Below are 57,671 nucleotides of genomic sequence, written 5' to 3' on the forward strand. Positions count from 1 at the left end.
ACCGGGCGACCCATACCACCCTGGGCTCCGGTGATGAGGTGCCCTGGCTGGATATGCACAGCGTGGGTAACAAGCCCCGGGATCATCGGGTCGGGGAAAACCTGGAGGCGCAGTTCTTCCTGGAAGATCCGCCCAAACCGACCATCAATTTCGAACCCTATTACACCGGCTGGTTGCACGAAATCAACAAACCCGGTGGGGAGGAGCCTCCGCCCAACTCGCAACGGGACAATTATTTTGCCCGGGCGCAGATGTTCGGTTCGGTGTTGTCCGGTGGCCTGGCAGGGCACGTGCACGGTACCGCCGCTTACGACATTACCACCACCGGCGAGCCCGATGGGGCGCGGCCGCATATCTGGGATGCCCTGCGCTATCAGTCAGCGAATTATATGCAGCACCTGGAAAGCTTCATGCTCTCGGAGGGTAAGCGCTATCAGGATCTGGCTCCCGTCACCGCTGATATTACGCCGCGCAAAGCACCCAATGCGCCGGAGGATGGGCTGGACGGATGGTCTTATATGATGCGCACCGCCGAGGCGGATCTGGCGATGCTGTATTTTGAGAATGCCTCGGTGGCGCCGACCTTGAGCGGCTTCACGCCCGGTGCGTCTTATGTGATGCAGTGGTTCGATCCGATCAGCGGCGAGTGGCTGAACCGGATGTCTGTGATGGCGAATGAATCCGGTGAAATTGAGGTTGCCGCCTTCCCCGCCGGTTCGGCTCTGGCGGAGCGGGATTGGGCGTTGAAGTTGAAGCGCCAGTAGTCTGTAGAGATGTGATGTCAGGGCTGTGTCGGATTACGCGCTGGGCGCTAATCCGACCTACGAGTCTGATATCACACGTCCAGTGACGATCAGCACCACCCGGTGCCCCGTAGGGCGGATAAGGCCGAAGGCCGCATCCGCCGCTCCTCGGTATGCGCTACCAATCAATAGCCGACCCGGTCCGCATAGGAGATAATTTTTTCTCCGTAGCTCCCGCCCCAACTGTAGCCGTTACGACGTTCTGCCGAGATCTCCATGATGTCGTAGTACTTGCCGCCATCCCGGTCACTGAAGAAGCCTTCGTTGGTATTCAGGTCGTAGAAGCGGTACCACATACGGTCACCTTCGCTGTAGACAATCTTCTCTTCCACCGAGCTGTCGTAGCGGTGATCGGCCAGGTAGGTGTCCTCGCTGCGGAACCAACCAATAGCGGCCTTTACGGCGGCTTCCACTTCGGGCGTCTGCGGTTGGGTCATCAAAAACGCGATGATTTCGACCGACTCGCTGCCGCTAAGGGATTCAAGTTCATAGGCACGCGCGGCCTTGGGTAGGTAGTCGTCCTTACCGTGCTGGGCGCACCAGACGGTCAGTTCGCCGTTCTGCTCCCACTGGGCCTGAAGAATATAATCCACGCCCCGTTCAATCGCGTGTGCCATGGCCGCCCGGTCGGAGTCGGTAAACAGGTCGGTATCGAAGGGCGCGCTCTCCAGATTGGCGTGATAGAGCGCCGTGAGCACCCGGGTCATGGCGTTGTCGTTGAAGGTGACGTGATCCGAATAACCACCGCGCAGCGGATAGTACTGGGGCCAGCCGCCGGTGTCGTACTGGGCATCGAGAAGGTAGTCCATGGCCTTGCGCACGGCATCCCGGTAGCGGGTTTCGCCGGTGTCTTTATAGACCTGCGCCAGGTAAATCATTTCGGTGACGGTGGCGCCGTTGTCGATAGTGCCCAGGTCGTTGCCGCCGCTACCCTCGAACTCGTAGTCCTGGTTTTTCGGCCAGCCGCCGTGGTCGTACTGGTACGAGAGAACGATGTCGGCCTTGTCCTGACTCCAGGCAAAGCGGGCGCTGCGGAACCGGCTGTGCACCGGGTTGCCGTCCTGCGGAAGCAGCAGGCCATCGCCATCGCTGTTCACTCCACAATCCACCGCGGTGGGGGTGACGCCGATGACCGTAAGGGCGTCCACATTCGGCAGGCCGTCCACTCCGGTCGCAACCAGGGCAATGTCGTTGTCACCGGCGTCGAGTTCCACCGTCTGGGATTCAGTGGTCCAGCTGGTCCAGCTACCGGTGGTGGCAAACTCAAACTCACCGGCGTCGGTGTCATTCACCTGAATGTCGCCAGGACGTGTATTGAGCGAGGTGTACCTAACCTCCAGCGTGTAGTGACCCGCATCGGGCACATTGACCCGGTAGGTGATGGCACTATCGGGAACATTGTCAGTATTGGAAAAGCCCGGGCCGGTGAACCCTTCGTTGTCGCTGTCGACCGTGCCATCGAGTCGGCAGAAGCCGGTATCGTACTCCTGGATGGTCAGGCTGTTCTCATCGCTCTGTACCGGTTCACTGGAGGACTGAGAGGATTCGGAGGTGCTGGATGCCGTCGAGCTACTGCTGCTTGAACTGGACGAGGCGTTATCCGGTGCGGAATCCGATCCGCCGCAAGCGACCAGAAAGCCGCTCATTATCACCGCAAGGGTGAGGGGTTTGATGGTCATGGTTGACTCTCTCACTATTTTTTATTGGACATTGTTTGACCGGCGAGCGGTCTTTTTTTGCTTTAGGGGCATTTCAAAACGCGCGGGATTCGTCGCCCCACTCGCTGTAACCGATGAAATATCCGGGGTTTCCCTTTGGCGGTCAAGGCCCTGAAACTACGATGCATTTCGCTGTAACCGATATGCACCTCGTCGGTACTGTGTCTGCCGTCGGCGCAGAGCCAGTATATAAAAATCAGATAAAATGCGCTGTAACCGGATTCACAAAAGGCGGCGGCGGGCGATATCGCATTAGTTGCTTTACGCGCCGATAAGGCTATAGTTGATCAATAGGATCGAATAACAGACGTATTGCCACAGGGTTAACAATGGAGCCAAGGGGTGTGTTTTCAGGAGCCGGTGTCCGGGCATGGACGGTATTTTTGGTCCTGGTATCGCTGCTACTGGGGGTGCCGGGTATGGCCACTGCCAAGGATGAGCTGGAACTGGTGGATGTGGCCGTTCAATTGAAGTGGCGCCATCAGTTTCAGTTCGCCGGGTATTATGCCGCGATCGAGCAAGGTTACTATCGGGATGCAGGCCTGAACGTGACCCTTTATGAGCGCAGTGAAAGCCGGGCGCCCATTGACCAACTGATGAGCGGTCGCGTGGATTTCGCCATTGCGGATACCGGGGCATTGATTTACCGCGCCTCGGGGGTACCTCTGGTGGCGCTGGCGGCCATTTTCCAGTCCTCACCCTCGGTGTTGATGACTCTGGAGAATGGGCCAATCGACTCCCTCTCTGACCTGAAAGACCAGCCCGTGATGCTCAGCGGTGGCTACATGAACGCGGAGCTGCTCGCGATGCTGGCCAACGCCGGAATGGTGGTGGACGATGTCCAGGTGGTGCCGAGTGAAACCTCGCTGGAGGCGTTGATCTCCGGGGAGGTGGCAGGCTATAACGGGTACAGCACGAATGAGCCTTTCGAGTTTACCCACCGCGCTATTCCCTACCGGGTGTTCCGCCCGAGCGATTACGGTATCGATTTCTACGGCGATGTACTTCTGACCACGGAAACGATGCTCAACACCGCCCCCGAGGTGACCCGGAATTTTCTTGAGGCGACTCGACGGGGTTGGGAATACGCCCTGACCCATCCGGACAAAGTGGTGGACCTGATCCTGCGGGACTACAACCCCCTGGGTAAAAGTCGGGAGCACTTGATGTTCGAGGCGGACGCTTCGAAATCACTGATACTGCCCAATGTGGTTCCCGTCGGCTACATGAACGAAGAGCGGTGGCGACATATAGAGACGGTGTTTCGCGACCAGGGATTGCTGACCGGGGAGGTGGATCTGAATGCCTTCCTCTACAGCGCGGAACCGGACTCCCTGTTTGATGAGCTGTTCTGGGCTCACCGGTGGTACTGGCTGGTGGCGCTGGTGTCGATGATCGGTCTGGCGCTGCTGTTGCACGCGCGGCAGCTCCATGCGGAGGTGGCCGTACGCACGCGCCAGCTCAGCGATGCCAAACAGCAGGCGGAGCAGGAAGCGCGAACCGATTACCTCACCAACCTGCCAAACCGTCGGCATCTACTCGAGTGTCTGGTTCGTTATTCCGCCCAATCCCAGCGACATGATCTGCCCCTGTCGTTGATCATGATCGATGTCGACTATTTTAAACGAGTCAACGACCAGTACGGCCACGCCGCCGGTGATGAGGCGCTGAGACAGGTGAGCGCCTTGTTGGCAGAGTCGGTACGCACCGGTGATATGGCCGCGCGCATGGGGGGAGAGGAGTTCGCCATCGTCTGCCTCAACAACGATGCGCAAGAAGCCGTAGCGCTTGCGCAGAGGCTCTGCCAGGAGATGGCAAACACGCCAATTACCTTCGGCAGCGTTGAGTTCAGCCTGACCGTCAGTATGGGCATCGCGGTGTATGAAAATGGCGAAGCGGTTTCATCCCTGTTACAGAAGGCCGACACGGCCCTATACCAAGCCAAAGCCGGCGGCAGAAATCGGGTGCAAATCTGGCAAGCGGGCGGGGATCCGTCTCCCGGGCCCGGCACCGCAAGTCCGTGACAGGGCGACAATCCTCATAATATACTGCCCGAGAGAACTGTGAGAGATCCTGCACCATAGCAGGGCAAACCACCCCTATAAAAAACATCTGGTGGATATTATGACAATCAACCCTCGTCCCGGCCGGTGGCTGGGTGTGCTCCTGTGTGCCAGTCTCGCCTCCGAGGTGCTGGCTCAAGATCCCGTTGTGAAAGTGGACCTGGACTTTGCCGGCCGGCAGACGTCGGAAGTCAATGAGCCGGGTTATACGCCCTGGTCCATCGGTAGTGTCAGCACCGCCAGCGAAACCTTCGACGGTGTGAGCGTGACGTTTACCCAAAGCGGTGGTGTCGGCCTGCGCTCGAACTGGTTCAAAACCCATATTCAATCGCCCTATCTCGCCCGATTGGTGAGCGATGGCCTTCTGGTGGATTTCGGTGACGGTGAACCGCAGGAGGGGGCCATCACCATGACGTTGTCGGATTTGCCCGCCGGCGAGCACAGCCTGCTGGTGTATCTGAACTCGGTTGACGGCTGGGCCGACACCACAGTGGCGCCGCTGGATATTTTCGTGGATGGGGTTCAGATCGAAAACGATCTGGCCATGACCAATCGCGTCGAGGAAAACACCGCGGCGCAGACGGCGTACCTGACGTTCGACAGCACCGGTGACGATGTTGAAGTTCGGTTCGAGGCCGACACTGGCGCCGGCGCGGAGATTGAAACCGTGGTGATCAATGGCTTTGAGTTGAATACGCCCAATGTGGCCCAGCAAGCCCGACAGCCCCTCCCGGCCGACGGTGATCGACATGTCGAAACGACCGACGGCCACCTGACACTGAACTGGACGCCGGGTCCGGACGCGGTTGCCCATGAGGTGTATTTCGGGACGGATGAGGCTCTGGTGAGTGACGGCGACAGCTCGGTTTATTGGGGGCGCCAGGCGAGCGGTGGTTTTGCACTACAGGGGTTGTACAGTCGCGAAGAGTATCTCTGGCGGGTGGATCAGGTTGACCAGGAAGACCGGATCACTCGCGGTAATGTCTGGTCATTTCAGCCACGTCAGCTCGCCTTTCCCGATGCCGAGGGCTATGGTCGCTTTGCGCTGGGTGGTCGTGGCGGTCAGGTAGTGAAAGTCACCAACCTGAACGACAGCGGCCCGGGCAGCTTGCGCGCGGCGGTGGAAAATGATATTGGTCCGCGCACCATTGTGTTCGACGTGTCCGGCATCATTCATCTGGAATCGCGTCTGACCGTCAGTGATTCGTATGTGACCGTGGCAGGACAGACCGCGCCCGGCAAAGGCATTGTGGTACGGGGGGCACCCTTCGGGGTCAGTGGTGCCAGTGACGTGGTGATGCGACATGTCCGGGTGCGCCTGGGGGCCGGCACCACCTACGATGGTATTGGCCTGCAGGGCGCGGATCACGCCATTGTCGATCACAGCTCCATCAGCTGGACCATCGATGAAGCCTTTTCTTCGCGCAGCGCGCGCAACATCACGTTGCAGCGCACCCTGATTGCCGAAGCATTGAATGTGGCGGGGCATGACAATTACCCCTCGGGCACGCGGCACGGTTACGCGGCCAGCATCAGTGGCGACATCGGCAGCTTCCACCATAACCTGCTGGCCCATAATGAAGGCCGGAACTGGTCGTTGGCCGGCGGGCTGGATGGCAACGGGGACTACGCCGGGCGGTTGGATATTTTTAATAACGTGGTTTACAACTGGCGCAGCCGGACCACCGATGGTGGCGCTCACGAGGTGAACTTCGTCAACAATTATTACAAGCCGGGCCCGGCCACCGAAGAAATGTACGCGCTCAATGTGGAGTACGATAATTTCCCCGGAACCCAGCGTTACTACTGCTCCGGTAACGTGATTCCCGGCCGCGCGGACGAGAGCAACCAGACCGCCGTCTGCCGGGTGAAAAGTGGCAGCCCCAACGGTTATGAAACCTGGGTGAATGAACCGTTCTTCCCCTCCCGTGCCGAAGTGCACAGTGCCGCCGAAGCCTACAAACGGGTATTGTCCGATGTGGGAGCCGGGGGCTTGATGCAGGACGATCAGGATCTTCGGGTCATTCAGGAAACGCTGACAGGAACGGCCACCTACGAAGGCAGTTACACCGGCGAGCCGGGCCTGCCCGATCACGAAGACGACGTGGGCGGCTATGAAGATTATCCCTACCTGCAGCGTGATCCCGATTGGGATAGCGACGATGACGGCCTGCCCGACTGGTGGGAAAAACTTCATGGCCTGAACCCGCTCTCCGGTGGCGACGACTTTGCCGATGCCAATGCGGATCCCGACCGGGATGGGTACACCATGTTGGATGAGTACCTGGACTGGATGGCTCAACCTCACACAATGATCCGCGAGGGTGAAGCCGCCGAGTTAAATCTTTCCGATCTGTTCCGTGGCTATACCGACGAGCCGGCCTATTCGATCATCTCAGTCAGCAATGGCTCGGTGGCGCTTGAAAATGGCACGGCCGTTTTTACCACCGAGGCGTGCGGTCTGGCGGAGATCGCGTTGAGCGTGGAGGACGCCGACGGCCATTCCATGACTCGAACCGTCCATGTGTTTGTGGACACCGATCCCGCCGGCGAGTGTGAGCGCAGTCCCGAGTATGATGACGCTCATACGCCGGCGGGACCGGCGGATGGACAAAGCGATGAACAACCGGCCCCCGACGGCGGTGATGACGGTGTCGATATGAGTAACGATACAACCAGTGGCGGCGGTGGTAGCGTTTCTTTGACCGGGCTGGTGATGTTGTCGCTTCTGGTCTGGCGTCGTCGCCAGCGAGTTCGGCCCAGGCTGGCGTAGGGATCCGGTTATGCAAACGTATTTGGTCATGAGTTTTCGGGCCTGGCTGGTGCGCGCCGGCGGAGCGGACCTGCAGCCTTGGCGGTACGAGGGAAAGTATAAACGGGCGGGTTACAGCTATCCGAAAAGTTACGTAGACGAAGAGTTTGTGTATGTCGCCTACGCGACCAACAAGGAAGATATCGAAATCACCCGAATACCCATCGGGTCTTTGGTTCCTTAGGTGCAAAAAAATCCCCGGGTGGTGAGCCACCCGGGGATTTTTTCAAGGCTTCAGAAAAACCGGAATCAGATGCCCCACAGACGGCGCAGCATGTCCCACTTCTCCTGTTCGAAGCCTTCCCACTGACCCCAACCACTTTCATTGGAGACCGGATCGTACGCGTGCTCGTACAGACCACCGGTATCTTCCGATTCGGGGTTGGTGGACCAGTAGCAGCCCTGGATGTCCTTCTCGATCATGTAGTCGACCAGGGTATTCTGCCACTGCATGTCGATGCCGGGCTCGACGTGACTCCAGGCTTCACGATGGCGCGGCGGCGCATCGGCGGGCCAGTTCGCGTGACCGCCGAACTCACCGATGATCATCGCGTAGCCCTGATCGCGCAGGTAGCCGAAGTGTTCATCCCAGCCGGCCTCCAGGCGTTGCGGATCAATGACGATGTCACAGCCGGCTTCAGCCGCCTCGATATCTTCAAGGCCTTCACACTCCGGTTGCGCCGGGTCCATGAACTGACGCTGGACAAAGACCGACGGGCCGTAGGTGTGCGGCGACAGAATCAGGCGCTCCTTGGGAATATCCAGCGGTGCGTCCGCGAAGGGGAAGAAGTTTTCACCCCAGTTGGGGTTGGAGTCTTCATCGCCGTGAGGCACTTCGTCACCGGCACTGGTTGAGGTAGCGATGCCTTCAACCATGATCAGAACATCGTCGTTGACCTCGGCAATGGCCTGGTAGGCGTTTTCAGACAGGCGCTTCCACTCGGCCCAGGTGTAATCCCACGGCTCATTGAAAATGTCGATGGCCATGATGTTGTCGACGCCCAACTGCTCGGACAGACCGGCGATTTCCCGAAGGTCTTCCAGCCACAGCTCTTCGTTGTACAGATCGACCTGTACGTCCGGGTCGTCTACCGGGCCGCAGGAATAACCTTCGCGCTTGAACTCATAGTTCTCGCGTTCCGCATCCGCGTAAGGCGGTGTGGCATCCAGCCGGCCCGCGCGCCAACCGACGTAGTTGGAGCAGGAGTGAATGTCGATGATTACGTTGATGCCGTTCTCGTCGGCCTGGACAATGAAATCTTCCAGCGCCTGACGGGCATTTTCCTGACGGACCGACTCGTGGTTTTTCAGCACACCACCCTCGCGAATGTCACCGATACCTTGGGGATCGTTCGGATCCAGGGTCTGCGGCGCAATGGGCAGACGAATGGTATTGATCCCTTGGGCGGTAATCTCGTCCATGGTCTGCTGGATGGTCCGGCCGGAATCTACCCACCACATGTTGCCGACATACAGCTCCATGGGAGCACCGTCGGCGTTGTTTTCGGCATCGGCAGGCTCGTGTTGGCCTTCAAGGCCGAACCAGGCAGAACACTGCACCGGGAAGGCGTCACCGTTCTGGGTGATTTGACCGGTTTCGTCAACACGGAACACACCGCCCGCATCCGGCGTGCTGCTGGACGAGCTGGATGAGGAGGAGCTTTCGCTGCTGGATGAGCTCTCACTACTGGACGAACTCTCACTGCTGGAACTGGAAGAGGAGCTGCTGCTTCCGCCGTCGACCGGGCCGTAGGGATCGGGCTGGTCGCTACAGGTGGTCAGGCCGATACAGCTCTGGTTGTCTTCCCAGCCCCAGCCGCTGTCCTGACTGTCACAGAGCGGGTAGAGCGTGCCATACCAATCACACTGTTGACCCGTGGCGCCGTCGTCACTGGATGAAGAGCTGGAACTTTCACTGCTGGAGCTCTCACTGCTGGAGGAACTGGACGAGCTGGAAGAGCCCCCACCGGTGCAGACGTCACCCGACAGTTCCGGACGCTCAATGGCGCCGCCGTTGGCATCAATCTGCATGCCGAACTCAACGGTCTGACCCGGTTGAATCGTGCCATTCCAACCCAGGTCGGTCGCCGTATAGGGGTTGCTGCCCGATACCTGCGCGTTCCAGCTGTTGGTGACCCGGTTGTTGTCGTAGGTCCAACTGACGTCCCAGCCATTGACGGCGGTGGTGCCGTTATTGGTGATCTCAACGGTGGCCGTGGCACCGCTGCCCCACTCGTTGCTGACAACGTATTCGCAATTTGCCGATTGAGCCATGGCACCCTGTCCCGCCATCGCAAGGCCAAGGCCCAGCATGGCGGCGTAAATGCCATTACGCTTTTGTGTTGTGCTTATCATTTGTAGTTTTCTCCTGGTGTTGCTGAACGGAAAGCAGGTGGCGTGCACGTTATTGTTATATCGCACACTCACCTGTCGCCTTGATTGCCTTTAGTCTGGATGACCATAAGGCGCAGGAGATGGTATCCCAAAATCAAAAGGTACAAATGACTGTCTGTCCGGTTTATGACGTATTACTTTTTTTTATTATCCTTAGCGCTTAATGAACGAGACTGTTATTAGGAATTGCAATCCGTTGTCGTTCAAATATTTGTTGTGATGATTTAAATTTTTCAAAAAAGCGAACGCCTTTTGAACCACTTATGGCGCAAGAATATTAATCGTTGTGTTGGGCGTCGCGATCTTCACTGTCGTTCGATTGTTTTTTCGTCTCTCGGGGTAAAAGCGGTTCGTAATAATCCGCGAACAAATCGGGAATCAGGATTTTTCGCTCGTCGGATCTGTCGCTCAGCTCGGTATCGCGCCAGGGAATAATGTACAGAAGCTTGGGTAGCTCCCGATTGGAACGGATGCGCGTCGCCTCCATTTCGATTTCGATGCGTGGGCTGTCCTGGGCCGGAACCGGCGAGCTGACCACCAGGAGTGGCAGCAAGCCGGTCAGGAGAGTGAACAGGCGGTACTTCATCCGGCGTGCTCCCGATGTTGTTGACGTTTGAGCGCATTTTTCAACTGTTCAAGCCAGGCGGTCGTGGCGTCGTCCGGCTCGTCGATCAAAGCGAGATAGTTCTGGTAGTGATCAATGGCTCGTTCAAGGTCCTGGTAGTAAGTGTCGTAAATTAACGCCAGGTTGTAGTGTGCATCGGGATAGTCGGACTCCAGAGCCACTATCCTTTTGAACAGCCGCTCAGCCGATTGTGGTTGATCGGCATTCAGCGCCAGAATGCCGGACAGATTCAACGCTGGAATGCTGTCCGGGTTCAGTTCAAGGGCCCGTGCCAGCGCCTGATCCCGTAATTCCGGTTTTTCTAAGCGGTGATACAGCGTGGCCAGGTTGGCCCAGAGCTCCGGGTGGTGAGGTCGCTGTTCGATCAGTTGCTCCAGGATGTTGGCCGCCGCATCGTAGTCTCCAGTGGCCGCCCGTGTTGCGGCCCGGTCGGCCTGGCGCTGTTGCTCCTCGCTCAGAGATTGGCGTGCATGGTCCCGCACGGGTCCGGGCTGTGGTCCATTCGTGGTCTGGGTACAGGCACCGAGCAGTGCACTGGTGACGAGCAATACACACACTGGCCATCGTGTCTTTATCCTCACGGCTGGTCCGCCTCCAGGCGTGCGTTGGTGATTGGTTCTGAGGTGTGGGTTGGTTTTTCTGACTCCGCCATCTTCGGAAATCGAAGGCTCATCTTGGCCGGTCGGTCATAGCGAACCGGAAACAGGACGGCCAGGCGCTCCCGGCTTTTTGCCAGCCAGTCATTGAAGGAAACCGAGGCGACGCGCCGCAGGTTGCGCTCGTAGAATTCAATCGCCTTGTCCTCAAACGGGAAGGCGCGATCCTCCAGAAGAATGTTGTATTGCATCAGTGCCTCGTCGCTCAATTCCGTGGGCCGGTCTGACTCCAGTAAGTCCCGCGCCAGGGTTTCGTAGATGCGGCCAATCTGATGGGTGGATTCCGATGCAATGTCCGTCAGGCCGTAGGAAGCTGCGCGGGCATAGTGCTGGATGGCGTTCTGCATGTGTCCGGTTTTCTCCGAGAGGCTTCGGTCCAGCGGCAGGCTCAAGCGGGTCGCCTTGAAGTGTTCGTGGTGATCGCGCCCCAGGCCGAGTGCGGCGGTGGCGGCCAGGCGTCGCGTCCGGTCGGTCCTGGCCTGATCCGGTTGCTGTCGGTCCCGGGTCAGGATCTGTTGTTGCCAGTACGCCCGCTTCTCCGGTTCGCCGGATTGGGTGTACAGCGTCACCAGGTGGTTCATGGCCTCGGCGTTCTCCGGATAGGGGCTCGGGTAGCGATGGGCGTAACGTCGAAAAGCATTGATCGCGGCGTCCCGATCGCCCTGTTCAAGATAGAGTTGAGCGGCCTTCCACTGCGCGGCCCGTTGAGCGCGACTGTCCTGTTCGGTGCCCGCCAGGCGTTCATACTGACGAGCGGCCCGGTCGGTCTGACCGCTGGCCAGATAGGCGGTACTCAACTGACGTTCGGCATCGACCCGCAATTCGTGTTCCGGGTATACGGTCTGAAAGCGCTGAATCAGGGCGATGGCCAGGCCCCAGTTTTCGTATTCGCCGGCCAGTGACAGGGCGTTGTAAAGTCCGCGCGCGGCGTTGTCGCTGTCGGGGTAAGCTTCGTGAATGCGTCGGAAATGATCAATGGCGGCGTCCCATTCCTGCCGACGCTCCGCCTGTTCCGCCTGCCGGTACACGCTCAACGACCAGCGCGCTTCGGTCAGCGAGCGGGTTTTGTCCGACAGTGCCGGGAGACTGAGTAACTGCCGTGCGACCTGTTCCGCCTCGGCGTAACGCTGCTGATCGAAATGACTCTGCAGAATGAGCGAGTAAGCCTCCTGTTGATGGGGCGGGTGATCCTGGGCAAAACGTGCCAGTTCAATCGCGTCATCGTAGGCATTGGCCCTGAACGCGTGGCGGGCGGCCTGCCAGGCAACGGAAGGCGTGCGCGGGTCGCTGGGGTAGAGCCGGGCGAAGGCCTGTGCGTAGCGCAGGTTGCGGGCCAGCCAGCGCTCCGGTTGTTGACCGGTCAATTCATCAAGTAGCGCCAAGGCCGCATAGGCCGCGTCCTGGTTGAGAATGACCGAGCCATCGAACGCCGCCCGCTCGTATTGCAGGAAGGCCGGTTCGATTTGTCCGGCTTCCGCCAACAGATCGCCGTAGAGCAGCGTAACCCCGTCTTGCTGGGCATAGCTGGCAAAGTGCTCGAGATACCGTTGGTACCATTGCTGCGCCTGCCTCAAATGCGCGTCTTCGGGCTGCTGTTGGTAGCGGCTGTGATAATGTCGGGCCACTTGCGTCCACTGGTGGCGAAGGGCTTCCGTGGTGTTCTTTTCCAGGGCCGGATTGTTCGCGCTTCCGGCGTTGAGCGTTCGATAGCGTTGGTACTCCCGGTAAGCGGTTTCGCTGGCTTGCAGAGCCGCCTCGGTGAACCCGTGCTCCTGCCAGAGTGAGACGATGTGGGCCCGGGCCCGCAGGCTCAGCAGAGGCTCCGGCCCGGCGGCGATCAGCGCCTGCCACTGGGTCACTGCATCGCTGATACGCTCCTGGTCTTCAAGTAGAGTGGCGCTGGCGTGGTAGGGGGCGTAGAGGTCCGTCAAGCCGTGTTTCCTGAACAGTTCAACGATCGGGGGGGAGTAGCGCTGCATGGCCAGGGCCAGGGAGCGGTAATATTCGTTATAGATGACCTGCTGGTCGGCGTTCAGTGGGGTCTCGAATTGCTCGGCCAGGTCCGGAAAATCCTGCGCGTGTATGACCGCGATGTAATCTTCCAGAGCGGCCTCATACAGGGACTGCTTGTAGCGCGACCAGCCGCGCTTGAACAGCGCCCGCTCGTGAAATCCGGTGTCCTGGCTGCTGTGCAGTGCCGCGGTGTAGGCAATTTCCGCCGCCAGGTAGTCACCGGCACTGAACGCTGCCTCGGCAAGCCGGAACTGCGTTTCAGCGTACAGCTCAGACTCGGGGTGGCGTCGCGCCAGGGCCTCCAGGGCCTGCAAGGACGCATCGTGATTGCCCAACAGGTCGTGACTTTTGGCGAGTTGATAGAGCTTGCGATCGTTGCCTGACGCGTCCGGGAAATCGGCCAGGGCCAGGGTCAGCAGCTCAATGGTGCGCTCCAGGGTGGCGCGATAGCGTTGGTCTTCCTGATAGTCGTCCTGTTGGGTCCAGCGTTTGCTCTCCCTCAGCTCCAGCTCTGCCAGACGGGCCAGGGCCTGGTTACGGCTGTGATCGTGCCCCGGTGCGTTGTTCAGGAATTCATAGTAAGCGCTCTTGGCGTCGGCGCCCGAAATCTGCCCGGTGACTGGGGCGCTGTGGTAAGTTGAGGGGGAGCGGTCGAGCTGCGCGAGCGTGGCCCGCTCAGGCGGTTGGGAAACGCAACCGGCGAGTATCAGGGTAGCCGGTGCGATGGCGTGCCACAGTGTGCGCGAGCGAAAAGATGAGTTAACGGCGATCATAGATGGTGGCCAGTCCGTATTGGCTTTGACTGATCAGCGTGTTCAGCCGGTTCTGTTGAGCTTCCAGCGACCGGGTGTCCGTCGCTTCGGGCGAACGCTTCGCCAGCGTTTTTTGTATCTGCTGTAACTGGTGTTGATAGAGCAACAGGGCTTCCCGATAATTGGCCTCGGCCAGTTTGAGCCGGTTCATCCGGTCGTAAGTAAAGGCCACCAGAAATGCGCCTTCGGGGATGTCTTCGGCGTGCTCCTCTTTGAGTCGTCGGAAAGCATTGAGCGCACCGCCGTGGTCCCCCAGGTGCAGCGCCGTCAGGCCGATGCCCCGCCAGGCGTGGGCGCGGTGACGACTGTTCTGGTCGATGGTGCCGAAGGTGGTTCGGGCATCGCGGTAGAACCCCTGTTGCAACTGGGACATCCCCAGCATCATGCGCCAGCGGTTTTTCAGCTCGGCCTCCGGTTCGGCGCGTGCCAGCAGTTGCTCCAACTCCCGATGGGCATCCGACCACCACCCCTGTTTCAAAAACGCGATGGCCAGGTTGGTGCGGGCTTCAAGGTAGACATCACTGTCCGGTTCGATGCGCTCGTATAACGGAATGGCCCGGCGGTGCTCGCCCCGAGATTGCCACAGCAGAGCCTCCGCCAGGTGCAGATAGCTTCTTTGAGGCGGGCTCAAGGAATAGTGGTGTTGAAGCGACGGCAGTTGTTCTTCCACCCTGTGCCAATGTGCCTGCCGGACGGCGTCACGCAAGTCGCTGAACTGTCGCTCGATGGCCTGATCGAACGATTGGCTCAGGGCCACGACCGGCAGACATAACAGACCCAGCATTGGAAGGAGCCGCTTCCGTTTCCTTGTCGCTGTTGGCATCATGCTGTCACACCCGTCACGCATCCAACTGGCAGGTGAACTGATCCTGTTCATCCACGCCGATACGCACCCGCTGAATCGGCTCGCCGGACACCATTCGGCCGAGGCACTCCGAGGCGATCATCGGAAGCAGAGTGCGGGTCAGGATGTTTTCGATATTCCGGGCTCCGGTGTCCACTTCCTGGCTGCGGGCGATAATGTGCAGCAAGACATCTTCCTCAAAACTGAACTCGGCCCCGTAATGCTCCGCCACCCGGCGACGGATCTTTTCCATGTTGATAGCGCCGATTTTCATCAGGTCTTCATCGCCCAGCGGGTAGTAGGGCACGATGGTGGTGCGCCCGAGGAACGCAGGCTTGAAGTGGCGAAGCAACTGCGGGCGGAAGTTATCCAATAGCACATCGGGCGCAATGGTGTCCTCCTGGGACTGACACAGGGCGCGAATGTGCTCCTCGCCGGCGTTGGAGGTCATGATGATCACGGTGTTACGGAAGTCGATATCGCGCCCTTCGCCATCCTTGATCGTGCCTTTGTCGAACAGGTTGTAAAACACATCCTGTACGCCGGGATGGGCTTTTTCCATTTCATCCAACAGAATCACACTGTAGGGTTTGCGTCGTACCGCCTCGGTGAGCACACCGCCCTCGCCATAACCGACGTAGCCGGGCGGGGAGCCGAGCAGCATGGAGACTTTGTGTTCTTCCTTGAACTCGGACATGTTGATGACGGTCAGGTTGTGCTCACCACCGTAGAGGGTGTCGGCCAGGGCCAGAGCGGTTTCGGTTTTCCCCACACCGCTGGGGCCGACCATAAAGAAAACCCCAATGGGTTTGCGCGGATCGGTCAAGCCGGCGCGGGCGGTGCGAATGCTCTGGGCAATGGCGTCCAGGGCGTGGCGTTGGCCGATGACACGCTGGTTCAGCGTGTCGCCCAGGTTGAGCACGGATTGAATTTCGTCCGACAGCATTTTGCCCAGCGGAATGCCGGTCCAATTGGATACCACTTCGGCAATGGCCTGGCCGTCGACATGAACCTTGATCATGGGCGTATCGCCCTGCAGGCGGGTCAACTCTTCGAGCAGAGTTTTCAGCTCCGCTCGTGCATTGGCAGCCGCTTCGGAATCACCCTCCGCCTCGTGGTCGGCTTCAATAGTGTCCTGGTGTTGATTGATGGCGGTCACCAACTCCCGTTCTGTGTGCCATTGTTGCCGTTGTTGTTCCAGGCGTTGTTCCAGCTCAGCCCGTCGTTGCGTGAGTTCATCAATGCGGTCCTGGCAGTTATCCAATGCCGCATTTTCCCGGGCGAGGGTGGTCAGGTTGGCGGCGATCTGGTCCAGCTCCCGCTCGGTGTCTTCGATGGGGGCGGGGGTGGCGCTCTGGCTCAGGGCCACCCGGGCACAGGCGGTGTCGAGCAGGCTGACGGATTTGTCTGGCAACTGGCGACCGGGCATGTAGCGGCTGGACAGGCGCACCGATTCGACAATCGCCTCGTCCATGATCCGCACCTTGTGGTGTGCCTGGAGCATGCCAGCGATGGCCCGCATCATATCAATGGCCTTGGTTTCATCCGGTTCTTCCACTTTCACTACCTGAAAGCGCCGGGTCAAAGCCGGATCACGCTCGAAGTACTTTTTGTACTCGGCCCAGGTGGTGGCGGCAATGGTGCGCAGTTCGCCCCGGGCCAGAGCGGGCTTTAGCAGGTTGGCGGCATCGCCCTGTCCCTCTTTACCGCCGGCACCGATCATGGTGTGCGCCTCGTCGATAAAGAGGATGATCGGCTGGGGCGAGGCTTTGACTTCGGCGATGACAGACTTCAGACGATTTTCAAACTCGCCCTTTACGCTGGCTCCTGCCTGCAACAGCCCCAGATCCAGGCTGCGCAGCACTACATTCTTCAGCGGCTCGGGGACATCACCCTTGGCGATGCGCAGCGCAAAACCCTCCACCACGGCGGTTTTCCCGACACCGGCTTCGCCGGTCAGGATGGGATTGTTTTGTCGACGCCGGATCAGGATATCGACAATCTGACGGACCTCCTGGTCCCGGCCCCAAACCGGATCGATCTTGCCGTCCTTGGCCGCCTGGGTGAGGTTGACCGTGTACTTGTCCAGACAGGGTGTGTTGCTGGCCTGGGCGGTAGTGGAAGGAACTTCGTCCACCCCGTGTTCGGGCGGTAGCTCCCGCGACTCGGCCGTAGTGCCCACCAGTGCCTTGACCAGCTCCCGGACGGATTCCGGAGCGAGTGACTCCAGCGCGGGGCAACTGGCCACGGCCGATCGACGCAAGCTGTCATCCAGGAGCAGAGCGGCCAGCAGGTGAGCACTGGTGACCTGGCTGTGAGCGTACTCCACGGATGCCAGTACCCAGGCCTGCTTGGCCAGCTCCACCACGTTGGGCGATAGTGCGGGTGGACGGGTGCTGCCATTTTTGAGTTGATCCAGTTCGCGAGTGAAAGCGCGACTCAGGGTGTCCGGCGACAGCTCGAATTTCTCCAGAATGGCCTGGGCGTCGGTGTCGTCGACCTCGAGCAGTTTGACCCACCAGTGTTCGACTTCCACGTTGTAGTGACCGCGGGACAGGCAGATGCCCGCCGCCCCTTCGAGCGCGTTGCGCGTGGTGTTGTTCAGCTTGTTGACGAGAGATTTCAGATCCAGAGTAATCATGTCGACTCCTTGTAGTATGACCGCTGCGCCACCGTTCAGGCGGCGGCACGGCCGGGTCCTTTGGGACGGATTTTATGAGATGTTTGAGACACCGGCGCCCGGGTGGACACGGGAATGATCTGGGTGGCATCGACACTGTCCGGACGAGCGGCTGACCGGGGCAGGCGAGAATTCCAGCCGAGCTGCCCAGGCGTGCCGGTGCCGATCGGCAGTTGTTTGGGCAGAGCCTCGGAGCGAACCTTCAGTTGCAGATTGAACTGGTGCTCGCAACCGAGATAGAGCGCACTGAGCTGGTCCATGGCTTTCAGTGCCGGACTGCCCGGTGCAAACCGTTCGGTCTGGGCCCGGTCGAGCGGGCCAATGGTCACGTCCACCTGGTTCTGGGCCAGCCAGGATTTTTGGCCGAGCAATGTCGAACGACCGAGACAGTTATTCTGTCCGCGGGGCTGGGTCAGAGACGGAAGCTGGCAGCGCATGTCCGGCAGCACCTCGCACCAGGCACCGGAGAAAGTGGACAGACTGATGGGAACCTGGAAATAGCCCTGGAGAATCTGCTCGAAATTGTCGACGGTTTTTACCGGCTGTGAAAGCAGTCCGCCGTAATAGATCAGTGCCTCGGCGGGCAGATCCGGGTTGTCCGGAAGCAGGCGCGGCGACAGCCCCAGCAGTGACAGAAGCATCTCGGTGTGTCGGTCTATGGTGGTGGCCGAGCCACGGTGGCGTCGAGCGCGCTCGTATTCCAGGGGCAGACGATATTTACTCGCCGCCTGCCACAACAGGTTCATGCTGCGATGATTGAACAGATCGAGAAATCGGGTCAGGGCCGGGTCTTTGGCCTTCTGCCGCTCAAGCAGGAGCTCGGTATAGTGGTAGGGCAGAGGGCCCAGCGCGCCATCCAGACTGAGGAGATTGGACTGAACCGACCACTGCTCACCGCGTGGCTCAACCTGTTCAATCTCCGCGGCGGGAAACGTCAGGCGGTGCTGGCCGCTGAACCGGATGGCTTCCTGAGAAGGAGGGCGCACATCGACCCCGGGGGCAAAGCGCAGTGGCCGGCGGTGCGGGGTCTGCTCCGAAAGGGATGGCTCCGAGCCGTGAAACTCGAGCAGACGCAGTATCTGCAGGGCGCTGAAGGCTTCCGGTTCGGCCTGAAGCTGAGCGATCACAGACATACTTTACCCCCGGCCCGAATCGGCCCGACCCGGTAAAAACCGTCGTAGCCTTTGCGCTTGACCCGAAGCTGACTGAATGAGTTGATGGAGCAGTAGAGCGCAAAGAAATGCTCTAACACCCGGGTGAACAGACACAGACTGACGCCGGACAACAAGCGATCGTCAAGCGTCAGGGTCACTTCCATTCCCCGGCACAGCGTGGGCCGGCCGGCGACCTGAATCGGTGCGTTGACCGGTCGGACTTTCAGGTCGGTGATCGCCTCGATCAGGGATCGATGCGCCGAGGTCTGCCGGTAATCGTACAGACGCAGAATTTCCCGTAAGGCTTCACCGCTTTCGCCAGCCGTCAGTGAACGCTGGTTCAGTTGCAGGTGAGAGAGCAACTGCCAGCGAGCGGCGTTACCCAATGCCGGACGAATGGTTTCCGTGGGTTGAGTCAGGCAGCGGATCTGTCGGGTGGGAGGACTGCCGTCAACGCATTGAAGTTGAGGCTCCCGGTTATTGAACGGAAGTCGTGCCGGCTGGTCCCGGTTGCTGCAGGTGGTGTGGATCAGTAGTGTCTTTTCCCCGGCGGAACTGGGGGAAAACTCCAGATCCACCAGGCTGAGAAACACATCGGTGCCCTCATCCCGGTTATCCGGCTTGAGTTTCGCGTGACGCCGCTGGGCGTGCCAGAAGGTCTGATCCTGATGGTAGTGCCGGTCGTGATTGAGTCCGTAAAACGGTCGGTACTCGGCGCTTTTTCCGTAGGCGTCTGCGGCGATCACCCGGTCTACCGAAAACACTTCGTAGCCCGAGGGCCGGCGGATGTCGGGCTGAATCTGGTACTCGTACTGACGGTGATCCAGCGCAATCGGGTCGGCCTGATGTTCGAACAGATTGACCACTGGTGTGCAACCGGTGACGAAGTGCGCCGCGTTGATGTGGTGTTCCAGCTCCACATCCGCATCAGCGAGGTAGATGTACAGCTCCAGGGAATCGAGGGTCGGTGACAGGCGGGACAGGTCCAGTCCCTGTATGTCCACGAACAGAAACTTTTCGGGAAAAGCAAAATACTCGGTCAGCAGGCGGTACCCGAGGAAGGCATTGTCGGGGTAGGGCAGGAGTCCTTCGTCTTTTCCGAAGCCGACCGGTTGCACCTGGTCACCACCGAGAAAGACGGGACGACTGGTGCCATCGCTCAACACCAGGTTCTCACACCGATTGATCAACAACTCGTACAGCGGGTGGATGTATTGGGGTTGGCCCTTGAGATAAAACCGCAGCGACCGGGGCAGACTCTCGGCCAGGTTGGTTCCCTCCAGGAGCGGCGTCAGACGAATCTTGAGCACGCTGGCCGCGCCGCGCATTCGATCCGCCCCGGGGGTGTTGAAGGGGCGACCCATCAGTTGTGCCTCGGCCACTTCGATCGGAGTCAGGGTGGTGTCATAGCAGGTGCTGAAGCGACACTTTTCGCCCTTGAAGGAACGGGTGTCGAGCTCGGTGCCGTTGGGAACCACAAAGGGTCGTTCAAGCTGCTCCGGGTCGGGCTCGAAGCGCACAATGCTCATGGCCGGAATCGGCCGCTGATAGTGGGGGAACAGGGTGCCGAGCAATGCGTCGCTGAATTCGGGGAAATCATCGTCAAGGCGATGCTGAATGCGCGCATTGAGATAGGCAAAGCTTTCCACCAATCGGGACACATGGGGGTCCTCGATGGTTTCGGTGGAGATACCCAGGCGGCTGGCGATTTTCGGGTTCTCTTTGGCGAACTCGGCGCCCATTTGCCGAATGTAAGCCAGCTCGCGCTCATAGTAAGGCAGCAGTTCATCAGCCATGGAGCGACTCCTTGACGTTCACGCTGCGTGAGACCGGCTCGAGAATCGAGTCGAACACCACGCTTTGCGGCGCTGGGTCGGCCCATAGCACCGCATCAATACGAAAGCGCAGCGTCCGGTCGCTGCGATCCCGGTTCTCGAGGTGAGTCACCCGCACGCTTTTGAACCGGGGTTCATACTCCCGCAGTATGCGTTCGAGCTGTTGCACAAAGCGCTGCTTTTTTTCGGCATCGGAAATGTTCACGGTTGCCAGATCCGGCAGGCCGTAGTTGAGCAGGGAGTGGGCGGCTTCCGGACACTCCTGCGGGGGCTCGATCATGCAGAAACGGCTGTTGAGCAGATTCTCCAGATCTCGCCGCACGCTCTGGCGCAGTTCGCTCAGGTACTGGTGGCGTGCCGGCGCGGGCTCGCGCACAGCCTGTGGGTCGTGATCGAGCAGGCGGTCCAGAATGGATGGACGCAGCTCGCGGGTTTTTGCGATATGACTCATGATTCCCTCTCTCCTTCAGGGCCGTCAGCCGGTCTGTACCAGTTCGGTGACCAGTTCCAACTCCGAGACCATCTGGTCGATCTGGTAGTGAGGCACCAGATGAATTTTGCAAAGGTATTGTCCGGGCCGCTCCGGGTGTTCTTCGACGTTCACGGCGGCTTCGCGCAAGGGATAGCGTGCCTGCTCCTCCCACTCCAGATCTTCCCGTCCGGTGGTATAGCGGAACAACCACTGACGCAGAAACTGCTCGCATTCATCGGCGCTGATAAACGCCCCGATCTTGTCCCGGATCATGACCTTGATGTAATGGGCTACCCGCGAGCCACACAAGACGTGCTGCAGCATGGCGGACAGCCGGGCGTTGACGCCCTGGTCTGTGTCCCGAACAGGCCTCTGAATCGAGGCATTGCTGTAGAAGGCGGCAAACGGCGTCTGGTAACTCTGGCACAGCGGGATCAATCCCAATTCGGCCAGCTCCCGTTCACGCCGATCTGTGATGATCACTTCGGTTAGCGGCTTGGGGGCCAGAGCCGCCGGGTCCGCGTCGAAGTGATCCACCGGCAGGGTGGTTACCAGTCCGCCCCCGATCTGATTGCGCGGAACGCCACGAATGTGGCCAAACCAGCCGACATTGGCAAACTCGCGAATCAACACACCGGCAAAGGCGAAGCTGGCACTGCCCCACAGGTATCCATCTCCCTGGCGGCCGCCTTTTTCTTCCCGAAACGGCACCCCTTTGTAACTGCCCGCGGTGGTCCGATAGGGACGGCGCATCAGGGTTCTCGGGAGTGTCAGGCCAATGAAACGGGCGTCGGATTTTTCGCGCAGCGCCCGCCAACGGACATACTCCTGTTGGGAAAAAATGGCCTCCAGATTGATCGGTTCACCAAGCTTGGCAAAATCGTCCAGGCCAAACAGCTCGGGAGACGCACTGGCAATGAAGGGGGCGAACGCCGCCGCCGCGATTTGAGCCAGGCCCTCCATGGTGGCGATGTCATCCTGTGGGTGGCGCGACGACGGGCGGTGCGCTACCTGATAGTCGCCGATCAACACGCCAAAAGGCTCGCCTCCCGGGTGACCGTATTCGTTACTGTAAATTTTCTGGAACAGTTGGCTCTGGTCGAAGTCCAGAGCACGATCGATATCCCGGGCCACCTCTGCCCAGGCAATATCAAGCAGCTTGATCTTGATGTTGCGTGCGCCCTCGGCCTGCAAGGTCAGATACCAGACACCGCGCCATGCCGCTTCCAACGCCTGAAAACGCGGATGGTGGATGATGGCGTTGATCTGTTGGCTGATCAGTCGATCGATGCGGGCAACGGTCCGATGCACGGCGATTTCAATATCCAGTACGCTGCGCAGAGGGCCGTCTGGCGCCAGCTCTGACAGAAAGTAGGCGAGCGCCTGCTGTGGATTCCTTTCGTTCAGAAAGTCATCCAGTCCGGTCAGTTTCGGGGACCGTTCACACACGGCATCCAGCCGAGCCGCGGCCGGGATATCCGGGGTTGAGGACACCGATGGGGTGGCAAGGTGATTTGACATTGCGTGCCAGAGAATCCGTTGAAAAGAGAAAACAATAGGGCGCGGATCCCTCCGCCGCCCTATTTGGGCGCTGGTTTTAGCCCGCCTTGGGGATGTTGGCCACCAGGCGCAGAGAGGCGGTCAGCTCCTCCATCTGCAACCAGGGGCGCATCCAGGCGACGGCGTTGAATACGCCGGGTTGGCCCGGGACTTCCTTGACCTCGACGTGAGCTTCGGCCAATGGGAAGCGGGCTTTCATTTCGGCGCTGGCGCCGGGGCTGCCATTCACGTAGTTGCCGATCCAGCGGTTGAGCCACTCTTCGGCTTCCCCCGCTTCCATGAACGAGCCGACCTTGTCGCGCGCCATCACTTTCAGGAAGTGGGCGATGCGGGAGGTTGCCATGATGTACGGCAGACGGGCGGAAATTGCCGCGTTGGCGCTCGCCTCGGGATCATCAAACTTGGGCGGCTTCTGTGCGGTCTGGGCCCCGAAAAATACCGCGTAGTCGGTATTTTTGTAGTGGCACAGCGGCAGAAAGCCCAGCTTGCTCAGTTCTGCTTCACGGCGGTCGGTAATGCCGATTTCGGTCGGGCATTTCTGATCCACGTCACCATCGTCACTGACAAAGGTATGACTGGGCAGCCCATCGACGCGACCGCCCCCTTCGGCACCGCGAATGCTGGTGCACCAGCCGTACTCGGCGAAGGCTTTGGTCAGGGTGGTGCCCAGTGCGTAGGCGGCGTTCATCCAGCAATAATCATCGTGCTCGGTGGCCCGATGTTTGCCGTCCTCACCCACCGGTACTTCTTCGTAGTTGAACGCCTCAATGGGTTTGGTCGACTGGCCGTACGGCAGGCGCGCCAGTACCCGTGGCATGGTCAGGGTCACAAAGCGGGCATCGTCACTCTCGCGGAAGCTGCGCCACTGAATGTACTCCGCTGAATCAAAAATCTTTTCCAGGTCGCGCGGTTTGGACAGCTCGGTATAGTCCTCAAAGCCGAACATCTGCGGCGCCGCAGCGGTCAGGAAGGGGCAGAAGCCGGCGGCGGCCACGTTGGACATCTGGCTGAGCAGCGAGATATCGTCCGGGTGAGAGGAAAACTCATAGTCACCAATCAGTGCGGAGTAGGGTTGACCGCCAGCGGTGCCGAATTCGCTTTCGTAAATTTTCTTGAAAATCTGACTCTGGTCAAACTCCACCGCTTTCTCGAGATCCTTGGTCAGCTCTTTCTTGCTCAGGTTGAGCATGCGGATCTTGAGCTGGGAGCCGGTCTCGGAATTCATCACCAGGTGGTTCAGTCCACGCCAGGAGCCTTCAAGCTTCTGGAATTTTTCATGGTGCATGATTTCCGACAGTTGCTGGGACATCAACTGGTCGACCGCAGCAATGGCGCGATTGATGGTGACGGTCAGGTTTTTGTCCCATTTGACCGTGCCGTTCATGGCTTCCTGAGTCAGGGTCTTGAGTAGATCCTGAGTCTCGTCCGCCGGAGTCTGTCGGGTCGCCGTAATGGCCTGCTCGAGAAAGCTGACTTCCTGTACGTCGGCTTCCGCCTGCTCCATTACCTGTTCTTCGTTATTCGCCATCTTTCGCTTCCTCCTTTTGCTCTGCACCCACACCCAGCTCACCGGACAGGGCGGCCAGCGCTTCGGTATCACTCAGTACACTTTCCAGCAGGTTCTCCAGATCCTCGGACCGGTCTGCTTTGGTCAACAGATCACGCAGCTTATTGCGGGTGTCCATCAGCTTGCGCAGCGGTTCGACCTGTTGCACGATCCGATGAGGTTCAAAGTCTTCCATGCGGTTGAAGTCGAGTTCGACCTTCATTTCGCTGTCATCATCTTCCAGCTTGTTGGCCACCTGGAATCCCAGCTTGGGGTTGACCTTGCCCATGATGTCGTTGAAGTTGTCCCGATCAATCTGGGAGAACTTCCGGTCTTTCAGGGACTTCTTGGCCTCGATGTTATCACCCGAGTAGTCCCCCATCACGCCCATGACAAAGGGCAATTCCTTCTCGGCGATCGTGCCGTTGGTTTCAACATCGTAGGTAATATGAACGCGAGGCTTGCGCACGCGCTTGAGTTTGTCGTGGATACTGTCGGACATAATCCCTAATCCTCTGTCATTGGTTTGGTTGGTCGTCACTACTGCCTTTTACGGGGTTAATCCTCGGTGATTTCTACGCCCGTCAGCTCGCTGTAATGCGTGCGAGAACTATCGTCTGGTATCAGCTCCTGAATCAGTTCGTCCAGACGCATATTGCCCCACTTGACGGCCTTCTGAAGCAGGTAGGACACCGGGGAGTGGGGTTCGGTGGTGCGGAAAAATTCGGCAATCTCCCGAAGTTGACGGAATGCCTCGTCGCGATCCATCGCTTTTCGGGCAGCGGGCGTGTTCGCGGGAGCGTCTTCCGTTCCGGTCGCTTCAGCCGCCTCGGGCGCACTGTCTTCGGATTCGTTCGCGGGCGACAGCTTGTCGCGCCCCAGATGATTGACGGCGCCGCGACACTCTTCCAGAACCTCGAGAATATTGCGGGACGGGGGCGCCAGCTCAATACCACAGTGTTGATCCAGTAGGCTCTGGCAGGCACGAAAATGCTCAATTGCCTGATCCAGATCTTCCCGCTGGTTCTGAAAGAATGTGTCGTCTGATTCCCGGACGGCTTTCTCGATATCTCCCAGCCCATAACCGAGTTTGGCTTCTTTTGCCTGACGGGCGTCTTCATCGGCCAGCTTCTGAATGTCGAGTGCCTGCTGGTAGTGCCAGTAGCTGAAAGGGGCGGGGGGTTGTCCTTCCGTGATGGGGACGCGACGAATCGGTGCGATCAGAACGCCCTCTGCCCCCTCACCGTTAAGTCCGGAGAGAGGAGCCACGCGAGTTTCCAGGCCGTCTTCGTCTGGTGTCGGGTAAATGTCCTCCCAATATTGTTCGACCAACCCGCGAATCAGTGCGAACGCATCGCGCAAGCCCTGAAAGCCCTGTTTGCGTACCAGGGCTTCGGTGTACCAACTGGCGACTTCGAGATCCTTGGCTTCTTCCCTGAGAAGTTTGGGTGCCAGGTTGAGTACTTCACGCCAATGGCGGTCGGCCTCCTGGCTGTCGCCGTCGTGTACGGACTTGCGTTCCGCCGCTCGGGCACTGGATCGTTCGCGCTTGAGTGTCTGGTAGGTTGAGTTCGGAGACGCACTGGCGCGAGGGTCTTCACCCGAGGGTGTATCCTCAGCGATAGGGGCGAGTAAATCGTCGAGTTCAATGATATGGGGTGAAGCCATTGCCTGTCTTTCCCTATGGTGTTCTGCTGATTCCTGTCACTGCCGGCCTTGAGTCACATCGACTTTAACGGCTTTTTTCTGGTCTGATGCAGACATTCCGCGAAGGAATGAAGGTAGTCCGTCACATAAATAAACATAACAATCCGTTGTTGGCTATTTGCTGGAGGTGGAGAAAGCTACCACAGCGCGAATAAAAAATTAACTGTTTACGAATCGAATGCCAAATATTTTTTTGTTCGGCGTCGAAAAATGTGACCGAGTGCAATATTTTTGATTCTGTTTCAAAAAAAATATGGTGTACAATCCGTTTCCATCACAGAATGGCCGGCGCATCGCAATGGCGTGGCTCAAAAAATTTTGTGATCTGCGCCAGGGAATGTCCTTCGGGCAACGAAGGGCGAACGTCGCATACAATCCCCTGGCTCGACGCCCAGACGGCTCAGCCAATGGAGCGTAAAGAAAACGGACACTTTCGGGATGATAACGGAATGAACTTACAGCTAAGGATGATCAAAACGCCAGAAGGCGCCTCTCTTCCCCAACAGCAATTTTCATTCGATCAGCACGGCGGAACGATCGGGCGCGGTCCCGATAATCACTGGATTCTGCCGGATCCCGACCGGATCCTGTCGGCGCGCCACTGCGAGTTTACGGTCGAGCAGGGACGCTTCCAGTTGATCGACCACAGCACCAACGGCACATTTATCAACGGTTCGTCAGAGCCTTTGGGCAAAGGCGTGGTGACGGCGATCAATCACGGTGATCAGGTTGAGATAGGCGACTACACGTTCGCGATCGACCTGTTGAATGCCGAGGCCGGCTCGCTCGATGCATCGCCTTTTGCGACTGAGCCCGCGCCAGAAGAACATCCCGCCACGCCTTTTTCCGTCGATGATCCCTTTGCCTGTGATCCCTTTGATGCCGGTCCGGTCGCCGACCCGTCCCGAGATTCCCTGGATCCTCTGCAGATGCTGGATGGCGCATCCGGTACCGAGCGCGAACCCTGGCACAATGAGTCCTCCGCGCTGTACTCCGGCCCTGGGGAAGGCGCCTTCTCCGATTCCGAACCGAAGTGGCAGGATCCATCCGTTGACGCTATCCACTGGCCGGAGGCCCATCAGGAACAACTGATTCCCACCGACTGGCTGGAGCCTGTGGGGCGCGAGTCCGACTCCGCCTCCCCGCAGCTCGACCGCGAGCCCGAGTGGGCGGCCGCCCCCCAGCCAACGGATGCACAACTGTGGGATGAACCCACTGGGCATGACGGTAACGCGGCTCAGGAAATACCAGGGGCTGTCGTCACGCCTCAGCCTGGCAAGCGCCCGAGCCCGGATCGCCCGACTCCGGTCAGCCGCGCTGAACCTGTAGAGGTCACGTCCACCCAGCCTTCCGCAGACTCCATGCCACCCCGGACATCGGAAACGCTATTTTCCGCCATGGGTGTGGATCTGGACCGGCTGAGCCCGGAGGCGCGAGTAGAGCTGGAGCCGCTGATCGGCACCATGATGCGGGAGGTGATTGAAGGGTTGATGCAGGTGTTGCGCTCTCGGGCCAGCATAAAAAACGAGTTTCGGATGAATGTCACCACCATTCAGCCCGTGGAGAACAATCCACTCAAGTTCTCTGCCGACGTCGATGAAGCGCTTGAGAATATATTTGTGCGTCAAAGCCAGGCGTACAAGGAGCCTTTGCAGGCCATTCGCGAGGGATTCCAGGAAATTGCGGAACACCAGTTGGCAATGATCTCCGGTATGCGTCGAGCGTTTGAGCATATGCTCAAGGAGTTCGATCCGGATCGTTTCGAGGCCAATGCGAACAGCCAACAGAAACCCAGCGTCATACCGCCCGTACGCAAGGCGCGCTATTGGGACAACTACCGAGCGCACTACCGGGGCCTGAGTGACAATATGGAGCGCTCTTTTCAGCAGATTTTCGGTGACGAGTTTGTACAGGCGTATCAGGATCAGTTGCGTCGCCTGTCTGCCCTGCGTCCCTGAGCGGCGTCGCGATGATCGACCGGTAACGATAGGAGACATGAATTATGGAACGGTTTGATTTACTTCGTAGGCTTTTCCCGGTTCTGCTGGTGTGTTGGTTGACCGCCTGCGCGAATCAGGAAAGTCGCGTCGGGGGCATGCTCAAGTTACAGACCGATGTCAGGCTGTCCATTGACGCGCGCGCGGACATCAATCCCGATCACAGCAACGAGCCCGCGCCGGTGGTGCTGAGGTTTTACGAGCTGACCGCCGAACAGGCGTTTGCTGACGCTGACTTTGTGCGCCTGTATGAACGTGACTCGGCCGTGCTCGGTGATACGTTGGTACGTCGACGCCAGCTACCCGGTGTGGTCCCCGGCGAGATTCGGGACTATGAGCTGGTACTCGATGCGAACACGCGCTATGTCGGCATCATGGCCGAGTTCTATCAGTACCAGAACGCCGCCTACAAAGTCGTCATTCCCGTTACCGCGCGCAACGTGTTCAGGGATGTCATCAAACTGCAGATTTCGGGTAACCAGTTGTCAGTGCTGAACTGATCGGAACCCACAATGAACCGGCAACAATAGGGAAGATAGATCATGTCGTTAAGCAGCAAAGTCATCTGGTCCGAGGGGATGTTTCTGAACCCTCAGCACTTTCAGCAGTACGACCGCTATGTCGAACGCTACATTGATGCCAAGTGCAGTGCCCTGGGGGCCTATGCCTGGGGGTTGCAGGCATTGGAGTTGGATCAGGAGTTGCTCAAACTGGGCAAGCTGTCCGTCTCCCGGGGGCGGGGCGTGTTCCCCGATGGTACTCCCTTCAATTTCCCGGAAGTGGATGATGCGCCCGGGGTGCTCGAGGTTCCCGAAGGCGCCCACAATACGCTGGTGTATCTTGCGGTACCGGCTCGTCGGCCGGGCGCGGTGGACGTCTCCCGGGAAGATGATGCACAGGCCCTGGCCCGCTATTACGTGTCGGAAGTCAGTGCGCGGGATGTCACCTCGGATGGCGGAGATACCCGTCCCGTGGATGTGGGTAAGCTCCGGTTACGTCTGATGCTCGAGTCCGAGGATCTCAGCGGGTATGCCTGCATTGGCGTGCTGCGCATCGCGGAGGTGCGCGATGACCACAACGTGCTGCTCGATGAGCAGTACTTGCCCACCTGTCTCGATTGTACGGCCGCCCCCAGACTCGCGGGCTTTCTGCCCGAGTTATCGGGGATGCTGCATCATCGGGGCGAGGCGATTGCGGGCCGTCTGGCGGATGCCCGCCGGGGCGGAACCGCGGAAATCGCCGACTACATGATGCTGCAGATGATCAACCGCTATGAACCCCTGATCGCCCATCTGGCCACGGTGCGCAATCTGCATCCTCTCGCGCTGTTTCAGCAACTGCTGCTGATGGCCGGAGAGTTGTCCACCTTTGTCGCCAGGGAGAAGCGGCCACCGGAGTTTGCGCCGTATCGGCACGATCAATTGCAGGCCACGTTTTTGCCCCTGATGACCACCCTGCGCAGCTACCTGTCGATGGTGTATGAGCAGACCGCCATCGGGCTGCCGCTTGAGGAAAAGAAATACGGTATCCGCGTGGGTACCATTCCCGATCGCTCGCTGCTTTCTTCGGCGGCGTTTGTGTTGGCAGTGCGCGCCGATATCGCCGAGGAAACCCTGCGCTCGCGCCTGCCGGCGCAGATCAAAGTCGGCCCGGTGGAGCGTATCCGGCAGTTGGTCAACGCCGCCATGCCGGGTATTGCCATCAAACCTTTGCCCGTGGCGCCGCGGCAGATTCCCTACCGGTCGGGATACGCTTACTTTGAACTGGATCAGCACAGCGCCTTCTGGCGGGAAATGGCCAGCTCGGGTGGCTTTGCGTTGCACGTGGGCGGAGACTTCCCCGGCCTGGAAATGGAATTCTGGGCGATTCGCCAATAGCGATCGCCTCTCGATATTGAGGAGCACCCATGGATTCTCCGGACAAAACGGTCTTTCGCCAGCCTCGCCCCGGTGGCGATCGCACCCGAATGAAACCAGACGTGAACACCCCGCGCGCTGCGGCCGGAACACCGGAGCCGCGTGCGCCTTCACCGGTTGATTCACCCGCGCCACCATCAGCGATGGACCTGCCTCCTGAGCCTCTGGTTGCCGGTCGGGGGCTCAATCCTCTGGTCAGCTCCGCCAATACGCTACTGCTGGTATTTGGCAAAGTCCGCCAGTCGGCACGCCACACTGATGTGCGCGGTCTGTACCGTCAGTTGACCCAGTCGATCCGGGAGTTCGAAGTGGATGCCCGGGACCGGGGTTACCCGCCGGAGATTGTGTTGGCGGCCCGTTATGTTCTCTGTTCGGTTCTGGATGAGGCGGTACTCAATACTCCCTGGGGTAGCGACAGTCCCTGGGCGCAGCGGACTCTGCTCAGTGCGTTTCACAATGAGACCTCGGGGGGTGAGAAATTTTTTCAGATCCTGCAGCGCATGAACCAGTCCCCATCCCAGAACCTGGACATGTTGGAGTTGATGTATTTGTGCCTGAGCCTGGGGTTCGAAGGGCGCTACCGTCTGGCGAACCGCGGTCGCGATGCCCTGGAGCAGATCAAAGACGAGCTCTACCGGACCATCCGCCGGTATCGCGGCGAGCACGAGCGCGCGCTGTCGCCACGTTGGCAGGGACTCGGCCGGACCTCCTCAACCCTGGGAGAATCCATTCCGTTGTGGATCTGGAGCGCTGCCGTGGCGTTGCTTCTGGTGTTGATTTTTTCCGGTTTCCGGTACTGGCTTTACACCAGTTCCAACCCCGTTGTGGAGCAGCTCGATACCGTCAATGAGCAGATTGAAACCTTTTCCAGGGATTCGTTTGAGTAGACCAACAGGGAACCGATGGTAATGATGAAGCGGATTAAAAATACCTTGCTCCACCCGGTCACCTTATCGCTGGTGGGTGTCTTTATTCTGGCGTTGCTGGTCTGGTTTGGCGGACCCCTGATCAAGTTTGGCGATGAAAACGCGGCGCCCCTGGCCAGCAGCATCACCCGACTGTTGGTCATTTTGGTGTTGCTGGTGCTGTGGGGGCTGAATAACCTGCGCCTGCAATGGCGGGATCGCCAGCAGAATCAGGCGATGGTGGACGACATTCAGCAGAGCCAGACCAACGCAACGGACTATGTCAGTAGTCAGGCGGCCGAGGATGTCCAGCAGATTCAGCAGCGCTTTTTCGAAGCGCTGGCCGTGCTTCGGCAGCGTCGTTTTCGGGGCCGTGCCAACAAGAGTCGGGCCCTGTATGAGCTGCCCTGGTACATCATGGTGGGCCCGCCGGGTGCGGGCAAAACCACCGCGCTGGTGAACTCCGGGCTGGAGTTTCCCCTGGCCGAAAAGTTTGGCGCCGGAGCGCTGCAGGGCGTTGGCGGGACCCGGCACTGCGATTGGTGGTTTACCAATGATGCCGTGCTGGTGGACACCGCGGGACGTTACACGACCCAGGACAGTCACCGGGTGGTGGACAGTTCGGCCTGGGAGGGGTTTCTGGGGCTTCTGAAAAAGCACCGCCGTCGCCGGCCGATCAACGGCGTGATTGTCTCGATCAGCGTGCAGGATCTGCTCACCCAGACCGAAGAAGAGCGCGCCCGTCATGCCCGCACCATTCGCACCCGCATTGATGATTTGATGAGTAAGCTGGAGGTGCGCTTTCCCGTCTATCTCATGTTCACCAAGTCGGATCTGATCGCGGGCTTCAATGAGTTTTTCGAAGACCTGGGGAAAGACGAGCGTGAGCAGGTGTGGGGCCTCAGCCTGCCCCGCGCCGGTTCGGTGGAGTCGGCCCCGGACTTTGAGTTTATTGACGCCGAGCTTCGTCAACTCGAAGCCCGACTGTACGAACGTCTGATCTGGCGACTTCATCAGGAACGCGATCCCCAGCGTCGGGCCGCCATCGAGCATTTTCCGACCCAGTTTGAACAACTCAACCGCCTGGTCAAGGGGTTTGTCGAGCAGACCTTTGCCCCGAATCGCTATCGTTACCAGCCGCTGTTGCGCGGCGTCTATTACTCGAGCGGCACCCAGGATGGCACGCCGATTGATCGCCTGGTCAGTACCGTGTCGGCACAGTTCGGGTTTGGGCGCGAACCGGCCGCACCGGGGGTGAATCGGGGTAAAGGCTTTTTCCTGGGACGGCTCTTTCAGGATGTGATTTTTCCGGAGTCTGAGCTGGTGGGCACCAATCCACGCTATGAACGCTGGCGGCAGTGGGGGCGGCGCTCGGCTTACGCGGCTTTGGCGGCCAGTGTCGTGGGTCTGATGATGGTGTGGACAGGCAGTGTCAGTCGCCACGCCTCTGATATGGAAGATGTCCGCTCGCACCTGTCCCGCTTCGAGCAGCGACAAGGGGATGGTTACGGTCCGGCCGCCCCCCGAGCGCACCTGCCAGCGCTGACCGCCCTGGCTCAGGCCAGTTCTGTATACGACCGGGACGCACACCCGGTATTGACCGGCGTCGGCCTCTACGACGGACGCATCGATGAACGCGCCGATCAGGCGTATCAGCGTTATCTGCGCGGCCCGTTCACTCAGGCATTGTTGCGGGAGCTGGAGCAGGCGCTGCTGGATACCGAAGATGATCTGCAGTTGTACAACCAGTTCCGGGTGTACCAGATGTTCGGGGATACTTCGCGCATGGAAGCCCCGCAGGTGGTCGAGTGGTTTACCCGTCGGTGGGCCGCTACGGTGGAGCGCGAGACTCAGACCTCGTTGCGGCACCACTTGGAGGGGTTGCTGGCCCTGGAGTTGACGGATCAGGCGCTTAACCAGCCTCTGGCCCGAACGGTGGCCCAACGCCTACTGCAGGTTCCGGTCGCTCAGCGAGTCTATAACCGGATTCAGAGCGAGCCGGAATTTCAACGTCCGGTTGATCTGCGGGCTCAATACGGCAATCAGTTGACCGCGGTATTTGAATTGCCGGCGAACGCCCGGGATGCGATTCAGGTGCCCTGGATGTTCACCCGCGAAGGCTACAAGTCCATCGACCTCTCACCACGATCGCCGGTACTGCGTGAGCTGGTCAATGACCGCTGGATATTTGAGAGCCTGGAGCAGAGTGCCCAGACCATGACTGAGGACGACCTCGGGGAGCTGAGCGAGCGGGTGACCGAACTGTATCTGCGCGACTACATTCGCACCTGGGTGGGAGTACAGCAGGCACTTTCCATTGATTCTTTCGCCAGCCTCAATCAGGGCAGCGAGCGGTTGGCGCGTGCGGCAGACCCACTGTACTCGCCCCTCTTGCGGGTACTGGAGGTCAGCGCCGCGCAGACGCAGTTGACCAACCCCGAGCTCAAGGAAAAGGTGGCCGGAGCGGGTCGTAGTCAACGAACCAGTATTGCGGCCGGTTTGATTGCCTCGCAAATGGACTCCACCGAAGTGGATCGGCATTTCAGTGAGCTGCATCGGTTGATGGCGGGGGATGCCGGTCAGGCACCCATTCACGCGGTGCTTGGGGAGGTGCGCAAGCTGAGTGATTTCGTGCAGGACATCCGGATGTCGCCGGACCCCCAACGACGGGCGTTCGAAATCGCCCGCGCGCGCTTTGCCGATGGCGAGGGTAACCCGGCCAGTCAATTGCGAAGCTATGCACGCAACCTGCCCCAGCCCCTGGAGCAGTGGCTCAACGGCCTGTCACGGGAAACCTGGCGGAGTATTCTGATTGAAGCTCGAGGGCATGTCGTCAACGAGTGGCAGGCTCAGGTGTATCAGCCGTATCAGCGCATGGCAGCGGGCCGTTACCCGCTGGTGGGCGGTGTGGATGCGGAAATGTCACTGTACGACTTCAGTGAATTTTTCAAGCCGGGCGGGCTGCACGAGCGCTTTGTACAGCAGTATATCGAGCCCTTTGTTCAGACCCGGGGGCAGTGGCACAACCGGCAGGTGGATGGTTACGGCCTGGGGCTTTCGGCCAGTGCCTTGGCTCAGATCCGCCACGGGCAGGCGATCACCGAACTGATGTTCCGCTCGGGGGAGTCCTCCCCGCGACTGAGTCTGGAGTTCAAACCGCAAGACCTGGCCAAAGACAATGCCCGCTTTATCCTGGATATGGGCGACCAGACCCTGTCGTACAGTCACGGGCCCAAGTTCTGGCGTCGGGTTGACTGGTCGGGTGATCAGGCGGAACGCCGGCTGCGTCTGGTGTTCGAGAAGGTCAACGGGGGCGCCAGTGATCGGGTGTACCAGGGGCCTTGGGCCTGGTTCCGAGCGCTGGATGATGCTCAGGTGCAGAAAACGTCTCGCTCGGATGTCTTCCACCTGACGTTCTCCAGCGCCGCCGCGGATACCCGTGCGGATCGGAACACGATGGTGTATGAAGTGCGCACCCAAAGCGTCGACAATCTGTTGACCAATAATCCCCTGCGCCGATACCAGTGTCCGGAGGTGCTGTAATGAGTGCCAATGGCGTCGTTGGTTTTTTCGGTAAGCTGCCCGCCCACGGTGATTTCATTCACCGGGGGCTACCATCGCAGTGCGTGAATATCTGGGATGACTGGTTACAGTCTGTAATCGCTGCGACTCAGGAGCAGTTGGGCGAGCACTGGCTGGATGTGTATCTCACCAGTCCCATCTGGCGATTTGCGCTCTCTCCGGGCGTGATAGACGGCCAGCTTTGGGCCGGAATTTCCCTGCCCAGCGTGGATCGGGTCGGTCGTTATTTTCCGTTCACCATCCTGGGCTCGGCGCCGGCCAATACCCCGGCCACGGTGGCGTTGACCGCCGCCGATGACTGGTACGAATCGCTGGAGTCTGCTGCCCTGGCCGCGCTCGACGGGCAGATTCAGATCGATTCACTGGCGGCCCGTATTCAGTCCAGTCCCCTGCGGGTCAATGCGGAGTACACCCGACTAGCGTCCGGCTCGGGCGGTGATCGTATCGTCACACTTCATGAAGAGCAGGCCCGGCCCGAGCAGGTCTATCCCTACCTGTTGGATGCGGCCCTGTCGGCGACCATGCCGAGCTACAGCATCTGGTCCACCGCGGGATCTGATCGGGTCGAACCCTGTGTCGTTACGGCGCGGGGTTTGCCGGCGGTTTCAGGGGTGGCCGCCATGTATACGGGGCAGTGGCGGGACTGGCAGTGGGAGCAGCCGTTCGCACCGTGCCCCAGGGAGCTCAGGGATGCTTGATACCCAGACCCGGCCGCAACCGGTTGATACCACGTATCGGCGCCCCATTCACTGGCGCTGCCAGCATGCGACCCATGCCGGCGCGGTGCGCAAGTTGAATGAAGACGCGGTGTTTGCGTGCGCTGATCATAACCACTGGGCGGTGGCCGATGGCATGGGCGGTCACGAGGTGGGCGACCTGGCCAGCCGGGAAATCGTTCAGGGTCTCGCCCAATTGCACTTGCCCGAAGCGTTGGCTGAATCGGTGGATCGGGTTGAAGATTGTCTGCAGGGGGTAAATCAGGGGTTGCAGAACTATGCCCGAATGGAGCTCGACGGCGCCACGATCGGGAGCACACTGGTGCACCTGATGATCCGCGGTCGTATCGGGGTGGTGCTCTGGGCGGGGGACTCCCGGTTGTACCGTTTTCGCAACGGAACCCTCACGCAATTGAGCCGGGATCATAGCCAGGTAGAAGACATGGTGGCCATGGGCCTGATCAATCGCGAGCAGGCCCGAGTGCATCAGTGTAGCAACGTGATTACGCGTGCGGTCGGAGTGGAAGAGCATCTGCAACTGGATATGCGCCTGTTTGATGTGCGGCTCGGTGACCTGTTTCTCTTGTGCAGCGATGGACTTCATGGCGTGATTGAAACCGAGACCATCGCACGAATCATGGCCGACCGGGATCCTGACCTCTGCGCTCAGGCACTGATTGATGTCGCCTTGCGCGCGGGGGCGCCGGATAACGTCTCGGTGGTGGTGATCAAAGGCGAGCCCGGAAAAGTAGACAGTTCCAATGGACGGCAATGCGCTCAATGAGAACGTTGAGTCAGGAAGATGAAGGGATATGACTGAAACCAGGGACACTAAAACGCGGATTGCGCCGCGCGCAAAAACCCCACCCGATGCCACCGTGTATACCCCGAGGAGCCGATCGGAGGAAACGCCTGCGGCGAGTGACAGAACCCGCTATCAGGCGCCGCCGCGTCGTCGTGGATCGGATGCCACGCTGGTGGATCCGAATCCGCCCACCGTCGTCGCCAGACCGACCAAACCCAAAGCGGCCGCTTCCCCGAAGCGCCCCTCGGGTCATCATGGTTTACTGAAGCGCCGGTTTTTGCTGGAGGACATTCTGGGGGCCGGTGGCATGGGGGTGGTCTACAAAGCCAAGGACCGGCTGAAAATCGAGGCCCAGGATCGTGACCCCTATGTCGCGATCAAGGTGTTGAGCGACGAGTTCAAGGCCCACCCGGAAGCGTTCATCGCCCTGCAGAGAGAGTCGCGCAAAACCCAACGTATCGCGCACCCGAATATCGTTAACGTGCACGATTTCGACCGGGATGGCGACACGGTTTTCATGACCATGGAATTTCTCGATGGCAAGCCGCTGGACAAGTTGTTATCCCAGTATCGTTCCACCGGATTGCCCCACGAAGATTGTCTGAAGATTCTTGAAGGCGTGTGTTCGGCATTGATCTATGCCCATGCGGAAAACATCATTCACTCGGATCTGAAACCGGGCAACATCTTTGTCACCCACCGAGGCATTCCCAAGGTTTTTGACTTTGGTATCGCCCGTGCGGTGGCCAAAGCCGAGCGGTCCGACGATTCGGAAGACGATAAAACGGTTTTTGATGCGGGAAACCTTGGCGCTCTGACCCCCGCTTACGCGAGCCTGGAGATGCTTGAGGGCGCTCCGCCCGATGCGCGTGATGACCTCTACGCGCTCGGGTGCATTGCCTATGAGCTTTTTGCCGGCGAGCACCCGTTCAACCGGGTGCATGCCGACGAGGCGGCCCGTCAGAAGCTGAAACCGAAACGCCTGGTGGGTATTCCCAAAAGCCAGTGGCGAGCCATTGAACACTGTCTGGCGTTTCGTCGCGAAGATCGGGTGGCGTCGGTTCAGGCGTTCTGGAATGCCTTCGTGCACCGGAAAGTGGCGATTGCCAAATACGCGATCGGCGCGCTGATTGTGGTGACGTCAATGGCGACCGCCGCCTATCAGTATCGGGACCAGTGGATTCCACAGTTTTCCGAGCAGGATGTGCGGATGGAGATCGAGCAGCGACTCAGGCTGGAAATGAAGCAGAACGAGCTGACCGAACTGTTGACCACACTGACCTTTTCTTCCCAATGGGAGCGTCAGCTCTGGCAGAGCTATACCGACTTGCGGGATCTTTTGGGGGAGAGTGATCAGTGGCTGGAGGGTCAGCGTGCGTCCATTTACAAGGCGTATCTGGAAAAAATTGATGAAGAAATTGAAGCAGGCGCTCTGGAGCAGGCCCGTGCCCGGCTGACCAATGCACGGCGCTACAGCGATGACGAAGCCGCGCTCGACCGGCTGTCCGCACAGATAGACAGCGCACTTGAGCGGGCCAGGCTCGAAGCGGAACAGCAGGCCGAGGCGCGCCGAGCGGCGCAGGCTCTGGCGCAGGAACAGGCACGCAAGCAGGCGGTTCAGGAAAAAGTCAATCGCGAGTTCGATAACGCACTGGCCAACGTTGATCGACAGCTTGCCTGCCGACAACAGCTGAATATGGATGACCTGGCCATTGCCGTCAACAAGTTGCAGGAGTTGGACCCGGGTCGATATCAGCGCGAGCAAAGCCGGATGATCGGCGCGCTGGCATCCTGCATCGAAACCATTGGCGCTCGCTTTCCCGACCGGGCCCAGACATTCAAGCAGCACGCCATGCAGATTTTTCCGCGCAGTGCCGCCATTGCCGGCATCGCCATAGAACCCAAAGACCCCTGTGACGCCTCTCTGGCCGGAATGGGAGGCCGAGGCCCGCGCGCGGGGTGTCGGGATACCTTGCCGGGCGCGGGGCTCGGTCCGGACATGGTGGTGGTCCCCGGGTTTGCGGGCCGGCCTGCTTACGCCATTGGTCGTGAGGAGGTGACCGTTGGGGACTTCAATCGCTTCTGTCGCGCATCAACGTGTGAGGTACAGCAAGAGCAATCCCGGGACAGACCCGTCACTGACATCAGTATTGAGCAGGCGAAGGCCTACGCCCGCTGGCTCAGTGAACAGACCGGTTACCGTTATCGGCTGCCAACCTACGAGGAGTGGCGCCATGCTGCCCGAGCGGACGGCGCAGAGCCGGACCCGAACCGCAACTGTCTGTTCTCCTCCCGGGGTATTCAACGTGGCGGCTCCATGGTCAAAGCCAGCGTGGGTGGGCAGAACCGCTGGGGCCTGGTGAATCATCTGGGCAACGCTCAGGAATGGGTGCTCAGCGGGGGAGCGTTATCGGTTGCCGGGGGGCACTACGATACGTCGATGGATGAATGCCAGGTGAGCTGGCAGAAATCACACGATGGCCACCCGGACACCTATACCGGTCTGCGCTTGGTCAGACAGCTTAAAAACCGCTAAGAGACTCGAGCGATATGACCGTGGATGTAACGACTCTGATACAGCAGCTGCACCAGTTGGTAGACGACTACAACCAGCGATCGGTGTCGTTGGCGGAGTATCGGCTGAAGCGCCGCCACCTCTTGCTGGCCATCGATTCAAATGTCAACGGTCGGACTTCACCAGAAAGCGCGACCAACGATCTTGTAACTCAACGGAAACATCATTAACCACAGAGGCTTGTTATGGAATTTGTTCGTTTTTTCCAAGTGGGTGGCCCGTTCATGTGGGCGATCCTGTTCATCATGGCGGCGGGGCTGGCGATTACCCTGGATCGCTTCTTTTACCTGTCGAAAACCCAGAAGTCGGTCAACCGGGTCTGGCTCAAGTTGGCGCCGATGCTCAAGGCCCAGGATTACGAGCGGGCCTCACAGTCTCTGACTGACCTGAAAGACCCGCTGGGACGGATTCTGAGTTACGGCTTTTCCCGTTTCAAAGGGAACCCCAGGCGCGAGACGGTCGAATCCGCGATGGAAGAAGGCGTAATGGAAGTGCTGCCGGAGGTTGAACAGCGCACCCATTACCTGGCAACGCTGGCCAATGTGGCCACGCTGCTTGGGCTGCTGGGCACCATCATCGGCCTGATTCAGGCATTTACCGCCGTCGCCGAGGCCAATCCGGCGGACAAGGCGGAGATGCTGTCGGCCAGTATTTCGGTGGCGATGAATACCACGGCCTTTGGGCTCTGCGCCGCCATTCCGCTGTTGCTGTTGCATTCCTACCTTTCCACCAAAGCGGCGCGAGTGGTCGACAGTATTGAAACCGCGGCCGTCAAATGTCTGAACTTGATGATCAGGGAGTAAAGGCATGCGCTTTCGTCGCAAGCGTCAGGTTCAGGAGGCCGCTGAGCTGAACATCACAGCGTTCATGAATCTGATGGTCATACTGGTCCCGTTCTTGTTGATTACGGCGGTTTTCTCCCGGATGACCGTTCTGGAGTTGAATCTTCCGGGGCCGCAGACGGAGCAGGAATCCTCGGAACAGCCGCTGGATCTTCAGCTCCAGTTGTTGGTGTCGGACGATGACCTGGTATTGAGGGATGCCAACATCGGCGTGATTACGCGTCTGGAACGAACGGATGATGAGGTTCAGTGGCGCCAGCTTCGGGAAGCGCTGATTGAAATCAAGCAGCGTTTCCCCGATGAAACCGGGATTGCCTTGCGGCTCGCGCCGGGCGTTTCCTACAACACTCTGATACAGGTGATGGATCGGGTCGGGAGCACGCAGCAGGTACAGCTTGGTACGCTCGAGCGGGTCGAGCTGTTTCCGGACATATCGCTGGGTGATGCGCCGACAGACAGGGAGGGTTCGGCATGAAATCTCTGAGTCGACGGGCCCGCCGTATTCAGCGCAACCAGAGGTTGCGCAAGTCGCCGGGGCTGAATCTCGTGTCACTGATGGATATCTTTACCATTCTGGTGTTCTTCCTGCTGGTCAATGCATCCAGTGACAGTGAGTTGCCGAGCCAGAAAGTGATGAAACTGCCGGACTCCACCGCCGAGCAACCGCCAGAGGAAACCCTGCGGGTATTGATATCACGAGAGGCCATACTCGTGCACGGGAAGTCGGTGACGACACTGGCGGAGGTGACCCAAGCGGGCAATGGTGTCATAGAGCCGCTGCGGGAGGAGCTGGCCTACAGACTGTCCCTGTCTGCCGGTGGTGAAAACGACACCCTGACGGTATTGGCCGATCAGTCTGTCCCTTACGAAATCATCAGGCGGGTGGTGGAAACCAGTCGGGTTCTGGAGTTTCGTCAGGTCGCGTTCGCCGCCAGTCAGATCTCTGACCCAGCGGAGGAGGCGAGTCAGTTGTGACCATCATGATGCAGACCGCCCCCCGTTATCAGGACCTGGTCATCCAGTGGCAGCCCGGTCGATCTTCAGCCAACCATTATCGCTGGTGGCTGATCAGCTGTGCCGGGTTGGCGCTGGCAATCGCGTTGACGTTATCGCTGGTTGAGGTTCCGGAAAAACCACGCATGACCCGGGCGGATATTCCCGAGCAGGTGGCCCGCTTTATGCTCGAGCAACCCAGCGATCCGCCGGTTGAAGTGCCGGAGGAGGTGAAGCCCAAGCCATTGCCGGTGGCTGAGCCAAAGCCCCTGGTCGAGCGGGAGCGCGAGCGACCCGCCGTGCAGGAACCTGCCAACGAAGCGCAGCGTGAAGCCCGGGAGCAGGCGCAGCGCAGTGGCCTGTTGGCGCTCGGAAATCAATTGGACAGCCTGATGGATACCTCTGAGGTGGATGACTGGGTAGACACCGAAGGCAAAGGTGGCGCCGATGCCGGGCAGACGGCCACGGGTTATGGCGACGGTGATCTGGCATCAGCCGCTGAGCGAACGGGCGCACGTGATGTTGCCGCAGTATCGGCCGGAGAGGGTGGCAGTGTATTGGCGCGACGCGATCTTACCACCCTGGAGACTCCGCTCGCCGAGGACCCGGCGGACAAGCCGGAGCGCCGGGACAGTTTCGCGCAGACTGGGCGAACGGACGAAGAGGTCAGCCTGGTTTTCGATCGCAATAAAGGCCTCCTGTACTCACTCTACAACCGTGCACGTCGGCAGACGCCCGGTTTGCAGGGGCGTCTGGTGCTGGAAATAACCATTGAGCCTTCCGGTGAGGTGACCGAAGTGGCGATTGTTTCCAGCGAGCTGGACGATCATCGTCTGGAGCAGAGAATCAGGGCCCGCGTTTTACAATTTCGTTTCGAAGAACGAAGCGCACAGACCATTACCATCATCTATCCGATCGAATTTCTTCCGTCGTGATGAAGCTGATTTTTACGACACTGCGGTAGGCAGATTTTATTTTGGCGTGGTAATGGTCTTAAGACTATTTTTTGTACGGCAAAAGTGGAGAACCAGTTCACATAAAAATCCCGTATTTAAAGGATTTAAGTGATGCGATTCTCGCTATCGAAAAAAAACATTCTGTTTTTGCGAGATAGGTTGTTGGTGGTCAGTGAATTGGCTATCATTCGTCCCGGGTACCAGGAATGCGAAGTTTATTCCGAGTACTTTTTTTATCGCGTGTAAAGCGGCAGGGAAAGTTGCTCGGGTCTGAAGGCTTCCAGGCCTGATGTCCATAAACAGCAAACGCAAGGAGACTAAAAATGGCAATTTATCTTGAGTATGAAGGCATCAAAGGAAACGTAACAGCGGAGGGTTATAAGGACCACATTGCTGTTCAGTCCCTTTCTTTCGGTGTTGGTCGCGGCATCTCCATGGAGCCCGGCAACCTGTCCAACCGCGAAGCCACTCGTCCTACTGTCAGTGAAATCACCTTGACCAAGGTGGCGGACAATTCGGCCACGGCGCTTTTCAAAGAAGCCGTTACCGGATCCGCAGGCAAGAAAGTCACCATCAAGTTCGTCCAGACCGGCGCTGATAAAGTCGTCGAGTATATGGATTACGTGCTGGAAGACTGCCTGGTCAGTGGTTATCAGATTGCAGGCGCTGAAGATGGCGACCCGGTAGAAACCATTTCTTTGAGCTTCTCGAAGATCATGGTCAACTACAACGACTTCGATAAGACGAACAAGTCCTCTAGTCCACAGCGCGTGGGTTACGACTTGACCACTGCGAAGCCGCTGTAAGTCAGGTCGGGCCTTGCGGCCAGATCGCAGGGCCCACTCAGCGAATATCGTCCCGCCTGCAAAGGGCGGGATACAAGGAACGATACCGTGCCGTTTGGTGCGCGGCTAACAGGTTGCTAAGTCTATGGGGCAGCTTACTCAGGAAAACCGCCAGGTCGCCATCAGCGACTTTTCATTGGGGTCCGATACCTTTCTCGTCAAGCGACTTTCCGGAAAAGAGAGTGTGTCCGGGTTGTTTGAGTTTCATGTCACTTTGATGTCGGAAAAGCTCGACATCAGAGCTGATGATGTCATGGGGAAGTTGGGTCACGTATCGCTTAAAAGCGAGAATGGGCGGGAGTTTTCCGGACATATTGCCCGTTTTGTGGCCGGAGAGGTTCAGGGAAATAATCTCAGAACCTATGAAATTGTGCTTCGCCCATGGTTTTCGTTTCTTCGCCACACGGTCAACAATCGAATTTTTCAGAACAAAACAACGAAAGATATCGTTTCACAGATTTTCTCCGAGCAGGGGTTGCAGGATTTTGACTTTCGTGCGCAGCCGGGAAGCACCCGTGAATACTGTGTGCAGCGCAACGAAAGTGACCTCCATTTCGTATGCCGGCTGCTGGAAGAAGATGGCATTTCGTATTTTTTCGAACATGCCGGAGGAAAGCATAAACTGATTCTGGTAGATCAGGCCAGCGCCTTTCCTGCCTTGGACGAGAGCCAACTTGAGTATTCCCCGGGTTCCAATCCGGGCGCTCGAATTCATCGCTGGCAACACCGGTATCAGTACCGCACCGGCCAATGGACATTGAACGACTTTGATTTCAGTACACCGGAAAAATCCCTGCTGAACAACAGCCAGGGGCAGAACGGCTTTGCCTACAATGGTCAGTTTGAGCACTATGAATACCCCGGCTTCTACCACACCGGTGACGCGGAATCTGTGCCGCGGATGCGGATGCAGGCAGAAGAACTCGATCGCAGTGTCGTCTCCGGCTCTTCGGATTACCCTCAGATGGTTGCCGGCGGAAAGTTCACCTTGGCCAAACACGAGTCGAGCCTGGAGAAAGGTGCTTATATTCTCCTGGAGGTGCACCACGAGGTGGTGGAGGACACTCAGACCACCGGGGAAGGCCAGGCCCAGTATTATATCAATGATTTTATCTGTGTTCCGGCAGACACAGCTATTCGTCCGAAGGTCGTACACCAACGCCCGGTAATGAAGGGGCCGGAAACGGCCTGGGTCGTGGGGCCGGAGGGAGAGGAAATCTACATTGATGAGCTGGGACGTATCAAGGTCAAATTTCACTGGGACCGTGATGATGAGCGCCACGAGAAGAGCTCCTGTTTCCTTCGTGTCGCCCAGTCCTGGGCGGGTAATCAGTGGGGCGCCTCGTTTATCCCGCGTATTGGTCAGGAGGTGGTGGTTGATTTCCTCAATGGCGACCCGGATCGACCGCTGGTCACCGGCTCAGTCTACAACTCGAAGAATCGCCCGGTATATACCTCGAAGACCCAAAGCGGGATTAAAACCCGCTCTACTCAAAAGGGTACCTCGGACAATTACAACGAGCTTCGCTTTGAGGATAAGAAAGGGGCGGAGCAGATCCTGCTACATGCCGAAAAAGACTACGACGTCGAGGTCGAAAACAATCAGACACTCACTGTCGACAATGACCGAACGAAAACGGTCCGTAATGATGAAACGAGTCTGATTGAGAACGATCGGACAAAAACCGTCAACAATAATCAGAGCGAGACCATCGGCAAGGATAAGTCGATAGACGTCGGGGAGAATCACCGGGAAACCATTGGCGCCAGTAAACAGTTGGAAGTCAAGAAAGACCACACCGAAACCATCGGGAACAACATGGTGATTTCGGTCAAGAATAACCTGACCGAAAGCGTTGAGGGTGAATACCGTGAGTCGGTGACCAAACAGTATGGTTTGAGCGCCAAGTCCATCAGTCTGCAGGCTGATGATGAAATTACCTTGAAAACCGGTTCGGCCATGATCCAGCTGAAAAGCAACGGTGATATCACGATCAGTGGGGCCAATATCAATGTCAAGGGTTCCGGTAACGTCGTGCTCAAGGGCAGCAAAGTGACCAGCAATTAACCCTTTTTTTTGGAGACGCAGTGTGGCGAGTGAATACGAACAGTTGGCAGAGCCGGTGCGGTGCACCGAGGACGCGCCGGCCGATGCGCCACAGTTTTCTGCCCCAGAGGGGGCCTGGTTGGTGGGTACTCTGGCGGGGTTTACGGAGCAGGGTGCGCCCGAAGTGAGCGTCGTTGTCGACGGGCAGCGGTGCAGTCTTGTTACCTTGCCGGCCTTGCCGGTCTCGCGCGCGGATCTTGGTCGTCAGGCCGTGGTCAAGAACGCCACTGGTGAAGTCGCTACTCCTTTGCTGATGGGGTTTGTACACACACCGTTGGAACTGACTCTGGAGGCCGGGCAGGGCGATAGATCGGAGCCCCGCTCCCGGCAAGGGCAAGCGATGTCTGTGGAAGTGGATGATGCACCGGCGCGCGACCTGGTAATGGAAGGGCAGGAGAAGCTGGTGTTGCGATGCGGTTCTGCCAGCATCACGTTGACGGAGGCGGGGAAAATCATCCTGCGTGGCCGACATCTGGTGAGTCGTTCCGAGGGCGTGAATCGCATTCTCGGTGCCTCCATCCAGATGAACTGAGTGCTTGGATCATGTTGCAGCTGAATAACCGCACACCCTTTGAGGCGGAGCTGACGGCCCTTAACGATGAAACCGGCGTTGAGACCTTGTACGTCATTGTCAAAGCGAGCTTTAAGGAGGGCTGGATGCTCGCCGATGAGCCCGTTCCGGTGTGGCGAGCAGACGAGTATTACGGCGAGCCGCATGAGTCCAGTTTGCGTTACCCCAGTGAAATTCACCTGGGGAAAACCGCTACGGATATCCTGGTGGAAGGTGACGCCTGGGCGCCCGGCGGGCGTCCGGTAAGGCAGTTGCCAGTGACGGTATCGGTGGGGCGGGTGAGCCAGTCGCTCATGGTGTTCGGTGACCGGAGATGGGATCAGGGCCAGATCTCCGTGGCCAACCCGTTTGAGCGAATGCCGCTGACATGGGAGCGGGCGTACGGCGGCTCGGTCGTCGAAGGCGATCGCCGGCGGGTTTACAGCGAACGAAATCCGGTTGGACGATTCGCCAGTGCGCAGTGCACTGATCGCTCAGTGGATGGGGAGCTGATGCCGAATATTGAGCACCCGCAGGCGCTGCTTCGAAACCGGGGCGATAGCCCCGAGCCGGTCGGTTTGGGCCCAGTGGCGCCGCACTGGCAACCGCGCACCCGGTTCGTTGGTACCTACGATCAACAGTGGCGTCTTCGCCGCGCGCCCTTTGCGCCGGAGGATTTTTCCCGGCGCTTTTTTAATGTGGCCGCTCCCGGCCTGGTGTACCCGGGCTGGATGCGCGGCGGTGAGCCGTTCGAACTGACCGGCATGCATCCCGATGGGGCATGGACCGGACAGTTACCTGAGGTTCCTCTTTCGGTCAGCGCTCACCACGGGGGGCGTCAGGAGCCTCTGTCGGCCCGATTGGAAACACTCTATTTTCAGCCGTTCAAGCGCACCGTGAGTTTAACCTGGCGGGCCAGTTTGAGTTGTCCACGCGACGTGCTGAGCGTGGAGTCAGTGACGGTCTCAATGACCCGACAACCCCGGTAAACAAAGGAATTGAATGATGGCACAAACGACCTTTGCCAATGGCCGCGGTATTGCCCATAAGGGCAGTGGCGGCATGAGCACGGTATTTCCCGATGTCTGCAAAACCCCAGTGGGGTCTTCCGTCGTACCGATTCCCTACCCGAATATCGGCCGTTCGTCGGATACCGCAAAGGGCTCCAAATCCGTCACGCTGGACGGTCAGATGCCGATGGTCAAAGGCGCCATTTATAGCAAGAGCGCCGGCGATGAAGCCGGTGTCAAAAAGGGAATCATCAGTGGTAAGCACAAGGCCGAGTGCGAGTACATGATGTACTCCTTTGACGTCAAAATTGAGGGTAAAAACGTCTGCCGCATGGGTGATCCCCTCTACCATAACAAGAAAAACATCATGGGGTAGATCAGGGATGACCGTTGCTATTACCGCTTTCCCCAATCCGTTCTCGGGGTTTGAGTCACAGTTTGACGACTGCGTTGAAGAGGTTGCCTTTCTCTGGTTGTTACGCTCCCGGGCGTTGATTCAACCGCACTACCAAACCTCTGACCTGGCGGAACTCGAAAGCCGTATTGACGCCCAGCTGTTCGCCCTGGCGCAGGCCCCTGAGCGAGCCTGGGCCTCCTGTCAGAGCGCCCTGGCTCATGCAGGGCCAGGTGAGGTGTTTGCCGCGGCCGCTGTGGCGTTTCGTACACTGGAGGTGGGGTGTATCCAGCAAGCAGTAGAAGCGGGGTTACAGGATGAGGCGGGATTCGCCGCGCTGGTGTCGGCGCTGACCTGGCTGCCCGGCCGTTACTGCCACGACTGGGTGCGTAAATTTTTCATCAGTAAGGAGCACATTCACAAGCGGCTGGCACTGGCGACCTGCCGGGCTCGTGGCGAGGACCCCTGCGACTTTCTGACCCGGATTCTGCGCCGGAACGACTGTCGTGCTGACAGCTTGCTGCACGGTGAAGCGTTGCACTGCGTCGGCGTTTTCAAACGTCGTGACCTGTCGCCGTTCCTGGCGGAAGGGCGCGAGAGTGGCGAACCGGTGGTCACGTTTGAGGCCTGCCGCTCGGCCATTCTGTTGGGCGATCGGTCGGCAGCGAAAATGCTCATGCCGTTTGCCTTGCAGCCGGGCCCCCGGCAGTGCGACGCGTTGATCTTGGCCATGCGTATGTTGCCGAGTACCGAGGCCAAGCAGTGGGTCGCGCAACTATTCGGTCAAACCTCGCCGGACGCGGCCCGGTTATCCGTGATCGCTACCGCGGCTCTGGGCGACCCGGAAGCGGTTCCCTGGTTGCTCCGCTGTATGAAGCAATTGTCGCTGGCTCGTGTGGCGGGTGAGGCGTTCTACCAGATCACGGGCGTCGATCTGCAAGCTCATGACCTGCACCATCAGCTCCCCCACCTCAATGATGCTGAAGCACAGGATCACCCGGACACACCGGTGCCCCCGATGGATGACGATGAGCACTTGCCCTGGCCCAACACCGAAAAGCTGACCGTATTCTGGGAGACGATCAAGCACCGTTATCCACCGGGTGAACGGCTCCTGCTGGGTGAGCCGGTCACCGAGGCCAATCTACAGCGGGTTCTGTCGGAGGGGCCCCAACGCCAGCGCGCCGCGGCCGCGTTGGAGTTGGCGTTGCTCGATCCGCAACAGTCCTGGTACTCCATGGAACGAAGGCAAGAATTGTCATGACCCAGAACCGAGTGTTGTATCTGGCCGGCAGCGGCATGATTACCGCCATTGGTGGCTCTACTGAAATGGTGTGGGCCGCCGCTGGCGCACAGATCAGCCGCTACGCCACCAGCAGCTATTTTACCGGAGAGCGCCGGTTGATCGTTCAGGCGTTGGTGCCCGACGAAGCCCTGCCACTTTTGCCGACCTTGTTGGAGCAGTACCCGGAACTGACGCTGCGCGAGCAACGGATGTTGGCAATGTCCACGGTGGCCGCCGCCCAGGCGCTCCAGCCCGTCTCAACGGGCTCGCCGATTCCCCTGCTTTATGCCGGTCCCGAGGTATACCCCGGTGTCGCCACCGGGCTGAGCGACGCCTTTCTTCCCGCGCTGTACGAACAATTGGCGCCCGGTGCCATCGACGCTCGACGCTCCCGCGCGGTCAGTGTCGGCCGTCCGGGAGCCATTGAGGCGATCAAGTTGGCCTTTCACTATGCCTATGACATTGGCCACAACGCTGTTCTGGTTGGTGGGGCCGACAGCTACCAGTTCAGCCCTTTGCTGGCGATGCTCGACGGGCAGAAGCGGTTGGCGGCTCAGCACCTGCGTCCGCACTCCGGAAGCAACGCCTTTGCACCGGGAGAAGCTGCCGGTTATCTCTGCCTGACGCCGGATCCGGAGAAGGCGCTGATTCAGAATGGTCGTCGCGTCGCCCTGACTGAGCCGGGTTTTGGCTACGAGTCCGGGCACTGGTTCAGTGACAAACCTTACCGGGGCGAGGGCCTGGATCAGGCGTTCAAGCAGGCCCTGGCGGGGCGCCCGACGCAGCGGACCATCAAGAACATCTACAGCAGTGCGAACGGCGAACGTTACTGGGGCAAGGAGTTGGGTGTGGCACTGACCCGCAACCACCACCTGTTCGACGATCCCAAAGTGCATCACCCCGCCGAGTACTACGGTGATATCGGCGCCGCGACAGGCGCCGTGCTGGTGGCTCTCGCGGGCCAGACAGCGCTCAGTCTGCCGGGAGACGATACCCACCTCATCTATGGCTCCGCCGACCAGAGCTATCGGGGAGCGATCTGCTTACAGGCTGAAGGAGTGGCTGCATGACGCAAGTCGGCGAAGGTGTTGCGGTCGGTGGCGGTCGGGCCTCCGACCTCGATGACCTCGATGATAACCACTGGCTGGAACTGGAGTACCGCTTTCAGAGCGGGCGTGCCGTGTATGGCTATTTCCGGGCGACCGACAGCGACGGTATGGTCTGGGTGGGGCGACTCAACGACCAGGGCCAGGTGTGTCTGGCCGGACTGCCGCCAGGTAATGTGCGCGTAACGTTATTACCCGAACCCGACCTGGATGCGCGCATCGAAGTGACCCGAGCGTCGATCAAGGAAGTCCTTGACCAGATCATCGAAGATCAACGCCTGGAAGCCGAAGCCTACGAGCGTGAACTCGAACAGATGGGTGGTCCACAGCGCGTTTTTGAACACATTCAGGCCGTGGGGCGTGGTGCCTGGAATGGCGCTGTGGGGTTCGTTGAGTTTGTGGGCAAAACGGCCTACAAAGTCGCGGAATTCTCCTATTACCTCAGTCCCGCCAACCTCCTGGGCGATACGCTAAGGGCCAGCTATCAAAGCTATCAGGACGGCGAGCTGACCTGGTCGGAATGGTATGACAGCGTCAACCAGAACCTGCAGGACGAGCAAAAGAAAGACCTCGCCCGCCTATTCGGCGTGGAGCCGGACGATATCAGCGAGGAGCGCCTGCGGGAATTGATGGGGCTGATCGCCGAGGCCTACGACATAGCCGCCTTTATCGCCGACGATGCACCCACCAGGGAAATGTTGCTGGAATTTGCCCAGGCGATGGCGGACAATCAATCCAGCGTTGAGTGGGCCGAGTTTGCCGGCGCCGGCGTATTTGAAATCGTCCTGGCGGCCCTGCTGGCCATCTTCACCGCCGGCGCCGGCAACGCCGCCCAGGCCGCCTCACAGCTACGCCACGCCAGCCGACTGCGCAGCCTGGGCCACCTGTTTCGCAATCTGGCCCGACAGCTGCGCCGGAAGAAACTCAGTAAGAGTTTGGATGTGCCAGTAGATCAGAAAACGAGCACCAGTACGGATCAGCCTAGTGTTATTGAGTTGAAGGCCAGAAGTGAGCACCGTGACTCTGCATCGATCGGGAGTGTGGCTTTATCACGTTCAGAGTTGGAAGAGGCGATTGTCGACAGGGTGGGGGCTGATTTTAAAAATAATCCCTTAAGAAAAGCGTATGAAGAGGAGGTGGTATCTTTGTCTAAGTTTTCAGAAAGAATTCAGCCTGGAATGACTATTGATGAAAAGAAAGCTTTGGCTATAGAGGCCAATGATGCCAGAAGGGCACTGGGTATCAAATACAAAAACGCCACGCCAGAGCCTCTTAGGGACTTTATCTACGATATAAACACTAAGAGATACGATGGAGATCCACTAGGTCCGACCGTAGACTTCTTAGTAAATGAAAAAGGTAAAAGTTACACCGACATTATTAAGTCTGCTTCTAGACCAAATCCAGATGTGGACAAGTTGCTGTCGGGGTTTAGTGATTGGTTAAAAGAACAGCCTGAAGAGTACATATTAAAATACGGTCAGATATAAATTGAGAGAATGATATGCTTATAAAGAACAAGACTGATCGAAATCGCTTGCTGAATGTCGATCTAGATAGTGGGCGAACTCAAGAAATCTCTAGGTCCGAGACAACGCTTCCTCCCCGGAAGAAAGGCTTTTTTGAAAAGTGGTCCAAGGGTTACATGTGTGTGCTTTCAGGAGAAAGCGGGCCTTTCCTTAAAATTGGTCAAAAAGATTATAGTTTTAAGAGCCCGGAGTGGCGAGTAGAGGTTGAAAAGGCCGGCACTGTAAATATTTTTCGTCTTTGGGATGGGGGAAGTCTCGTGATAGAGGAGCTGTATAAACCTCCGTCATTGGACGATCTTGACCCATGGTCTGATGAAGAGTCTGAAGATTTCTTTTTGTGGTTATCCAGAAAAAAGAATGATGAGGAGTTTATAGAAATGTGGACTGATGAGTAGACGAATAAAACTTTTTTAAGTGAGATGTGAGTGTTCGGAGTCCTACTTTTAATAGCCTTCGTTATGGTATTTTAGGCCAAGCTTAGATTGTCCCGATCCAGAGAAGGATGCTGATTATGATTTATGGTGTATGTTTGTGAGATTTCGGATGATCCATGCTTGTATAAATCTCTGGTTTCTTTGTGGTCTTGAATTATTTTATAGCGTCTAGAGTTTGGTTTAAAAATGCTGTTCGTCCGCGTGCGACCGGCGCGCTTCCTGTCTTTTGGTAATAATGGCCTGGCTGCACCCAAAGAGGATGCTAAGAGTGGGGGGCGTAGTTTCAACATGCATGACGAGTTAAGAAGAGCATTGCTGGAAAGAAAGTTTTCTAGCATTGAATACATGAGAGAAATGTCTGGATGGCATAGAAGAGCGATTGAAATTCTGGAGAATGCCTTGGGCGCATTTTTCGAGAGATCGTCTGAGCATTATGACTGGCATCAATGGTCGGCGTCAGACTGGCCGGAGACCTGGCGGGACAGGGTTTTAAGAAACTTGAGGGGTACTCAAAAGGGAATTGATGAGGCAATTCAAAAAGCTGTAGAAGGCGATAACGGCTACATGGAGGGTGTGGCTAATGAGGTTTATAGTATTTTTAGAAATCTCGATAATTTTAGCTGGGGATGGTGGAAGCGAATACCGGGGCGCTATGAGACAGAGTTCCGATTGAAACTGGTTAATGCTAGTGACTGGTCGACGAATATAATGTATACGCTCTCTGGGTATTGGGAAAACGATGAAATTCTAGATGAAAGGATTACTGGTCCTGTGGATTCGGAGGATTTGAAACGGTACTTAAAGCCTGGAGAGAGCGCCTATTAGATCCTGATTCCTTGGATGTTGAAATGGTTTCTCATAAAGAGCTAGGTCGCGCATTTGATTTCGCTTTGACTGCTTTGGCTAAGAAAGAAAGAGAGCATCCCGGAGATGTTTTCGGATCTATGTGTTCACAGATTAGCTTTGTTCGAAATTGTATTGAAAGGGGGAAATCAATTGATGAAGAGTTGCAAGGACGTTCTCTAAATTTTCATCTGTTATCAGGACGGAATCTTGCTGGTCCAGGAGATAAGGAGCTAATCGAGAGCATTTCGATGATCACAGAATTTTTGATGAAATATTAGCTATTTTTCCTGGTGTGACTGGTGTGCCATTTCCCTATGTGTCAACCTGAACGATTGTGAATTGACCAATTCCCGTGACCCGCTCTGTTTCAAGTGGCTGCGCTTCCCTGCAGTAGTCGCTTTAACCCATTACTTGATCACCGCCGCTCGGCGCGTCCATTTTCATTTCGGCCCTGGCGAGCTCGCTCACTGATAGATGAGCGGTTGCGGGCCGCATCCACCCGATCCCGGGTGCTGCGTTGAAAGTTCTGCTGGCTCCGTTCTGGTTGCCGAAGGTTGCGGGCGTTGGCTCGTTCCTCCCGGGAGGGGCGCTCGGTGCGAGTGGTGCGGGTACGCTCTTCGCGGGCTTGACGCTGCACCTGTGCACGGTCGCGGTTCGGCTCATTGGCGCGCAGGCGCTCGCCGGAACGCTGTTCCATCCGGTTCGGAGTTTCCCGACGGGTCTGGTAGGTATCGCTGCGTCGTTCACTGCGGTCAAGCCGGGGTTGTTGCCGATCATTTCGAGCCTGAGCGTCCCGCGAACGACGGGGTTCACTCCGGGCGCTGCTGCGGGGGTTCTGCAGGCGCTGTTCGATGCGCTCTACACGCTGGGCGCGTTCCACTCGTGTCCCGGAATGGCGTGCGGTGCGCGACGGGGCGGCATACTGTTGACGCACCGTGCTGCGACGGTACTCGACGCCGCGGCGATGGCTCGGGTTGTGTTTCCAGCGGCGCGCTTCTTTATAGCGAACCACACTGCGGCCGGAGTGGAAGCGGTGATGGTTGTGCAGGTCAATGTCAATCACCACGGTGTGCCGGTTGTGCCAGTGAAAGCTGCTGAAATAGAAGCTGTGGTGGTCAATCCGGGTGCCGAAGCTCCAGAAGATACCCGCATTCCAGTAGCCCCGACTGGGGCGATGCCAGCGGTGGGGCGGGTGGTGGTGCCAGCGCCAGGGGCCGTACACCACCCGGGTGTCGTAATAAGGAATGTAGATGACCTCGGAAACCCGGGGTTCGACAATGATGGTTTTCTGCTCTATGACCACCTCCTGATGTTCGGTGGTGCGCAGAGTGCCTGCCTCGTAAGCTCGTTGTCGCAGGTCCTGCACGCTGGCGAGGACCTCGCCCTCATCCCACAGAAAGGCCTCGCCGAGATCCTGGGTCCATTCCAGGTCATCCGCCATGCGCTCGAGAATGTCGGGAAAGGCCACCAGGGCGGTCACACTCGGATCCCAGCCTTCGCGCTCGGCGGCGGACACCGCGGCGGCGCCTTCCATATTGCGGTGGCGCTGAGCCCACCGGTTCGCCTGTACCACTTCAAGGGGGTAAGTGCTGGCGATCAGGATGTGGGACAGTACGGTGTCCGGGTAGAGGGCGACGGGGGCCAGCATCTGGTTCAGTTCGGCCTGACTGTAGTCGTCGTCGGCCCAGGCGCCCAGGCTGAGCACAAGCAGCAGGGCAGCGGTGGCCAGGGTAGTCCAGGATGTCTTCATGGGGTGTCCTCCCAGAGGTTTCGCTCGTATACAGAGCATTCACCTCTTTTATACCGCCGCGCGGCTTAACCGAAACTGAATATCCGGTATGGCCAGGGCCGACGGCCTGTCAGGCATTGTTGCACCGGCCCGTCGGCCGGTCAAACGCCATGCGGGCTTTGCCGCCAGAAGACGGATGCGCTTTATGAGCGAGACTATGGCGCTGGTTGAGTATTTTTCTTGGAAGCGAGCTGGTTGATTGGTGTACAATTCGCGTCCAATTTTAACCCCGGCGGGCTGTTGCCTGGCCTGTCGCCCTGCTCAGGATGTGTTCATGTTTGACAAAACTCAGACGATTGCCGATTTTGACCCCGAAATCTGGGATTCCATCCAGAAGGAAAGCCGTCGCCAGGAGGAGCATATCGAGCTGATTGCCTCGGAAAACTACACCAGCCCGCTGGTGATGGCAGCCCAGGGCACCAAGCTGACCAACAAATACGCTGAGGGCTATCCCGGCAAACGCTACTACGGTGGCTGCGAGTACGTTGACCAGAGTGAACAGCTGGCGATCGAGCGCGCCAAGGAGCTGTTCGGTGCCGATTACGCCAACGTTCAACCGCACTCCGGCTCCCAGGCGAACTCCGCCGTTTATGCCGCCCTGTGCAAGCCCGGCGACACCGTTCTGGGTATGAGCCTGGACGCCGGTGGCCACCTGACCCACGGTGCCAAGCCGAACTTCTCCGGTAAGATCTACAATGCGGTGCAGTACGGTCTGAACCCGGAGACTGGCGAGCTGGACTACGAAGAAATTGCTCGCCTGGCCCGCGAGCACAAGCCGCGCATGATCGTGGCGGGTTTCTCGGCTTACTCCCAGGTCGTGGATTGGCAGAAGTTCCGGGATATCGCCGACGAAGTGGGCGCTTACTTACTGGTTGATATGGCCCACGTGGCGGGTCTGGTAGCGGCGGGCGTTTACCCCAACCCGGTGCAGATCGCCGACGTGACCACCTCCACCACCCACAAAACCCTGCGCGGCCCCCGTGGTGGCATCATCCTGGCCAAGGCCAATGAAGAGATTGAGAAGAAGCTCAATTCCGCCGTCTTCCCCGGTGGTCAGGGCGGCCCGCTGATGCACGTGATTGCAGCGAAGGCCATCAGCTTCAAGGAGGCGATGAGCCCCGCCTATAAAGAGTATCAGCAGCAAGTGGTCAAAAACGCCAAGGCCATGGCGGCGACCTTTATTGAGCGCGGAATCAAGATTGTCTCCGGTGGCACCGAAAACCATCTGATGCTGGTGGACCTGATCGGTAAAGAGTACACCGGTAAGGACGCCGACGAAGCGCTGGGTCGGGCCAACATCACTGTGAACAAGAATGCGGTACCGAACGACCCACGCTCGCCGTTCATCACCTCTGGCCTCCGGGTCGGTACGCCGGCGATCACTACCCGCGGCTTCCGCGAGGAAGAGTGCAAGCAGCTGGCGGGCTGGATGTGCGACATCCTGGACGGCCTGGAAGCCGGCAATGCCGATGCGGTGATTGAGGAAGTGAAAGGCAAAGTGCTGGATATCTGCGGCAAGTTCCCGGTATACGGTAATTGATTTACGGCGGATGCGCGCGTTGCGCTTATCCGCCCTACTCATACCACGGCAGCTCGTGTAGGGCGGATAAGCGAAGCGCATCCGCCGTTACCCAAGTCATGCTGTGCAAAAAGTATGCAGCTTGGCTTGCAACCCCACGGTAAACTCCCTAGAATACCCGCCCCTAACCGGCCCGGGCCTTTTGCCCGGGTCACTCCTTGCTTCACTCAGGCCCTTTTGGTCCGGGGAAGCTTTAACCCGTAAGGAGCTACAATGCGTCATTACGAAATCGTCTTTATGGTCCATCCCGACCAGAGCGAGCAAGTGCCCGGCATGATCGAGCGCTATACCGCCAGCGTCAAAAACAGCGGTGGCCAGGTTCACCGTCTGGAAGACTGGGGTCGCCGTCAAATGGCTTACTCCATCAACAAAATCCACAAGGCTCACTATGTACTCATGAACGTTGAGTGCACCGAGGAAGCCCTGGAAGAGTTGACCACCAACTTCCGCTACAACGATGCCGTCCTGCGTAACCTCGTGATTCGCGAAGACGAAGCCATCACCGAAGAGTCTCCGATCCTCAAGGCTGATAAAGATGCCCGCGAGCGCACTGCAAAGCAGGGCAGCCGCCCGCCGCGCCGTGAAGAGGGCAATGACAACTCCGACGACAACAGCTCGGACGAAGAGTCAGAAGCCGAAACCGAAAAGCAGGGGGAATAAGAGATGGCACGTTTTTTCCGTCGTCGTAAGTTTTGCCGTTTCACCGCCGAAGGCGTGAAGCGTATTGATTACAAAGATCTGGAAACGCTGAAGGCGTACATCACCGAAACCGGTAAGATTGTACCCAGCCGTATCACCGGAACCAAAGCCAAGTATCAGCGCCAGCTGTCCTCAGCGATCAAGCGCGCCCGCTACCTGGCCCTGATTCCGTACACCGACAGCCACGAGTAAGTCGAGGCCGTCAACCGGTTGAAGGAGTGCAGCATTGCGAGCGCTGGCTGAATTTATTTTGCGCGGTCGCTTGCAAGCCACAGCGGTGGCCCTGATTGGTAATTGGGTGCCCCTGCTGACCCCCGCCACCGTGGCTCTGGTCACTTTGCGCGTGGGGAGAAACAACGGTCTGCTGATTCTGTTATGGGGCGTGCTGCCGTCACTGCTCCTGCTCGGTTTCAGTCAGATTGCCCCGGCGGTCGCTACGGCGGTGGTCGGGGGAGTGTTGCTGACTTACGGCGCCGCGCTGTTTTTACGGCGCGGCAGTGGGTGGGCCACTTGCCTGATGGGCATAGTGGCCGTAGCGACCCTGATGGCGGTCTTGCTGGGCGCTCTGGCCCCAGACGCCGTGCAGGCTGCGCTGCAGAGCTGGAATCAGCTGCTCGAAGAGCTGGCCAGTTCGGTAGACGCGTCAGTGTCGTCCTACAGTGCAACCTTTGTGCTGGGAATGCTGGCCTACGGGATGGCCTTTCCAGCCGCGCTCGGCCTGATGCTCGGGCGTTGGTGGCACTCGCTGGTGGACAACCCCGGTGGGTTCGGGGCGGAGTTTCAGGCTCTGAAGCTTCACCCGACACAGGCCGTGACCAGTATGGTCGCCGCCGTGTACTGCCTGTTCCAGGGGTTGGATTACGCACTGTGGTCAGCGTTGTTTCTGCTGCCTTTGGTGCTGCAGGGGGTGGCAATGGTACACCGCCTGGTAGCCATCAAGGGGCTTGGGGTTCAGTGGCTGTTTGTGTTTTACGCGGTATTGATACTGCTGGAACCGGCGACACAGCTGTTGGCCGTGTTGGCATTTCTGGATACTTGGCTGAATTTTCGCGAGCGGGCAACACCCCGGGCCTGAGGCCCCGCCCGATCGCCGGATCATACAACTTAGAGGGTAAACGAGATGGACGTTATTCTGCTGGAAAAAGTAGGCAAGCTCGGTGGCATTGGCGACCAGGTTGCTGTTAAAGCCGGCTTCGGCCGCAACTTCCTGCTGCCGCAGGGCAAAGCCATTCCGGCCACCGCCGAGAATGTGGCTGAGTTTGAAGCGCGTCGCGCTGAACTGGAAGCCGCTGCTGCCGCCAAGCTGAGCGAAGCCGAAGCGCGCGCCGCCAAGCTGGCGGAAGTCAGCGTTACCATCGGCGCCAACGCGGGCGACGAAGGCAAGCTGTTCGGTTCTATCGGTACTCGCGATATCGCCGATGCCATTACCGCAGCCGGTGTTGAAGTCACCAAAGCCGAAGTCAAACTGCCGGAAGGTGCGCTGCGCGAAATCGGTGAGTACGAGATCGACGTGCAAGTGCATGCTGAAGTCATTCAGGCGGTCAAAGTCAGCGTAGTGGCCGAGTAACGGGCACTACCCTGGGCCGGTCTGATTCCATGGCCGGCGGTGACAAGTCTGACGAAATCGGGCACTATCGACCCCTCGGGGACTGATCGGTAGTGCCCGTTTTTTTGTCCGAGAATTACCTGTACTGAGAGCCCATGTCTGATCTACCCCTGGATCTGCCCTCGGAGGAAGAGACCTCCCCGGCGAAAATGCCCCCGCCGCACTCGGTAGAAGCCGAGCAGGCGGTATTGGGTGGTTTGATGCTGGACAATATGCGCCTGGAAGCGGTGCGCGAAGTGCTGTCCGAACGGGACTTTTACCGGGATGACCACCGCCAGATCTTCCTGCGCATGTGCGAGCTGGCCGAAGAAGACCAGCCACTGGATGTCATTACCCTGTCGGAAGAGCTGCACCGGCACGAGGAGCTGGAGCGGGTCGGCGGACTGGGATATCTGACAGAGTTGGCGGCCAATACCCCCAGTGCGGCCAATATCCTCGCCTACGCCAATATCGTGCGCGAGCGCTCGACGCTGCGCCAGCTCATCAGTGTCGCCCAGGAGATCAGCAAGTCCGGTTACAACCCTCTGGGGCTCGACGCCGACGACCTGCTGCAGATCGCCGAAAAGCGGGTGGCGGAAATTGCCGAGGATCGCCCCAAAGAAGGCGGACTGACCGACCTGAACGCGCTGCTCAAGGACACCGTACAGCGCATTGACGAACTGTTCCGCTCGGGCAGTGATCTGACCGGGGTCAGCTCCGGCCTGGAGGATCTGGATCAGCGTACGTCTGGCTGGCAGCCCGGCGAACTGGTGATTCTGGCCGCCCGACCCTCCATGGGTAAAACCGCGCTGGCGCTCAATTTTGTCGAGTCCTCCATTTTTACCCAGACGCGTCCGACCCTGGTGTTCAGTATGGAGATGCCCTCCGCGGCACTGGTGATGCGGATGATGTCCTCCATCGGGCGGATTGAT

The 57,671-nt window shown here is 58.7% G+C and carries 48 protein-coding genes (2 of these 48 running past the window's edge); 33 read left to right on the top strand and 15 right to left on the bottom strand.

Annotation, left to right across the window (positions count from 1 at the left end; translation table 11 throughout):
• Positions 1-764, top strand: the 3' end of a protein-coding gene (locus tag N645_RS0114340) for a DUF5060 domain-containing protein (protein WP_024462204.1). 1,168 nt of this gene lie to the left of the window's left edge; only the last 764 of its 1,932 coding nucleotides appear in the window; the start codon falls outside the window, past its left edge; it ends in the stop codon at positions 762-764.
• A 164-nt stretch (positions 765-928) separates the two neighbouring features.
• Here N645_RS0114340 and pelA read toward each other — a convergent pair whose 3' ends face one another.
• Positions 929-2,482, bottom strand: a complete 1,554-nt coding sequence (pelA, locus tag N645_RS17605) for a pectate lyase (RefSeq protein ID WP_024462205.1) — start codon at positions 2,480-2,482, stop codon at positions 929-931.
• Between the two features lie 458 nt (positions 2,483-2,940).
• Here pelA and N645_RS0114350 point away from each other — a divergent pair, with 458 nt between their 5' ends.
• The 3 genes from N645_RS0114350 (at position 2,941) to N645_RS0114360 (ending at position 7,580) form a co-directional block, all read left to right on the top strand.
• Entirely contained in the window at positions 2,941-4,545 is a 1,605-nt protein-coding gene (locus N645_RS0114350; RefSeq protein ID WP_193744992.1) for a GGDEF domain-containing protein, read from the top strand.
• Positions 4,546-4,645: 100 nt separating this feature from the next.
• A complete protein-coding gene (locus N645_RS0114355) occupies positions 4,646-7,357 on the top strand; it encodes a polysaccharide lyase family 1 protein (RefSeq protein WP_024462207.1) in 2,712 nt (903 codons plus the stop codon).
• Positions 7,358-7,367: 10 nt separating this feature from the next.
• A complete protein-coding gene (locus N645_RS0114360; protein ID WP_024462208.1) occupies positions 7,368-7,580 on the top strand; it encodes a hypothetical protein in 213 nt (70 codons plus the stop codon).
• A gap of 65 nt (positions 7,581-7,645) precedes the next feature.
• On the opposite strand, the gene N645_RS17890 is transcribed toward N645_RS0114360, so the two are convergent.
• The 13 genes from N645_RS17890 to tssA form a co-directional block, all read right to left on the bottom strand.
• Positions 7,646-9,751 carry a cellulase family glycosylhydrolase gene (locus N645_RS17890; protein WP_081666190.1) on the bottom strand — a complete coding sequence of 702 codons (2,106 nt, stop codon included), beginning with the start codon at positions 9,749-9,751 and terminating at the stop codon, positions 7,646-7,648.
• 316 nt (positions 9,752-10,067) lie between these two features.
• A complete protein-coding gene (locus N645_RS0114370) occupies positions 10,068-10,376 on the bottom strand; it encodes a hypothetical protein (RefSeq protein ID WP_024462210.1) in 309 nt (102 codons plus the stop codon).
• On the bottom strand, positions 10,373-10,972 hold the full coding sequence (locus tag N645_RS0114375; RefSeq protein WP_024462211.1) for a tetratricopeptide repeat protein: 600 nt from the start codon (positions 10,970-10,972) through the stop codon (positions 10,373-10,375). The genes N645_RS0114370 and N645_RS0114375 overlap by 4 nt, the downstream gene beginning before the upstream one ends.
• A 20-nt stretch (positions 10,973-10,992) precedes the next feature.
• Positions 10,993-13,857, bottom strand: a complete 2,865-nt coding sequence (locus N645_RS0114380; protein WP_024462212.1) for a tetratricopeptide repeat protein — start codon at positions 13,855-13,857, stop codon at positions 10,993-10,995.
• On the bottom strand, positions 13,844-14,680 hold the full coding sequence (locus tag N645_RS0114385; protein WP_024462213.1) for a lipopolysaccharide assembly protein LapB: 837 nt from the start codon (positions 14,678-14,680) through the stop codon (positions 13,844-13,846). The genes N645_RS0114380 and N645_RS0114385 overlap by 14 nt, the downstream gene beginning before the upstream one ends.
• Before the next feature lie 55 nt (positions 14,681-14,735).
• Entirely contained in the window at positions 14,736-17,381 is a 2,646-nt protein-coding gene (gene tssH, locus N645_RS0114390) for a type VI secretion system ATPase TssH (RefSeq protein WP_024462214.1), read from the bottom strand.
• A gap of 35 nt (positions 17,382-17,416) precedes the next feature.
• Positions 17,417-18,553: a type VI secretion system baseplate subunit TssG gene (tssG, locus tag N645_RS0114395; protein WP_024462215.1), complete on the bottom strand. Its 1,137-nt coding sequence runs from the start codon at positions 18,551-18,553 to the stop codon at positions 17,417-17,419.
• Complete coding sequence (tssF, locus tag N645_RS0114400; protein ID WP_024462216.1) at positions 18,544-20,370, bottom strand: type VI secretion system baseplate subunit TssF; 1,827 nt, start codon at positions 20,368-20,370, stop codon at positions 18,544-18,546. Before tssF ends, tssG begins: the two co-directional genes overlap by 10 nt.
• Positions 20,363-20,860, bottom strand: coding sequence for a type VI secretion system baseplate subunit TssE (gene tssE / locus N645_RS0114405; protein WP_024462217.1), 498 nt, complete (start codon positions 20,858-20,860; stop codon positions 20,363-20,365). Before tssE ends, tssF begins: the two co-directional genes overlap by 8 nt.
• A 24-nt stretch (positions 20,861-20,884) precedes the next feature.
• Complete coding sequence (gene tssC, locus N645_RS0114410) at positions 20,885-22,402, bottom strand: type VI secretion system contractile sheath large subunit (protein WP_024462218.1); 1,518 nt, start codon at positions 22,400-22,402, stop codon at positions 20,885-20,887.
• A gap of 76 nt (positions 22,403-22,478) precedes the next feature.
• On the bottom strand, positions 22,479-23,969 hold the full coding sequence (gene tssC / locus N645_RS0114415) for a type VI secretion system contractile sheath large subunit (RefSeq protein WP_024462219.1): 1,491 nt from the start codon (positions 23,967-23,969) through the stop codon (positions 22,479-22,481).
• Positions 23,959-24,489, bottom strand: coding sequence for a type VI secretion system contractile sheath small subunit (gene tssB, locus N645_RS0114420; RefSeq protein WP_024462220.1), 531 nt, complete (start codon positions 24,487-24,489; stop codon positions 23,959-23,961). The genes tssC (N645_RS0114415) and tssB overlap by 11 nt, the downstream gene beginning before the upstream one ends.
• A 56-nt stretch (positions 24,490-24,545) precedes the next feature.
• Positions 24,546-25,655 (bottom strand): type VI secretion system protein TssA, encoded by a 1,110-nt coding sequence (gene tssA / locus N645_RS0114425; protein ID WP_024462221.1) that lies wholly within the window; start codon positions 25,653-25,655, stop codon positions 24,546-24,548.
• Between the two features lie 488 nt (positions 25,656-26,143).
• On the opposite strand from tssA, the gene tagH reads away from it, so the two are divergent.
• The 23 genes from tagH to N645_RS18115 all read left to right on the top strand — a co-directional run bounded on the left by tagH (position 26,144) and on the right by N645_RS18115 (position 51,365).
• Positions 26,144-27,652 (top strand): type VI secretion system-associated FHA domain protein TagH, encoded by a 1,509-nt coding sequence (tagH, locus tag N645_RS0114430; RefSeq protein WP_193744993.1) that lies wholly within the window; start codon positions 26,144-26,146, stop codon positions 27,650-27,652.
• A gap of 44 nt (positions 27,653-27,696) precedes the next feature.
• A complete protein-coding gene (gene tssJ / locus N645_RS0114435; protein ID WP_024462223.1) occupies positions 27,697-28,191 on the top strand; it encodes a type VI secretion system lipoprotein TssJ in 495 nt (164 codons plus the stop codon).
• Positions 28,192-28,233: 42 nt separating this feature from the next.
• Complete coding sequence (gene tssK / locus N645_RS0114440; RefSeq protein ID WP_024462224.1) at positions 28,234-29,568, top strand: type VI secretion system baseplate subunit TssK; 1,335 nt, start codon at positions 28,234-28,236, stop codon at positions 29,566-29,568.
• Positions 29,569-29,597: 29 nt separating this feature from the next.
• On the top strand, positions 29,598-30,494 hold the full coding sequence (gene icmH, locus N645_RS0114445; RefSeq protein WP_024462225.1) for a type IVB secretion system protein IcmH/DotU: 897 nt from the start codon (positions 29,598-29,600) through the stop codon (positions 30,492-30,494).
• A 21-nt stretch (positions 30,495-30,515) separates the two neighbouring features.
• On the top strand, positions 30,516-34,055 hold the full coding sequence (gene tssM, locus N645_RS0114450; RefSeq protein ID WP_051174472.1) for a type VI secretion system membrane subunit TssM: 3,540 nt from the start codon (positions 30,516-30,518) through the stop codon (positions 34,053-34,055).
• Positions 34,055-34,792 carry a type VI secretion system-associated protein TagF gene (gene tagF, locus N645_RS0114455; RefSeq protein ID WP_024462227.1) on the top strand — a complete coding sequence of 246 codons (738 nt, stop codon included), beginning with the start codon at positions 34,055-34,057 and terminating at the stop codon, positions 34,790-34,792. The genes tssM and tagF overlap by 1 nt, the downstream gene beginning before the upstream one ends.
• Entirely contained in the window at positions 34,785-35,594 is an 810-nt protein-coding gene (locus N645_RS0114460) for a PP2C family serine/threonine-protein phosphatase (RefSeq protein WP_024462228.1), read from the top strand. The genes tagF and N645_RS0114460 overlap by 8 nt, the downstream gene beginning before the upstream one ends.
• 28 nt (positions 35,595-35,622) lie before the next feature.
• Positions 35,623-38,151 carry a bifunctional serine/threonine-protein kinase/formylglycine-generating enzyme family protein gene (locus N645_RS0114465; protein WP_081666200.1) on the top strand — a complete coding sequence of 843 codons (2,529 nt, stop codon included), beginning with the start codon at positions 35,623-35,625 and terminating at the stop codon, positions 38,149-38,151.
• Between the two features lie 224 nt (positions 38,152-38,375).
• Complete coding sequence (locus N645_RS0114475; protein WP_024462231.1) at positions 38,376-38,993, top strand: MotA/TolQ/ExbB proton channel family protein; 618 nt, start codon at positions 38,376-38,378, stop codon at positions 38,991-38,993.
• A gap of 4 nt (positions 38,994-38,997) precedes the next feature.
• Positions 38,998-39,507: a biopolymer transporter ExbD gene (locus tag N645_RS0114480; protein WP_024462232.1), complete on the top strand. Its 510-nt coding sequence runs from the start codon at positions 38,998-39,000 to the stop codon at positions 39,505-39,507.
• Positions 39,504-40,007 (top strand): biopolymer transporter ExbD, encoded by a 504-nt coding sequence (locus N645_RS0114485; protein WP_024462233.1) that lies wholly within the window; start codon positions 39,504-39,506, stop codon positions 40,005-40,007. Before N645_RS0114480 ends, N645_RS0114485 begins: the two co-directional genes overlap by 4 nt.
• Positions 40,008-40,012: 5 nt before the next feature.
• Positions 40,013-40,960 carry an AgmX/PglI C-terminal domain-containing protein gene (locus N645_RS0114490; protein WP_238559281.1) on the top strand — a complete coding sequence of 316 codons (948 nt, stop codon included), beginning with the start codon at positions 40,013-40,015 and terminating at the stop codon, positions 40,958-40,960.
• 344 nt (positions 40,961-41,304) lie between these two features.
• A complete protein-coding gene (locus N645_RS0114500) occupies positions 41,305-41,787 on the top strand; it encodes a type VI secretion system tube protein Hcp (protein WP_024462235.1) in 483 nt (160 codons plus the stop codon).
• A 124-nt stretch (positions 41,788-41,911) separates the two neighbouring features.
• Positions 41,912-43,894 carry a type VI secretion system Vgr family protein gene (locus tag N645_RS0114505; RefSeq protein ID WP_024462236.1) on the top strand — a complete coding sequence of 661 codons (1,983 nt, stop codon included), beginning with the start codon at positions 41,912-41,914 and terminating at the stop codon, positions 43,892-43,894.
• Between the two features lie 22 nt (positions 43,895-43,916).
• The gene (locus N645_RS18220) at positions 43,917-44,465 is read left to right on the top strand and encodes a hypothetical protein (RefSeq protein ID WP_024462237.1); all 549 of its coding nucleotides are present in this window, start codon (positions 43,917-43,919) and stop codon (positions 44,463-44,465) included.
• 11 nt (positions 44,466-44,476) lie between these two features.
• Complete coding sequence (locus N645_RS0114515; RefSeq protein ID WP_024462238.1) at positions 44,477-45,472, top strand: DUF2169 domain-containing protein; 996 nt, start codon at positions 44,477-44,479, stop codon at positions 45,470-45,472.
• Positions 45,473-45,485: 13 nt separating this feature from the next.
• Complete coding sequence (locus N645_RS0114520) at positions 45,486-45,869, top strand: DUF4150 domain-containing protein (protein WP_238559264.1); 384 nt, start codon at positions 45,486-45,488, stop codon at positions 45,867-45,869.
• A gap of 7 nt (positions 45,870-45,876) precedes the next feature.
• Positions 45,877-47,151 (top strand): TIGR02270 family protein, encoded by a 1,275-nt coding sequence (locus tag N645_RS0114525; RefSeq protein WP_024462240.1) that lies wholly within the window; start codon positions 45,877-45,879, stop codon positions 47,149-47,151.
• Positions 47,148-48,242, top strand: coding sequence for a hypothetical protein (locus tag N645_RS0114530; RefSeq protein WP_024462241.1), 1,095 nt, complete (start codon positions 47,148-47,150; stop codon positions 48,240-48,242). The genes N645_RS0114525 and N645_RS0114530 overlap by 4 nt, the downstream gene beginning before the upstream one ends.
• A complete protein-coding gene (locus N645_RS18255) occupies positions 48,239-49,768 on the top strand; it encodes a hypothetical protein (protein WP_024462242.1) in 1,530 nt (509 codons plus the stop codon). The genes N645_RS0114530 and N645_RS18255 overlap by 4 nt, the downstream gene beginning before the upstream one ends.
• Positions 49,769-49,782: 14 nt before the next feature.
• On the top strand, positions 49,783-50,202 hold the full coding sequence (locus N645_RS0114540) for a hypothetical protein (RefSeq protein WP_024462243.1): 420 nt from the start codon (positions 49,783-49,785) through the stop codon (positions 50,200-50,202).
• Positions 50,203-50,427: 225 nt separating this feature from the next.
• The gene (locus N645_RS0114545) at positions 50,428-51,066 is read left to right on the top strand and encodes a hypothetical protein (RefSeq protein ID WP_024462244.1); all 639 of its coding nucleotides are present in this window, start codon (positions 50,428-50,430) and stop codon (positions 51,064-51,066) included.
• Positions 51,067-51,089: 23 nt separating this feature from the next.
• Positions 51,090-51,365: a hypothetical protein gene (locus N645_RS18115; protein WP_152521725.1), complete on the top strand. Its 276-nt coding sequence runs from the start codon at positions 51,090-51,092 to the stop codon at positions 51,363-51,365.
• Between the two features lie 137 nt (positions 51,366-51,502).
• Here N645_RS18115 and N645_RS17615 read toward each other — a convergent pair whose 3' ends face one another.
• Entirely contained in the window at positions 51,503-52,837 is a 1,335-nt protein-coding gene (locus N645_RS17615; RefSeq protein ID WP_024462245.1) for a DUF3300 domain-containing protein, read from the bottom strand.
• Positions 52,838-53,150: 313 nt separating this feature from the next.
• Here N645_RS17615 and glyA point away from each other — a divergent pair, with 313 nt between their 5' ends.
• The 6 genes from glyA to dnaB all read left to right on the top strand — a co-directional run.
• Positions 53,151-54,416: a serine hydroxymethyltransferase gene (gene glyA / locus N645_RS0114555; protein WP_024462246.1), complete on the top strand. Its 1,266-nt coding sequence runs from the start codon at positions 53,151-53,153 to the stop codon at positions 54,414-54,416.
• A 252-nt stretch (positions 54,417-54,668) separates the two neighbouring features.
• Complete coding sequence (gene rpsF / locus N645_RS0114560; RefSeq protein ID WP_024462247.1) at positions 54,669-55,115, top strand: 30S ribosomal protein S6; 447 nt, start codon at positions 54,669-54,671, stop codon at positions 55,113-55,115.
• Positions 55,116-55,118: 3 nt separating this feature from the next.
• Positions 55,119-55,346 (top strand): 30S ribosomal protein S18, encoded by a 228-nt coding sequence (gene rpsR, locus N645_RS0114565; protein WP_024462248.1) that lies wholly within the window; start codon positions 55,119-55,121, stop codon positions 55,344-55,346.
• Between the two features lie 34 nt (positions 55,347-55,380).
• Positions 55,381-56,229 carry a hypothetical protein gene (locus N645_RS0114570; RefSeq protein ID WP_024462249.1) on the top strand — a complete coding sequence of 283 codons (849 nt, stop codon included), beginning with the start codon at positions 55,381-55,383 and terminating at the stop codon, positions 56,227-56,229.
• A gap of 45 nt (positions 56,230-56,274) precedes the next feature.
• Positions 56,275-56,721 carry a 50S ribosomal protein L9 gene (gene rplI / locus N645_RS0114575; protein WP_024462250.1) on the top strand — a complete coding sequence of 149 codons (447 nt, stop codon included), beginning with the start codon at positions 56,275-56,277 and terminating at the stop codon, positions 56,719-56,721.
• A gap of 134 nt (positions 56,722-56,855) precedes the next feature.
• Positions 56,856-57,671 carry the 5' portion of a replicative DNA helicase gene (dnaB, locus tag N645_RS0114580; protein WP_024462251.1) on the top strand. Its footprint extends 579 nt past the window's final position, so only the first 816 of its 1,395 coding nucleotides appear in the window; its start codon is at positions 56,856-56,858; its stop codon lies off the right edge, out of view.

This window comes from Marinimicrobium sp. LS-A18 (assembly GCF_000463525.1).
Classification (GTDB): Bacteria; Pseudomonadota; Gammaproteobacteria; order Pseudomonadales; family Cellvibrionaceae; genus Marinimicrobium; species Marinimicrobium koreense.

Bases quoted from the DNA above. Each gene is read 5' to 3' on its own strand.
- tssG (WP_024462215.1), bottom strand. From the start codon at position 18,553: ATGTCTGTGATCGCTCAGCTTCAGGCCGAACCGGAAGCCTTCAGCGCC.
- tssK (WP_024462224.1), top strand. From the start codon at position 28,234: ATGTCGTTAAGCAGCAAAGTCATCTGGTCCGAGGGGATGTTTCTGAAC.
- tssC (WP_024462219.1), bottom strand. From the start codon at position 23,969: ATGGCGAATAACGAAGAACAGGTAATGGAGCAGGCGGAAGCCGACGTA.
- N645_RS0114385 (WP_024462213.1), bottom strand. From the start codon at position 14,680: ATGCTGGGTCTGTTATGTCTGCCGGTCGTGGCCCTGAGCCAATCGTTC.
- N645_RS18255 (WP_024462242.1), top strand. From the start codon at position 48,239: ATGACGCAAGTCGGCGAAGGTGTTGCGGTCGGTGGCGGTCGGGCCTCC.
- N645_RS0114485 (WP_024462233.1), top strand. From the start codon at position 39,504: ATGAAATCTCTGAGTCGACGGGCCCGCCGTATTCAGCGCAACCAGAGG.
- tssM (WP_051174472.1), top strand. From the start codon at position 30,516: ATGATGAAGCGGATTAAAAATACCTTGCTCCACCCGGTCACCTTATCG.
- N645_RS0114505 (WP_024462236.1), top strand. From the start codon at position 41,912: ATGGGGCAGCTTACTCAGGAAAACCGCCAGGTCGCCATCAGCGACTTT.
- rpsR (WP_024462248.1), top strand. From the start codon at position 55,119: ATGGCACGTTTTTTCCGTCGTCGTAAGTTTTGCCGTTTCACCGCCGAA.
- N645_RS18115 (WP_152521725.1), top strand. From the start codon at position 51,090: ATGGTTTCTCATAAAGAGCTAGGTCGCGCATTTGATTTCGCTTTGACT.
- N645_RS0114525 (WP_024462240.1), top strand. From the start codon at position 45,877: ATGACCGTTGCTATTACCGCTTTCCCCAATCCGTTCTCGGGGTTTGAG.
- rplI (WP_024462250.1), top strand. From the start codon at position 56,275: ATGGACGTTATTCTGCTGGAAAAAGTAGGCAAGCTCGGTGGCATTGGC.
- N645_RS0114500 (WP_024462235.1), top strand. From the start codon at position 41,305: ATGGCAATTTATCTTGAGTATGAAGGCATCAAAGGAAACGTAACAGCG.
- tssB (WP_024462220.1), bottom strand. From the start codon at position 24,489: ATGTCCGACAGTATCCACGACAAACTCAAGCGCGTGCGCAAGCCTCGC.
- N645_RS17615 (WP_024462245.1), bottom strand. From the start codon at position 52,837: ATGAAGACATCCTGGACTACCCTGGCCACCGCTGCCCTGCTGCTTGTG.
- tssF (WP_024462216.1), bottom strand. From the start codon at position 20,370: ATGGCTGATGAACTGCTGCCTTACTATGAGCGCGAGCTGGCTTACATT.
- tssC (WP_024462218.1), bottom strand. From the start codon at position 22,402: ATGTCAAATCACCTTGCCACCCCATCGGTGTCCTCAACCCCGGATATC.
- tagH (WP_193744993.1), top strand. From the start codon at position 26,144: ATGAACTTACAGCTAAGGATGATCAAAACGCCAGAAGGCGCCTCTCTT.
- N645_RS0114545 (WP_024462244.1), top strand. From the start codon at position 50,428: ATGCTGTTCGTCCGCGTGCGACCGGCGCGCTTCCTGTCTTTTGGTAAT.
- N645_RS0114360 (WP_024462208.1), top strand. From the start codon at position 7,368: ATGCAAACGTATTTGGTCATGAGTTTTCGGGCCTGGCTGGTGCGCGCC.
- N645_RS0114520 (WP_238559264.1), top strand. From the start codon at position 45,486: ATGATGGCACAAACGACCTTTGCCAATGGCCGCGGTATTGCCCATAAG.
- pelA (WP_024462205.1), bottom strand. From the start codon at position 2,482: ATGACCATCAAACCCCTCACCCTTGCGGTGATAATGAGCGGCTTTCTG.
- tagF (WP_024462227.1), top strand. From the start codon at position 34,055: ATGAGTGCCAATGGCGTCGTTGGTTTTTTCGGTAAGCTGCCCGCCCAC.
- N645_RS17890 (WP_081666190.1), bottom strand. From the start codon at position 9,751: ATGATAAGCACAACACAAAAGCGTAATGGCATTTACGCCGCCATGCTG.
- rpsF (WP_024462247.1), top strand. From the start codon at position 54,669: ATGCGTCATTACGAAATCGTCTTTATGGTCCATCCCGACCAGAGCGAG.
- N645_RS0114380 (WP_024462212.1), bottom strand. From the start codon at position 13,857: ATGATCGCCGTTAACTCATCTTTTCGCTCGCGCACACTGTGGCACGCC.
- glyA (WP_024462246.1), top strand. From the start codon at position 53,151: ATGTTTGACAAAACTCAGACGATTGCCGATTTTGACCCCGAAATCTGG.
- tssE (WP_024462217.1), bottom strand. From the start codon at position 20,860: ATGAGTCATATCGCAAAAACCCGCGAGCTGCGTCCATCCATTCTGGAC.
- tssA (WP_024462221.1), bottom strand. From the start codon at position 25,655: ATGGCTTCACCCCATATCATTGAACTCGACGATTTACTCGCCCCTATC.
- N645_RS0114465 (WP_081666200.1), top strand. From the start codon at position 35,623: ATGACTGAAACCAGGGACACTAAAACGCGGATTGCGCCGCGCGCAAAA.
- N645_RS0114540 (WP_024462243.1), top strand. From the start codon at position 49,783: ATGCTTATAAAGAACAAGACTGATCGAAATCGCTTGCTGAATGTCGAT.
- N645_RS0114490 (WP_238559281.1), top strand. From the start codon at position 40,013: ATGATGCAGACCGCCCCCCGTTATCAGGACCTGGTCATCCAGTGGCAG.
- N645_RS0114350 (WP_193744992.1), top strand. From the start codon at position 2,941: ATGGCCACTGCCAAGGATGAGCTGGAACTGGTGGATGTGGCCGTTCAA.
- tssH (WP_024462214.1), bottom strand. From the start codon at position 17,381: ATGATTACTCTGGATCTGAAATCTCTCGTCAACAAGCTGAACAACACC.
- tssJ (WP_024462223.1), top strand. From the start codon at position 27,697: ATGGAACGGTTTGATTTACTTCGTAGGCTTTTCCCGGTTCTGCTGGTG.
- icmH (WP_024462225.1), top strand. From the start codon at position 29,598: ATGGATTCTCCGGACAAAACGGTCTTTCGCCAGCCTCGCCCCGGTGGC.
- N645_RS0114530 (WP_024462241.1), top strand. From the start codon at position 47,148: ATGACCCAGAACCGAGTGTTGTATCTGGCCGGCAGCGGCATGATTACC.
- N645_RS0114480 (WP_024462232.1), top strand. From the start codon at position 38,998: ATGCGCTTTCGTCGCAAGCGTCAGGTTCAGGAGGCCGCTGAGCTGAAC.
- N645_RS0114370 (WP_024462210.1), bottom strand. From the start codon at position 10,376: ATGAAGTACCGCCTGTTCACTCTCCTGACCGGCTTGCTGCCACTCCTG.
- N645_RS0114475 (WP_024462231.1), top strand. From the start codon at position 38,376: ATGGAATTTGTTCGTTTTTTCCAAGTGGGTGGCCCGTTCATGTGGGCG.
- N645_RS0114515 (WP_024462238.1), top strand. From the start codon at position 44,477: ATGTTGCAGCTGAATAACCGCACACCCTTTGAGGCGGAGCTGACGGCC.
- N645_RS0114355 (WP_024462207.1), top strand. From the start codon at position 4,646: ATGACAATCAACCCTCGTCCCGGCCGGTGGCTGGGTGTGCTCCTGTGT.
- N645_RS0114460 (WP_024462228.1), top strand. From the start codon at position 34,785: ATGCTTGATACCCAGACCCGGCCGCAACCGGTTGATACCACGTATCGG.